General features: G+C 67.0%; 52 protein-coding genes and 1 pseudogene (1 of these 53 cut by a window edge). 23 read left to right on the top strand and 30 right to left on the bottom strand.

Features of this window, described 5'->3' with window-relative positions; translation table 11 throughout:
* Together TPR58_RS18225 and TPR58_RS18220 are read left to right on the top strand one after the other, a co-directional pair.
* Window positions 1-233, top strand: partial view of a [protein-PII] uridylyltransferase gene (locus tag TPR58_RS18225; protein ID WP_346248169.1) — the final stretch only. Its footprint begins 2,518 nt before the window's first position; only the last 233 of its 2,751 coding nucleotides appear in the window; the start codon falls outside the window, past its left edge; it ends in the stop codon at window positions 231-233.
* Between the two features lie 22 nt (window positions 234-255).
* A complete protein-coding gene (locus TPR58_RS18220; RefSeq protein ID WP_346248168.1) occupies window positions 256-639 on the top strand; it encodes a VOC family protein in 384 nt (127 codons plus the stop codon).
* A gap of 277 nt (window positions 640-916) precedes the next feature.
* Here the strand turns inward: TPR58_RS18220 and TPR58_RS18215 are convergent, their stop codons facing one another.
* From TPR58_RS18215 to TPR58_RS18200, 4 genes are all read right to left on the bottom strand, one after another.
* Window positions 917-1,801, bottom strand: coding sequence for a glycoside hydrolase family 16 protein (locus tag TPR58_RS18215; RefSeq protein ID WP_346248167.1), 885 nt, complete (start codon window positions 1,799-1,801; stop codon window positions 917-919).
* 8 nt (window positions 1,802-1,809) lie between these two features.
* Entirely contained in the window at window positions 1,810-2,343 is a 534-nt protein-coding gene (gene infC, locus TPR58_RS18210; protein ID WP_346248166.1) for a translation initiation factor IF-3, read from the bottom strand.
* Between the two features lie 232 nt (window positions 2,344-2,575).
* Window positions 2,576-4,588, bottom strand: coding sequence for a threonine--tRNA ligase (gene thrS, locus TPR58_RS18205; RefSeq protein WP_346248165.1), 2,013 nt, complete (start codon window positions 4,586-4,588; stop codon window positions 2,576-2,578).
* A 121-nt stretch (window positions 4,589-4,709) separates the two neighbouring features.
* Window positions 4,710-6,824 carry a TonB-dependent siderophore receptor gene (locus TPR58_RS18200; protein WP_346248164.1) on the bottom strand — a complete coding sequence of 705 codons (2,115 nt, stop codon included), beginning with the start codon at window positions 6,822-6,824 and terminating at the stop codon, window positions 4,710-4,712.
* A 43-nt stretch (window positions 6,825-6,867) separates the two neighbouring features.
* Between TPR58_RS18200 and TPR58_RS18195 the strand changes: the two genes are divergently transcribed.
* Window positions 6,868-8,049: an acetyltransferase domain-containing protein gene (locus TPR58_RS18195; RefSeq protein WP_346248163.1), complete on the top strand. Its 1,182-nt coding sequence runs from the start codon at window positions 6,868-6,870 to the stop codon at window positions 8,047-8,049.
* Between the two features lie 113 nt (window positions 8,050-8,162).
* Window positions 8,163-8,636, top strand: coding sequence for an OsmC family protein (locus tag TPR58_RS18190; RefSeq protein WP_346248162.1), 474 nt, complete (start codon window positions 8,163-8,165; stop codon window positions 8,634-8,636).
* Between the two features lie 7 nt (window positions 8,637-8,643).
* Here the strand turns inward: TPR58_RS18190 and TPR58_RS18185 are convergent, their stop codons facing one another.
* The 5 genes from TPR58_RS18185 to TPR58_RS18165 all read right to left on the bottom strand — a co-directional run bounded on the left by TPR58_RS18185 (window position 8,644) and on the right by TPR58_RS18165 (window position 12,497).
* Window positions 8,644-10,215 (bottom strand): hypothetical protein, encoded by a 1,572-nt coding sequence (locus TPR58_RS18185; RefSeq protein WP_346248161.1) that lies wholly within the window; start codon window positions 10,213-10,215, stop codon window positions 8,644-8,646.
* Window positions 10,205-10,915, bottom strand: a complete 711-nt coding sequence (locus tag TPR58_RS18180) for a hypothetical protein (RefSeq protein WP_346248160.1) — start codon at window positions 10,913-10,915, stop codon at window positions 10,205-10,207. Before TPR58_RS18180 ends, TPR58_RS18185 begins: the two co-directional genes overlap by 11 nt.
* 93 nt (window positions 10,916-11,008) lie before the next feature.
* Window positions 11,009-11,764, bottom strand: a complete 756-nt coding sequence (locus TPR58_RS18175; protein ID WP_346248159.1) for a hypothetical protein — start codon at window positions 11,762-11,764, stop codon at window positions 11,009-11,011.
* The gene (locus tag TPR58_RS18170) at window positions 11,761-11,976 is read right to left on the bottom strand and encodes a helix-turn-helix domain-containing protein (protein ID WP_346248158.1); all 216 of its coding nucleotides are present in this window, start codon (window positions 11,974-11,976) and stop codon (window positions 11,761-11,763) included. The genes TPR58_RS18175 and TPR58_RS18170 overlap by 4 nt, the downstream gene beginning before the upstream one ends.
* Window positions 11,976-12,497: a DUF2975 domain-containing protein gene (locus TPR58_RS18165; RefSeq protein WP_346248157.1), complete on the bottom strand. Its 522-nt coding sequence runs from the start codon at window positions 12,495-12,497 to the stop codon at window positions 11,976-11,978. The genes TPR58_RS18170 and TPR58_RS18165 overlap by 1 nt, the downstream gene beginning before the upstream one ends.
* Before the next feature lie 246 nt (window positions 12,498-12,743).
* Between TPR58_RS18165 and TPR58_RS18160 the strand changes: the two genes are divergently transcribed.
* The 4 genes from TPR58_RS18160 to TPR58_RS18145 are packed head-to-tail and all read left to right on the top strand — an operon-like array spanning window position 12,744 to window position 15,176.
* Window positions 12,744-13,256, top strand: coding sequence for a hemerythrin domain-containing protein (locus tag TPR58_RS18160; RefSeq protein ID WP_346248156.1), 513 nt, complete (start codon window positions 12,744-12,746; stop codon window positions 13,254-13,256).
* Window positions 13,257-13,259: 3 nt separating this feature from the next.
* Complete coding sequence (locus TPR58_RS18155) at window positions 13,260-13,484, top strand: hypothetical protein (protein WP_346248155.1); 225 nt, start codon at window positions 13,260-13,262, stop codon at window positions 13,482-13,484.
* 28 nt (window positions 13,485-13,512) lie between these two features.
* Complete coding sequence (locus tag TPR58_RS18150; protein ID WP_346248154.1) at window positions 13,513-14,301, top strand: histidine phosphatase family protein; 789 nt, start codon at window positions 13,513-13,515, stop codon at window positions 14,299-14,301.
* Window positions 14,298-15,176 carry an NAD(P)H-hydrate dehydratase gene (locus TPR58_RS18145; RefSeq protein ID WP_346248153.1) on the top strand — a complete coding sequence of 293 codons (879 nt, stop codon included), beginning with the start codon at window positions 14,298-14,300 and terminating at the stop codon, window positions 15,174-15,176. Before TPR58_RS18150 ends, TPR58_RS18145 begins: the two co-directional genes overlap by 4 nt.
* A gap of 5 nt (window positions 15,177-15,181) precedes the next feature.
* Here TPR58_RS18145 and TPR58_RS18140 read toward each other — a convergent pair whose 3' ends face one another.
* From TPR58_RS18140 to TPR58_RS18130, 3 genes are read right to left on the bottom strand one after another with little or no spacing between them, the layout of a single operon-like run.
* A complete protein-coding gene (locus tag TPR58_RS18140; RefSeq protein WP_346248152.1) occupies window positions 15,182-16,252 on the bottom strand; it encodes an LLM class flavin-dependent oxidoreductase in 1,071 nt (356 codons plus the stop codon).
* The gene (locus TPR58_RS18135) at window positions 16,249-17,844 is read right to left on the bottom strand and encodes a carboxylesterase/lipase family protein (protein WP_346248151.1); all 1,596 of its coding nucleotides are present in this window, start codon (window positions 17,842-17,844) and stop codon (window positions 16,249-16,251) included. Before TPR58_RS18135 ends, TPR58_RS18140 begins: the two co-directional genes overlap by 4 nt.
* Entirely contained in the window at window positions 17,841-18,749 is a 909-nt protein-coding gene (locus TPR58_RS18130) for an aldo/keto reductase (RefSeq protein ID WP_346248150.1), read from the bottom strand. Before TPR58_RS18130 ends, TPR58_RS18135 begins: the two co-directional genes overlap by 4 nt.
* 27 nt (window positions 18,750-18,776) lie before the next feature.
* On the opposite strand from TPR58_RS18130, the gene TPR58_RS18125 reads away from it, so the two are divergent.
* The 3 genes from TPR58_RS18125 (at window position 18,777) to TPR58_RS18115 (ending at window position 23,473) form a co-directional block, all read left to right on the top strand.
* Complete coding sequence (locus tag TPR58_RS18125) at window positions 18,777-19,865, top strand: Gfo/Idh/MocA family protein (protein WP_346248149.1); 1,089 nt, start codon at window positions 18,777-18,779, stop codon at window positions 19,863-19,865.
* Between the two features lie 85 nt (window positions 19,866-19,950).
* Window positions 19,951-22,254: a TonB-dependent receptor gene (locus tag TPR58_RS18120; protein WP_346248148.1), complete on the top strand. Its 2,304-nt coding sequence runs from the start codon at window positions 19,951-19,953 to the stop codon at window positions 22,252-22,254.
* A gap of 13 nt (window positions 22,255-22,267) precedes the next feature.
* Window positions 22,268-23,473 carry an MFS transporter gene (locus tag TPR58_RS18115; protein ID WP_346248147.1) on the top strand — a complete coding sequence of 402 codons (1,206 nt, stop codon included), beginning with the start codon at window positions 22,268-22,270 and terminating at the stop codon, window positions 23,471-23,473.
* Here TPR58_RS18115 and TPR58_RS18110 read toward each other — a convergent pair.
* The 5 genes from TPR58_RS18110 to TPR58_RS18090 form a co-directional block, all read right to left on the bottom strand.
* Window positions 23,433-24,431, bottom strand: a complete 999-nt coding sequence (locus tag TPR58_RS18110) for a LacI family DNA-binding transcriptional regulator (RefSeq protein WP_346248146.1) — start codon at window positions 24,429-24,431, stop codon at window positions 23,433-23,435. The two genes, TPR58_RS18115 and TPR58_RS18110, sit on opposite strands and share 41 nt — an antisense overlap.
* A gap of 112 nt (window positions 24,432-24,543) precedes the next feature.
* On the bottom strand, window positions 24,544-26,526 hold the full coding sequence (locus tag TPR58_RS18105) for a serine hydrolase domain-containing protein (protein WP_346248144.1): 1,983 nt from the start codon (window positions 26,524-26,526) through the stop codon (window positions 24,544-24,546).
* A gap of 19 nt (window positions 26,527-26,545) precedes the next feature.
* A complete protein-coding gene (locus TPR58_RS18100) occupies window positions 26,546-28,027 on the bottom strand; it encodes a serine hydrolase domain-containing protein (protein WP_346248143.1) in 1,482 nt (493 codons plus the stop codon).
* Between the two features lie 86 nt (window positions 28,028-28,113).
* Window positions 28,114-28,794 carry an isochorismatase family protein gene (locus tag TPR58_RS18095; RefSeq protein ID WP_346248142.1) on the bottom strand — a complete coding sequence of 227 codons (681 nt, stop codon included), beginning with the start codon at window positions 28,792-28,794 and terminating at the stop codon, window positions 28,114-28,116.
* A gap of 125 nt (window positions 28,795-28,919) precedes the next feature.
* On the bottom strand, window positions 28,920-29,834 hold the full coding sequence (locus TPR58_RS18090) for an alpha/beta fold hydrolase (protein ID WP_346248141.1): 915 nt from the start codon (window positions 29,832-29,834) through the stop codon (window positions 28,920-28,922).
* A 262-nt stretch (window positions 29,835-30,096) separates the two neighbouring features.
* On the opposite strand from TPR58_RS18090, the gene TPR58_RS18085 reads away from it, so the two are divergent.
* Complete coding sequence (locus TPR58_RS18085) at window positions 30,097-31,071, top strand: proline iminopeptidase-family hydrolase (protein WP_346248140.1); 975 nt, start codon at window positions 30,097-30,099, stop codon at window positions 31,069-31,071.
* 89 nt (window positions 31,072-31,160) lie between these two features.
* Window positions 31,161-31,682 (top strand): winged helix-turn-helix domain-containing protein, encoded by a 522-nt coding sequence (locus TPR58_RS18080; protein ID WP_346248139.1) that lies wholly within the window; start codon window positions 31,161-31,163, stop codon window positions 31,680-31,682.
* Here the strand turns inward: TPR58_RS18080 and TPR58_RS18075 are convergent.
* The 6 genes from TPR58_RS18075 to TPR58_RS18050 form a co-directional block, all read right to left on the bottom strand.
* Window positions 31,669-32,313 carry a response regulator gene (locus TPR58_RS18075; protein WP_346248138.1) on the bottom strand — a complete coding sequence of 215 codons (645 nt, stop codon included), beginning with the start codon at window positions 32,311-32,313 and terminating at the stop codon, window positions 31,669-31,671. The genes TPR58_RS18080 and TPR58_RS18075 overlap by 14 nt on opposite strands.
* Complete coding sequence (locus TPR58_RS18070; RefSeq protein ID WP_346248137.1) at window positions 32,310-35,336, bottom strand: sensor histidine kinase; 3,027 nt, start codon at window positions 35,334-35,336, stop codon at window positions 32,310-32,312. Before TPR58_RS18070 ends, TPR58_RS18075 begins: the two co-directional genes overlap by 4 nt.
* Before the next feature lie 172 nt (window positions 35,337-35,508).
* Window positions 35,509-36,468, bottom strand: coding sequence for a tetratricopeptide repeat protein (locus TPR58_RS18065; RefSeq protein WP_346248136.1), 960 nt, complete (start codon window positions 36,466-36,468; stop codon window positions 35,509-35,511).
* Window positions 36,465-37,529, bottom strand: coding sequence for a dipeptidase (locus TPR58_RS18060; RefSeq protein WP_346248135.1), 1,065 nt, complete (start codon window positions 37,527-37,529; stop codon window positions 36,465-36,467). The genes TPR58_RS18065 and TPR58_RS18060 overlap by 4 nt, the downstream gene beginning before the upstream one ends.
* A 70-nt stretch (window positions 37,530-37,599) precedes the next feature.
* Complete coding sequence (locus TPR58_RS18055) at window positions 37,600-38,223, bottom strand: helix-turn-helix domain-containing protein (protein ID WP_346248134.1); 624 nt, start codon at window positions 38,221-38,223, stop codon at window positions 37,600-37,602.
* A 163-nt stretch (window positions 38,224-38,386) separates the two neighbouring features.
* Window positions 38,387-40,828, bottom strand: a complete 2,442-nt coding sequence (locus tag TPR58_RS18050; RefSeq protein ID WP_346248133.1) for a TonB-dependent receptor plug domain-containing protein — start codon at window positions 40,826-40,828, stop codon at window positions 38,387-38,389.
* Window positions 40,829-40,997: 169 nt separating this feature from the next.
* Here TPR58_RS18050 and TPR58_RS18045 point away from each other — a divergent pair, with 169 nt between their 5' ends.
* The 5 genes from TPR58_RS18045 (at window position 40,998) to TPR58_RS18025 (ending at window position 46,743) form a co-directional block, all read left to right on the top strand.
* On the top strand, window positions 40,998-42,287 hold the full coding sequence (locus tag TPR58_RS18045) for a metal-dependent hydrolase family protein (RefSeq protein ID WP_346248301.1): 1,290 nt from the start codon (window positions 40,998-41,000) through the stop codon (window positions 42,285-42,287).
* Window positions 42,288-42,353: 66 nt separating this feature from the next.
* The gene (amaB, locus tag TPR58_RS18040) at window positions 42,354-43,907 is read left to right on the top strand and encodes an L-piperidine-6-carboxylate dehydrogenase (protein WP_346248132.1); all 1,554 of its coding nucleotides are present in this window, start codon (window positions 42,354-42,356) and stop codon (window positions 43,905-43,907) included.
* Between the two features lie 26 nt (window positions 43,908-43,933).
* Window positions 43,934-44,929 carry a hypothetical protein gene (locus TPR58_RS18035; protein WP_346248131.1) on the top strand — a complete coding sequence of 332 codons (996 nt, stop codon included), beginning with the start codon at window positions 43,934-43,936 and terminating at the stop codon, window positions 44,927-44,929.
* 55 nt (window positions 44,930-44,984) lie between these two features.
* A complete protein-coding gene (locus TPR58_RS18030) occupies window positions 44,985-46,394 on the top strand; it encodes an amino acid permease (protein ID WP_428835736.1) in 1,410 nt (469 codons plus the stop codon).
* Window positions 46,395-46,404: 10 nt separating this feature from the next.
* Entirely contained in the window at window positions 46,405-46,743 is a 339-nt protein-coding gene (locus TPR58_RS18025; RefSeq protein ID WP_346248130.1) for a hypothetical protein, read from the top strand.
* Between the two features lie 95 nt (window positions 46,744-46,838).
* Here the strand turns inward: TPR58_RS18025 and TPR58_RS18020 are convergent, their stop codons facing one another.
* The 4 genes from TPR58_RS18020 to TPR58_RS18005 are packed head-to-tail and all read right to left on the bottom strand — an operon-like array spanning window position 46,839 to window position 50,237.
* On the bottom strand, window positions 46,839-47,444 hold the full coding sequence (locus TPR58_RS18020; RefSeq protein WP_346248129.1) for a response regulator transcription factor: 606 nt from the start codon (window positions 47,442-47,444) through the stop codon (window positions 46,839-46,841).
* Window positions 47,441-48,544, bottom strand: a complete 1,104-nt coding sequence (locus TPR58_RS18015) for a sensor histidine kinase (protein ID WP_346248128.1) — start codon at window positions 48,542-48,544, stop codon at window positions 47,441-47,443. Before TPR58_RS18015 ends, TPR58_RS18020 begins: the two co-directional genes overlap by 4 nt.
* A gap of 32 nt (window positions 48,545-48,576) precedes the next feature.
* A complete protein-coding gene (locus tag TPR58_RS18010) occupies window positions 48,577-49,329 on the bottom strand; it encodes an ABC transporter permease (RefSeq protein ID WP_346248127.1) in 753 nt (250 codons plus the stop codon).
* The gene (locus TPR58_RS18005; RefSeq protein ID WP_346248126.1) at window positions 49,329-50,237 is read right to left on the bottom strand and encodes an ABC transporter ATP-binding protein; all 909 of its coding nucleotides are present in this window, start codon (window positions 50,235-50,237) and stop codon (window positions 49,329-49,331) included. The genes TPR58_RS18010 and TPR58_RS18005 overlap by 1 nt, the downstream gene beginning before the upstream one ends.
* 217 nt (window positions 50,238-50,454) lie before the next feature.
* On the opposite strand from TPR58_RS18005, the gene TPR58_RS18000 reads away from it, so the two are divergent.
* From TPR58_RS18000 to TPR58_RS17980, 5 genes are all read left to right on the top strand, one after another.
* A complete protein-coding gene (locus TPR58_RS18000) occupies window positions 50,455-53,604 on the top strand; it encodes an intermembrane phospholipid transport YdbH family protein (protein ID WP_346248125.1) in 3,150 nt (1,049 codons plus the stop codon).
* Between the two features lie 11 nt (window positions 53,605-53,615).
* Complete coding sequence (locus TPR58_RS17995) at window positions 53,616-53,828, top strand: YnbE family lipoprotein (protein WP_428835737.1); 213 nt, start codon at window positions 53,616-53,618, stop codon at window positions 53,826-53,828.
* The gene (locus tag TPR58_RS17990) at window positions 53,828-54,205 is read left to right on the top strand and encodes a YdbL family probable chaperone protein (RefSeq protein ID WP_346248123.1); all 378 of its coding nucleotides are present in this window, start codon (window positions 53,828-53,830) and stop codon (window positions 54,203-54,205) included. The genes TPR58_RS17995 and TPR58_RS17990 overlap by 1 nt, the downstream gene beginning before the upstream one ends.
* Window positions 54,206-54,342: 137 nt before the next feature.
* Window positions 54,343-54,501 carry a nuclear transport factor 2 family protein gene (locus tag TPR58_RS17985; protein WP_346248122.1) on the top strand — a complete coding sequence of 53 codons (159 nt, stop codon included), beginning with the start codon at window positions 54,343-54,345 and terminating at the stop codon, window positions 54,499-54,501.
* A 54-nt stretch (window positions 54,502-54,555) separates the two neighbouring features.
* Window positions 54,556-55,278, top strand: a complete 723-nt coding sequence (locus tag TPR58_RS17980) for an IclR family transcriptional regulator (protein ID WP_346248121.1) — start codon at window positions 54,556-54,558, stop codon at window positions 55,276-55,278.
* A 289-nt stretch (window positions 55,279-55,567) separates the two neighbouring features.
* On the opposite strand, the gene TPR58_RS17975 is transcribed toward TPR58_RS17980, so the two are convergent.
* From TPR58_RS17975 to TPR58_RS17965, 3 genes and pseudogenes are all read right to left on the bottom strand, one after another.
* Window positions 55,568-56,029 carry a hypothetical protein gene (locus TPR58_RS17975; protein WP_346248120.1) on the bottom strand — a complete coding sequence of 154 codons (462 nt, stop codon included), beginning with the start codon at window positions 56,027-56,029 and terminating at the stop codon, window positions 55,568-55,570.
* Window positions 56,013-56,189: pseudogene (locus TPR58_RS17970) on the bottom strand (transposase); the annotation flags it as partial. The gene TPR58_RS17975 and the pseudogene TPR58_RS17970, both read right to left, overlap by 17 nt.
* 639 nt (window positions 56,190-56,828) lie before the next feature.
* Window positions 56,829-57,215 (bottom strand): hypothetical protein, encoded by a 387-nt coding sequence (locus TPR58_RS17965; protein WP_346248119.1) that lies wholly within the window; start codon window positions 57,213-57,215, stop codon window positions 56,829-56,831.
* Between the last annotated feature and the right edge of the window lie 230 nt (window positions 57,216-57,445).

The raw sequence follows: 57,445 nt of genomic DNA, 5'->3' as shown, positions 1-57,445 counted from the left end.
TGAACGCACGCGACCGCCCAGCGCTGCTGTTCACGCTCGCCCATGCGCTGTTCCAGTCGAAGGTGACGATCCATTCGGCGCATGTCGCGACCTATGGCGAGCGCGCGGTCGATACCTTCTACCTGACCGACCTGCTGGGTGATAAGATCGATTCGGCCACGCGGCTGAAGACCATAGAGCGACGCCTGCTGGAGGCGGCGGCGGGCGACGGGAGCCTCGCCCAGGCGGCCTGACGCCCATCGAAGGGAGACGGGAATGCCGGTACTTGGGATTGGCGGGTTCTTCTGGCGCGCAAAGGATCCGGAGGCGTTGAAGAGCTGGTACCGCGACGTGCTGGGCGTCGGCGCCGGGTTCGGCACCGACGCCGAGGGCAAGAGCAGCGACTGGTTCTGGCACCCCGAGCCTGGTCCGGTGGTGTTCGAGCCGTTCAAGGACAGCACCGACTATTTCGCAGCCGACAGGCAGTTCATGCTGAACCTGCGCGTGCGCGACCTGGACAGCCTGCTCGAACAGCTCAACGCATCGGGCGTCGCGGTGATCACCAAGGCCGAATGGGATTCGCCCGAAACCGGCCGTTTCGCGCGCATCCACGATCCCGAAGGCACGCCGATCGAACTGTGGGAACCGCCCGCCGAGTGAGCGACCTGCTGGGCGAGGGACTGATCCTGGCGATCGCCGTGCTGGCGGGCGCATGGCTCCTCGCGCGTTCGCGTCGCGGCGGCGGGAGCGAGGAACAATAATCCGTCACCCCGGCTGCAGTGCCGGCGTCCACCCCTCCTCCATCTTGGACCGGCGATGCAGCGCGTCGCCCACCCGGTGCGGCCGACACCTAAAGCACCTCGCCTCCGGGATGTGCCGAACCGTGGCCCCCGGCACTTCGGCCGGGGTGACGACGGTACGAAACCGTAACGTCGCCCTATTTCTTCTGCCACACCCGCACGTAATCGACTTCCATCTTCGCCGGGAACGCCGCGTCGTCGATGCCCATCTGGCCGCCCCAGCCGCCGACGGCGACGTTGAGGATCAGATATTCGGGCGTTGCGAACGGCCAGGTGGCGGGATCGCCCTTATGTTCGTTGTCGAAGCGCATGTGCGCACGGCCGTCGATGCCGATCAGGATGCGGTCGGCATTCCAGTCGAGTTGATAGGTGTGGAAGGCGGAGCAGGCATCGGCGACCATGCGGCTCGACCCCTTCTGGGTGTTCGCGACATGATTGTATGCCTTGGTATGGACGGTGCCATGGACCCGCCCGGGGTCCCAGCCGACATGCTCCATGATGTCGATCTCACCCATCGCCGGCCATCCCGCACTGTCGTCGGACGCCAGCATCCAGATCGCCGGCCAGATGCCGCGGCCGCAGGGCAGCTTCGCGCGCACCTCGATAAAGCCATAGGTGAAGTCGCCCAGGCCGCGGGTGATGATCTTGCCCGAGGCATAGTCCTGGCCGCCGAAATCCGGCTTTTCCGACAGACGCTCCTTGCGGGCCTCGATGATCAGATGGCCGTTCTCGACCCGGACATTCTCAAGGCGTTTCGCGGCATAATATTGCCGCTCCTCATTGTGCCAGCCGATCTTGTTGCGGCTGGTGTCCCAAGTCCATTTCGCCGGGTCGGGCAGGCCGGGCCGGTCGAACTCGTCCGACCAGACCTTGCGATAGCCTTTCGGCACCGCCATCGGCTCGTCGGCCGGGGCGGTGATCGCCGGGCGATGGACGGTCTGGGCGCTTGCCGGAACCGCCGTCGCGGCGATGGAGCAGGCGGCGAGGGTCATTCCCGCCGCGAGCGGAAGCGACCCTCGCACGCGATGCGTCATTTGGGCGAGATCACCATCAGCATCTGGCGGCCTTCCATGCGCGGATAGGATTCGACCTTGGCGATTTCCGCCGTGTCTTCCTGGACGCGCTTGAGGAGGATCATGCCGAGCTGGCCGTGCGAAAGCTCGCGTCCGCGGAACCGGAGCGTCACCTTCACCTTGTCGCCCTCGCCGATGAACTTGTGGATCGACTTCATCTTCGTATCATAGTCATGATCGTCGATGTTCGGACGCATCTTGATCTCCTTGATCTCCTGCGTCTTCTGCGTCTTTCGGGCGAGGTTGGCCTTTTTCTGGGCCTCGTACTTGAACTTGCCCACGTCGAGGAACTTCGCGACGGGCGGGTCCGCGTTGGGCGACACCTCGACCAGGTCCAGCCCATGTTCGGCTGCCTGCTCGATCGCCTCGCGGGTGTACATCACGCCGAGATTCTCGCCCTCATGATCGATCACCCGCACCTTCGGCGACTGGATGAATTCATTGAAGCGCGGGCCGTTCATCGGCGGGGGCGCCAACGGGCGCCGGGTCATGGGAGGACGTATAAGACTTGCTCCTGTCGTCATTGACATGCGGTTGTGGGCAGATAACGCACAAATGCGCGATCCGGTACCCCGGCCGCGCCATCCGGCTGAAAATACCGCGGACTGTGGCGCGCGGGCGACTCTTATATCGGCTTCCGGAGCCGGAAGCGCAACCGTTGCCGCAGCTCCGGGGCGATTCGACGGTGGCGCATCCGCCGGCGAGGGCGGATGCGCCATCCGGTCATCGCTTCAGGTCGGGCGGGGTCGCGTCGGCCACGAGCATCGCCACCGCCTCGTCCAGGCTCATCACCCGCTGGCGGTCGCTGCCCAGCTGGCGCAGCGCGACGGTGCCTTCCTCGGCCTCGCGCTTGCCGACGACCAGCAGGTTGGGGACCTTCGCCACCGAATGCTCACGCACCTTGTAGTTGATCTTCTCGTTGCGCAGGTCGGTCTCGACGCGGATGCCGGCCGCGGCCAGCGTCGCCGCGACCTGCTTCGCATAGTCGTCGGCATCCGAGACGATCGTCGCCACCACTGCCTGAACCGGCGACAGCCACATCGGGAAGCGCCCGGCATGGTGCTCGATCAGGATGCCGATGAAGCGCTCGAACGTGCCCAGGATCGCGCGGTGGAGCATGATCGGCCGGTGGCGCTCGCCATCCTCGCCGATATAGCTCGCGTCCAGCCGCTCGGGCAGCACCGTGTCCGCCTGGATCGTGCCGACCTGCCAGGTCCGGCCGATCGCGTCGGTCAGGTGGAATTCCAGCTTCGGCGCATAGAAGGCACCCTCGCCGGGCAGTTCCTCCCAGCCGAAATCCTCGGTCGCGCGGCCCGCCGCGGCGACGGCGTCGCGCAGCGTCTGCTCGGCCTTGTCCCACATCGCATCGTCGCCGAAGCGCTTCTCGGGGCGCAGCGCCAGCTTGATCGCGTATTTCTCGAACCCCAGGTCCTTGTAAACGCTGTCGAGCAGGTCGCAGAAGTCGCGGATCTCGTCGACGATCTGGTCGTCGCGCACGAAGATATGCGCATCGTCCTGGGTGAACTGGCGCACCCGCATGATGCCGTGCAGCGCGCCGTGCGGCTCGTTGCGGTGGCAGCAGCCGAATTCGGCCATGCGGATCGGCAGGTCGCGGTACGACTTGATCCCCTGGCGAAACACCATGATGTGCGCCGGGCAGTTCATCGGTTTCAGCGCCATCAGGTCGGCATCGCCCGACAGCACCGGCGCCTCGTCGTCGGTGCCCGGAATCTCGTCGGGCACGACGAACATGTTCTCGCGATACTTGCCCCAATGGCCCGACTGCTCCCACTGGCGCGCGTCCATCAGCTGAGGCGTCTTGACCTCGGCATAGCCCGCGGCGTCGAGCCGGCGGCGCATATAGGCCTCGAGCTGGCGCCACAGCAGGAAGCCCTTGGGGTGCCAGAACACGCTGCCCTGCGCCTCGGACTGGAGGTGGAACAGGTCCATCTCCTGGCCGATGCGGCGATGGTCGCGCTTGGCGGCTTCCTCCAGACGGACGAGATGCTCGTCGAGCTGCTTCTTGTTCAGCCAGCCGGTGCCGTAGATGCGCGACAGCTGCGGGTTGTTCTGGTCGCCGCGCCAATAGGCGCCCGAAACGCGCGTCAGCTTGAACGCATTGGGATCGACCTTGCCGGTCGAGGCCAGGTGCGGCCCGCGGCACATGTCGAGCCACGCGTCCTCGCCCTTGCCGGCGCGGTACACGGTCAGTTCCTCGCCCTCGGGAAGCTCGGCTGCCCATTCGGCCTTGAACATCTCGCCTTCAGCGGTCCAGCGCGCGATCAGGTCGTCGCGGTTCCACACCTCGCGGATCAGCGGCTCGTTGGCGGCGATGATCCGGCGCATCTCCGCCTCGATCGCCGGCAGGTCGTCGTCGGTGAACGGGCCGCGGTCGGGCGACGGCGCGAAGTCGTAATAGAAGCCGTCGTCGGTCGAGGGGCCAAAGGTGATCTGCGTCGCCGGGAACAGCTTCTGCACCGCCTCGGCCAGGATGTGCGCATAATCGTGGCGCGCGAGCTCGAGCGCGTCCTTCTCGTCCTTCGCCGTCACCAGCGCGAGCGTCGCATCGCCTTCCAGCGGACGCATGATGTCGCGCAGCTCGCCATCGACGCGCGCCGCCAGCGCCGCCTTGGCCAGGCCCGGACCGATCGCCGCGGCGATGTCCGCCGGGGTAGTCCCCGGGGCTACCTCGCGGACGGAACCGTCGGGCAGCGTAATTCGGAACATCTCGGTCACGGGATCGGACTTTCTCTTCGGGGAATTCAGGAGCGCGGCTTATGCCCGCGAGTCGCGGATATAGGCAAGCGAAGAGGCGGGCGACAGGGCGCCGCCCGAATCCGTCCCGAAGCGCCCGTTCCTAGAGCGCCAGCCGGAGCGACGCGCGCACCGTGCGCGGCGCACCGGGGAAGATCCACACCGGGCTGTACGAACTCTGCGCATAGCGTTCGTCGAACAGATTGTCCGCCTCCAGCCGCACCGCGACATGGGGCGACAGCGTCCAGTCGATTGCAGCCTTGGCCTTCACATAGGCCGGCAGGACCAGCCCGCTGGCGTCGATCGCCCCGGCGCGGTCACCGACATAGGCAAGGCCGGCGCTGACCGACGGCCCGCGCCCCGCATCGTCGAGGAAGCGACCGACGACGAAGATCGTGCCGGCATGTTCGGGCACGTTGAGCACCTGGTCGGTGGCGAAGGCGCTGTCGTCGGCGCGGGCACGCGTCCAGGCGTAATTGGCGACGACCTGCCAGTTGCGCCCCAGCTTCACCGCCGCGTCGAACTCGATCCCGCGGCTGGTCAGGCTGCCGACCGGCGCCAGGAAATTGGGGTCGACCGGATCGTTGGTCAGGATGTCGCGCTTGGCGATGTCGAACCAGGTGACGGCGATATCGATGCCGGGCCACGACGCGGTTGCGCCCAGCTCATAGCCCTTGCCGCGCTCTGGCGCGAAACCGCTGCCATCGCGGCCGATACCCGAATTGAGCAGGAAGCTTTCGCCCCAATTGGCGTGGACCGCGAACACCTCGTCGATCGCATAGCGGGCGCCGATGCGGAAATTGACCGGCTCGTCGATCGTCCGGCCGACCGCGCCGGTGCGGTTGTTGCGGATGCGCTGGCGATAGGCGTCGAACCGCACGCCGCCGCTGAGCGTCAGCCGGTCGGTCACGTTCCACATGTCCTGGACGTACACCGTCGCCGCCCAGCGCTTCTCGCGATTGTCGGTAAAGGGCAGCAACGGCAGCGCGGTGCCGCCATAGACCGGATCGAAAACGTCGATCGCATGCGGCGCCGCCGCGCTCGGGTTCCGGCGCATCAAGAGCTCGGTATAGTCGAGCACATAGCCCTTCACCCCGATGCTGGGCCGATGCGAGCCGACCCGGCCGGTCAGTTCGACCCTGGCCGACAGGTCGTCGACCGTGTAACCGCGCTCGCGCCGCTGGCGCCACAAGGTGCGGTTGTCGACCAGCCGTGACTGATCCGACGAAAAGCCGCGCAGGGACCCCGTCCGCCAGGCGATGCCGCCGTTCAGCGACCAGTCGTCGCCCAGCTTCGTCTCGCCGGTCAGCTGGTGGCGCTGGTTGCGGAAGCGGGTGACGCCGTCACCCGGCTCGCCATAGAAATGGCTGGCCGGCAGCGCATTGGCGTCGCCGCCGATCGCCGGAATGCCGCGATCGAACGGCGCGTCGAACTCGGTCAGCTCGCCGACATAGGTGATCCGCGTGCCCGCGCCCGACTGCCAGCTGATCGACGGCGCCAGCACGCGGCGCTTCAGCGAGACCGTATCGCGCCAACCGTCGCTGTCCTCGCCCGCCGCGACCAGCCGCACCGCAAAGCCGCCGCCGATCGGCCCGGTCACGTCCAGCTCGGCCCGACGCGTGTTGAACGAGCCATAGGTCAGGATCGCGCTGGCGGCGGACGCGTAACGCGGCGTCTTGCTGACGATGTTCACCCGGCCGCCCGGATCGATATCGCCGAACAATGCGCCCGCCGGCCCCTTGAGCAACTCGATCCGCTCGGCCGTCGCGGGATCGCGCGGCGGGGCGAGCCCGCGATTGGCGAGGAAGCCGTCGACATAATATTCGGCGCCGCCATCGGGCGTGCCGAGGAAACCGCGAATCGCGAAATTGTCGAGAAAGCCGCCGCGGTTATTCTGGTTGCTGACCCCGCTCACCAGTTCCAGCGCGTCGGACAGGCGATAGGCACCCGCCGCATCCAGCAGGTCGCGCTCGATCGAGCGGCTCGATGTCGACATGCGTTCGGTGACGATATCGGCCGAAAGCGTGCGGTCGGCGCGGTCGCTGCGCGTGCCGAGCACGACGATCTCCTGTCCTTCCGCCTCCGATTCCGGTGCGGTCTCGCCGGCGGGCGCGGGCCTGACTTCTTCTTCGGCGCGGGAGTCGGCGGGGAACAGGCATGCGGCGGCGAGCGCAGCGACGGCGGGGCCGGCCGCGCGGACCGTGGAGCGAACGAACAAAACTTGACCCTCTATGTTATGTTGTACCATACCCGTTTCTGTCATGCCCGATATCTTGTCAACCGCCCCCGCCCCCGCGGCAGCCGTCGTTCGCTCTGCGCGGATCGCGTCGATCGACGCCCTGCGCGGCCTGGTGATCCTGCTGATGCTGGTCGATCATTCGCGCGAATTCTTTTTCTATCATGCCCAGGTCAGCGATCCGATGGACGTGGCCGGCATCGCGCCGGACCTGTTCTTCGCCCGACTGGGCGCCCACCTGTGCGCACCGATCTTCGTCGCGCTGACCGGCATCGCCGCCTGCCTCTATGCCGAGGGCAAGGGCGGCGCCCCCGCGGCCTCGGCCTTCCTGTTCAAGCGGGGCCTGTTCCTCGTCCTGCTCGAACTGACGGCGGTCAGCTTCGCCTGGAGCTTCGACGTCACCCCGCCGATCCTGTTTCTGCAGGTGATCTGGGTGATCGGGCTGTCGATGATCGCACTGGCCGCCTTGGTCCATCTGCCGCGCGCCGCACTGGCGACGATCGGGTTGGTGATCGTCTTCGGGCATAATCTCCTCGACCCGATCCAGTTCGCGCCGGGCGAGCCGGGCCATATCCCGTGGGCGATCCTGCACGATCGCGGCTTCATCGACCTGCCCGGCGGCATCCGCGCGCGGACTTCCTATCCGCTGCTGCCCTGGATCGGGGTGATCGCGCTCGGCTATGCCGCCGGGCCCTGGTTCGCCCGCGGGGTCGATGCGCTGCGGCGCCGGCACCGGCTGGTAATGCTCGGCGCGGCGATGCTGACGCTCTTCGTGGTGGCACGGACGATCAACCTCTATGGCGATCCGCTGCCCTGGAACGCGCAGGAAACCCCGTTGCGCACGGTGATGAGCTTCCTCAACGTCACCAAATATCCGCCATCGATGGACTTCCTGCTGCTGACGCTGGGCGTTGGCACGCTGCTGCTCGCGCTGTTCGAGGCGCTGCCGTCGCGCGCGACCGGATGGCTGACCGTGTTCGGATCGGTGCCGCTCTTCTTCTACCTGCTGCACCTCTATCTGCTGCACCTGCTGAACCTCGCGGCGCAGGCAGTCACCGGCAACTTCAGCGGCACCTATTACGGCGTCGCCCAGCTGTGGCAGGTCCTGGCGATCGCGGCGCTGGTCGCGGTCCCCTGCTGGTTCGCCTGCCGCTGGTTCGCGGCGAAGAAGCGCGCGAGCGGCGCGTGGTGGATGCGGTATCTGTAAGCTGGCGATGCGGTCGCATGCCTCTTCTATCTCGCGAAGCGGGGGAGGAGATGCAAACCACTGCCAAACCAGCGCTATACCCCCACGACCCGACTCGCCGACCGGAGCCTGCCATGCCGACCGTCACGCACGACTATACCGCCCGCATCGCCTGGACCGGCAACCGCGGCGAGGGCACGCGCAGCTATCGCGGCTATGACCGGACCTGGTCGATCGTCACGCCGGGCAAGGCGGAGATCGCCTGTTCGAACGACCCGCTGCTGGGCGGCGACCCGGCAAGGCCCAATCCAGAGGACCTGCTGCTCGCCAGCCTCTCGTCCTGCCATATGCTCTGGTATCTGCATCTGGCGGCGAAGGCCGGCATCGTTGTGCATGAGTATCGCGACGACCCGCTGGGCGTCGGCGAAACCGGCCCGCGCGGCGAGGGCCGGTTCCTGAGCGCCGTGCTGCGTCCCGAAATCCGTGTCGATCCTGGCGCCGACCTCGCCGCCGCCGATGCGCTCCACGGCGAGGTGCATCATTATTGCTTCATCGCCCGGTCGGTGAATTTCCCGGTCAGCGTCGAGGCACGCTATATCGAGGGTTGAGCCCGCCTCAGATCAGCCCGTCGCTCAGGCGGGTCCAACGCCGCGCCTGAGCGCGCGCGATCAAGTCCTCGATGATCGCAATATTGTCGAACGCGGACGGGTCGAGCCGCACGCGCGCATTCGCCTGCGCGCGCCCCGACAGACGCAACCGGTCATTGTCCCACGCCATCTCGATCTCTTCCCAGCCCAACTCGACCGTTTCGCCGAAGCTCCAGGCGATGGGCAGTGCGATCGACCCGTCGCGCAGTACCGCCTTGCCCAGCCGGATCGGCTCGCCGCGATGAAGGCGCGTGGCCACCTTCTTCATCAGCATCGGCCCCCAGGCCCGGCGCATCGTGGCGATGATTTCCTCGCAGATTGCGCGTCCGGCGAGATTCACGTTGGTCTTCCGGCCCCGAACGGTCCAGCTGACGCCCCAGGGCGTAAGGCTATCCCCATACGCATACCGTCCCCAACGGATCGCCTCGATGTCGTATACCGAGGTGAAGACGTCGCGATAATATACGCCGTCGGGCGAAATCCTGAGTTCGCGGCTCAGGATCGAGCCGAGGGCAACCGAATAGTGAAGCATCGGATCACGCTTGGCCAATTCGGCCATATCGCGATCGATCTCGCTCCGCTCATCCCGAAGCGTGCTCAGCGCTTGCGGCACGCCGGCCAATGCCGCCATGCCCTGATTGGTCAACGCAGCAGCGGCGGCATGAATAGCGTTGCGCTGAAGCGCGTCGATCGCATGTGTCAGCGCCTCCGCAAGCCGGATGCTCGCAGGATCGCCCGGCGCGCGCCGGGCGCCTGCTGCGCGCTGGACCGGCAGCGCAATCTCCGCCCATCGGCCGAGCAGTTGCTCGAAGCTGTCGGTCAGCGGCGTCAGCGCGTCGGGCCGCAGCCTCGCAACCCGGGCGATCTCATTGGCGAGGAGGACCGCGGCTTCCGCCTCTTCGGCCAGCCAGTCGCCGACGCCGGCGGCGTACCGATCGAACAGCGCCACCAGCATCGGATCGGACGGCGCCGGGACCCGCTCCGCCAGCGCGCGCATCGCCTTCAGCATGACCCGCGTCGGGCCGCCCGTCATCTCGGCGCAGGCACGTTCGATCAGCGTGGCGCGGCGTCGCGCCAGCGCCTCTTCCACCGCGCTCCGGCTGGACACCAGCATCACTCCGGCAAGCGCGCGATCGGCATTGATCTGCGCCAGCAGGTCATCGACGCTGTCGAACGCTGCGGCGGACGCGAGCAGTTCGGTCCATTCGGCCAGTCGCTCCGCATCGCTGTCGGGCAGTGCGGCGATCGCGTCGATCAGGATATTGGCGCGGGCCAGGCCTTGGACGGGAATGGCGGCGAGCGCCGATGCATTGCCGAGACCGGCGATCGCCTGAGCGCCGATTTCCGGCGGCGCCCCCGGAAGCCATGCCATTTCGGCATCGAGGCGCGAGGCCGAGGCGCCGAGCCTTGCCGCCGCCTCGCGACGCGACGCGGCCAGCGCACCCGATGCGGCGTCGACCGCGGCGCGAGCTCGTTCGCTCCGGTCCCGGGGCGAGACGCCGAGGATCGCGAACGGATTGGATGCGAGGTCAGAAGACACGCGCTTGCCCTTGGAGTCGCAGGGTGGCGGGATCGGCCAGCCCCCGTTCCGCCTCTGCCCATTCGGGTTCGCTATGGGCCCGGCCGACACAGCGCCGGTTGAAGTCGTCGACGCGCCCGTTGAAGCCGGGAACGGCGGAATCGTGCCGGTCGGGATCGTTGATGCCCAGATCGGCAAGCGCGCCCCGTTCGGCGCCCAGCCGCGTCCGCTCTTCGAGGCAATGGCGCAGGGCCTGCACCGCACGCGCGTCGATCGGCAGCGTTTCGTCGGACGAATCCTCACTGGGGGCGGACTCCGACAGGACGGCGGCCAGTGCATTGTCCATCATCGCATTGTCGATGATCGCATTCCCCGCGTCCGCGATCGCCGGATCGGCCAGGCCTCGGGGCTCGCCGCGGGCCACGGGCTCATATGTGCCCTCCTCGTCCCACCAGAAGCTGCCCCGGCTTTCCCACCAGACGATCGCGCTGACCACCGCGGCAAAGGGCAGGATGATCCACAGCCAGATCCACCCGATATCGCGGAAATAGCCCTGCGCGGGTTGGTCGGTGGCCTCGCGTGATGCACCGAGCAGGGGATCGTCATGATCCGCGATATGGAGCCGCGCCGCGGCGATCGCGGCATCGACATCGGTCCGCCACGAGTCGAGCCCCGCGAAACCGCGAGGCTCGTCGCCCAAGTCGATGATTTCCCCCGGCATCTGCCCCCCTGCTGCCGGACAGCCTAGCCGGAACAGCGGGAGAGACAAGCGGTCCCGGAGCGCGCGAGTCCGGGACCTACGCCCAAGGCAGGATCAAGCCACGGCGAGTCGTGCGCGGCGCAGCGCCCGCTCGTCGATCGCTCGCGCGATCCGGACGTAGAGCGCCGGTATTGCCGCCACGAGCAGCCCCACCATCAGCGCGTCGATGATCATCAGCGTCCAGACCGTGGCGGCGGATTTCCCCAGCGCCAGATGATGGAAATATTGATGCGCGCCGTTGAGCGGCAGGCGACCGATGAAGAAGATCGGCAGCGCCCACAGATACATCCAGCCGGTCAGCCGGGCCGAGCGCAGCGGGCCGGAGACCGGGCCATCCGTGGCCGCCGAGACGATCCACAGCATCAGCAGCGGCTCGATCGCGACCTGGGAAAGTCCCACCACGCTGCGGAATCCCATGACCTGATCCTTGGGCAGGAAGCTCCCTGCGAAGAAGATCAGGACGAACAGCGCGAGCGAATAGGCGACATAAGGCAGGTAGCGGGCGACCGTCGCCGCGGACGGGCGCATCGCCAGTCGTGCATCACCCAGCACGAGATACCGGATCGCGAAGAAACCGCCGATATAGACCAGCGCCATCTTGGGCCAGGCGAACGCCATCCGCCCCGCGTCGAGCGCGACTGCCTCGCGGGTCGCGGCATCGACGAAGAATCCGGTGCGGATCTCCACGACATGCTGGGCGAATTCGCACAGCACGACGATCCCGAACAGCCATGGCAGCGCAAGCATCACCCGCGCCCCGTCGACATGCGCGCCGATCAGGTCACCGAAAAAGCGTTTCACCCACATCATTGGTCTTCCCCCTCATGAAAAGTCAGCAGGTCGCCCGGCTGGCATTGCAGCGCCTCGCAAAGCGCCTCGAGCGTCGAGAATCGGATCGCCTTGGCCTTGCCGGTCTTCAGGATCGACAGGTTGGCGAGCGTGATCCCAACCGCATCGCTGAGCTCGGTCAGCGTCATGCGGCGCTGGTGGAGCAGTTCGTCGAGATGTACGCGGACCGCCATCAGATCGTGTCCGCCAGATCGTCGCGCATCGCCGTGCCCTGATGAAACACCTCCGCCAGCACGAAGGCGACCAGCACCGCCAGCCAGCCGATCAGCGAGGGCGTCCAGTCGACATAGTCGATGCCGCGCGATTTGAACCAGAAGCTGGCGGCGCCGACGATCAGGTCGAGCAGCTGAAGCGCGAGAATCGACCAGCCGATGCTGCGCAGCCGCACGACATTGGCGGCGACGAAGGGATCGCCCGCGCGCACCGACGCGACCATCGCCGCCAGCGCCGAGAACAGCCGCGCGACCGCCCACACCGCGAGCAGCCCCACCAGCATCACCCCGCGCATTGCCAGCAGCGCGTCGCCCGACCCCAGCGCCGGCCCGTATTTCGCGATCAGCCGCGCCTCGAGAACGCCGACGAACGGCAGGGTCGCGATCAGCGCCACGACGAACAGTGCGCCGCAGATATAGTTTATGCCCTGCATCACCGTCAGCACCCGTGCGAGCGCCCCGACAATCCGACTCTGCCCCATCCCGCGACTCCCGTTTCGATATATTGATTATCGATAATACGTGCATCGATTGTCAATATGCCTTGCGTCAGTAGCCATGGGCATGACGCGACCTGCCGGTAGCGATCGGCAAGCTGGCGGATCCGGCCGGTTCCGGAATGGCGCTCCGCCGGTCGCCCGCACCGGTTTCGCGGACTGACATAGATCAGGAAGCGGAACTCGCCGCGTCACGGCGGTTTGAGACTCGTCACTCATGGGAGAGCCGCGATGCCCGAACCCCGCTATACCGATGCGATCGCCCTGTTGAAGGCGGACCATCGCTCGGTCGAGGACCTGTTCGAAAAGTTCGAGGCGACCAGCGGCAAGTCGAGCAAGCAGAAGCTTGCGCGGCAGATCTGCACCGAGCTCAAGGTGCATACCCTGATCGAGGAAGAGATTTTCTACCCGGCGTTCCGCGGCAAGATCGAGGAGGACACGCTGGACGAGGCCTATGTCGAGCATGACGGCGCGAAGGTGCTGATCAACGATATCGAGGCAGGATCGCCGGAAGACGATTTCTACGACGCCAAGGTGAAGGTGCTGTCGGAGGAGATCGAGCATCACGTCCATGAGGAGGAGATGCGCGGCGAGGGCATGTTCGCCCAGTGCCGCAAAACCGATGTCGACCTGGTCGCCCTCGGCGAGGCGATGCTCGCGCGCAAGCAAGAGCTGATGGCGCTGGCCGGCAGCTCTGGCCTTCCCCCTGCCGAGACCCGTGCGGTCGCGGCGCCGGCGGTCTAAGCGATGGAAGAGGACAGCACCGTCCAGCGCGCATTCGACCTCGTTCGCGACGGCCGGGCTCGCACCCTGGCGCAACTCCGCCAGATCCTGGTCAGCGAACGGCACCTCGCGGTCGATGCCCAGCTTGCGGCGCACGGCGTGCGCGCCCGATTGCTCGCGCTGATGGCACAGCCTGGCGCGGCGCTTCGCCCGATGCGCGTCTGCCATGGCGGCGGGCGCGCCCGCTGAGCCGGCTGTCGAATGAACGGGATGCGCGATGGCCGCGAATGATCGCCTGACACATGCGCCGCGCTGGCCGGAGCGGCTGTGGGTGGTTCGGCACGGCCAGTCGGCGGGCAATGTCGCGCGCGACGCCGCGCACGATGCCCGGCTCGACCGGATCGCGCTGAGCCAGCGCGACGTCGACGTGCCGCTCAGCGGCCTGGGCGAGGATCAGTCGCGCGCGCTGGGCCAGTGGTTCGCGGCGATGCCCGCCGACGAGCGACCGACCGCGGTGCTCGTCTCGCCCTATGTTCGCGCGATGCAGACCGCTGCGCTGATCCGCGAGTGCGGCGGCGTCGATGCCGACGAGCCCTTGTGCCGCGACGAACGGCTGCGCGAGAAGGAGTTCGGCATCCTCGACGGGCTGACCACCCAGGGTGTCCGCAACCTCCAGCCCGAACAGGCCGAGTTCCGCCGGCTGCTCGGCAAATTCTATCATCGTCCGCCCGGCGGCGAGAGCTGGTGCGACGTGATCCTGCGGCTGCGCTCGGTGCTCGACACGATCTCGCTCCACCATGCCGGCGGCCGCGTGCTGATCGTCGCGCATCAGGTGGTGGTGCTGTGCATGCGCTACATCATCGAATCGCTCGACGAGCAACGCATCCTGGCGATCGACGCCGAGGGTGACGTCGCCAATTGCGGGGTCACCGACTATCGCTTCGATCCCGATTTCGGCCATCAGGGCGGGCTGGTGCTCGATCGCTACAACCTCACCGCCCCGGTCGAACATGAGCGCGTGCCCGTCACCACCGCCAAGGATCCGCCGATGGCGGCACGCGGATGAGCCTGACCGCGATCGACTCGCCATGGCTGGCGGCGCATCCGCTGCCCAGCGTCGCGGGCGGCAAGGACAAGGATGCGCGCGGCCGGGTGCTGGCGATCGGCGGATCGGCCGAGGTACCGGGCGCACTGCTGTTGACCGGCGACGCCGCACTTCGATCGGGTGCGGGAAAGGTTGCACTTGCAACTATTTCGAGCATCGCAACCGCAATCGGCATCGCCTTTCCGGAAGCCGCGGTGATCGCACTAGCCGAACATGACGGCGAGATCGTCTCGCCCCTGCCGGACAGCATGCAGCGCCGTTTCGGCCAGATCGACGCGCTGGTGGTCGGGCCCGGCATGCGCCAGACCGACCGGACCGAGGCGATCGTCGCCGCGCTGATCGACCAGTGCGAGGTGCCGATCCTGCTCGACGCCGGGGCGATGACCGCCGCTGCGGCGTTGCTGCCCGGCCGCCGCGAGGTCGTGCTGACGCCGCATCCCGGCGAACTGGCGCGGCTGCTGGACTGCGACAAGGACGCGATCGAGGTCGACCTGGCGGCTGCGGCGCACCGGGCGGCGGACCGGTTCGGTGCGATCGTCGCGCTGAAATCCGCCGACACGGTCATCGCCGCACCCGGCGATAGCGACTGCCTCCATTATCGCAGCGGCGTCGCCGGGCTGGGCACCGCGGGATCGGGCGATGTGCTGGCCGGGCTGATCGGCGGGCTGCTGGCGCGCGGTGCGCCGCCGCGCGAGGCCGCCGCCTGGGGCGTGTGGCTGCACGGCGAGGCGGGGCGACGCGCGGGCAATCTGTGCGCGCCGATCGGCTTTCGCGCGGGCGAGATCGCGGTGCACATCCCGCCCGCGCTCCACGCGATGGAAACCCGCGGCGGCTGAGTGACCTAAGCGACCGACGCCAGCGGCGCGTGATCGATGCGCGGCAGGACATGGCGCGCGAACAGGTCGGCCTCGGCGGCATGCGGATAGCCCGACAGGATGAAGGCATCGATGCCCATCTCGCGGTAGCGGTTCAGCTTTGCCAGCACCTGGTCGGGATCGCCGACGATCGCCGCGCCGCAGCCCGATCGCGCCCGGCCGATCCCGGTCCACAGATTGTCCTCGGCATAGCCGTCCGACGCCGCGCCCTCGCGCAGCGCCGCCTGCGCGGCCACCCCCGCCGATTGCGAGTCGAGCGACTTCGCCCGGATCTCGGCACCGCGTGCGGCATCGAGCTTCGACAGCAGGCGATCGGCGTAGAGCCGCGCTTCCTCCTCGGTGTCGCGGACGATGACGTGCGCGCGGTAGCCGAACTTCAGCGTGCGGCCGTGACGCGCGGCACGGTCCTTCATGTCGGCGATGATCGCCGCGACATTCGCCTCGACATCGGGCCACATCAGATAGACGTCGCAGCCCTGCGCCGCGGCCTCGCGCGCATCGGGGGACAGGCCGCCGAAATAGAGCAGGGGCGCCTTGCCCGACAGGGTCGAGATGCGCGGCGGATCGACCTTCAGCGTCCAATGCTCGCCCTGATGGTCGAGCGGCTGGCCGTTCAGCAGCGTCTTCAGGATATGCATCAGTTCGACGGTGCGGGCGTAGCGCGGCGCCGACCCTAGCGTTTCGCCCGGCATTTCGGACGAGATGATGTTGATGTTCAGCCGCCCGCCCAGCATCCGGTCGATCGTCGCGATCTGACGCGCCAGCTGGGGCGGCCAGCTTTCGCCGACGCGCACCGCCATCAGCAGCGCCAGCCGCTTCAGCATCGGCGCGATCGCCGCGGCGAAGGCGGTGGTGTCGATGCCCAGCGCATAGCCCGACGGCAGCAGGATATTGTCGAACCCGCCGCTCTCGGCCTGCATCACGATGTCGCGACAATGCTCCCAGCTCGACTGGAGCATCGGATCGGGCACGCCGAGAAATTCATAATCGTCATCGCACAGCGCGGAAAACCAGCTGACTTCGCACGGAGTCGTCACTTCATATCCTTCCTGGCGGACCGCGGCTCGGGAATGCCGAGCGCGGCGAGCCTGTCCATCCTGTCCCGGTCCGGCCAGGCAAGCAGCCGGACGGTGTCGCCGAAGCCGACCATCTGTTCGGCCGCCGGGGTGTATCGCGGCCAGCGCAGGCCGAGCGCAGCGTTGTTGGGGTCGCCCGTCGCGGCAAAGGCGATGACCGCCGCCCGCATCCGCGCGCCCAGCGCACGGTCCTCGTCTCCCCAGTCGCGGGTGCGTCGCGGTCCGTTCAGGCTGTCGAACGTGCCGAGCCAGAACGGGACGTCATCGGTATGGTTGATCCCGGTGGTCGCCGGGTCGAGATCCGAATAGGCGACGCCCGGCGCATAGGGATGGCGGCGGTCGAACCAATAGGCGAAGACCGGCGCCCTGCCCGATGCCGCCTGCATCCGCGCCCAGCTCCGCATCATCGTCGAGAAGCCGATGTCATGCGCCAGCGCGCGGGCGGCAATGCGCGCCGCCGGGTCGTCGCTCGCGGGATACAGCGCCAGCACGGCTTCGGCGCGGTCGCCGAAGCTGCGCGCCACGGCAGCGCGATAGTCGGCCAGCGTCGCTGCCGCGCCCAGCGGTCCGAGCGCCTCGTCGCGCACCGTGCCCATCAGCAGCGGGACATCGGCCTGGCGATGCGCGGCATAGGCCGCCGCCGGCGCCATCGGCACCGCGAGCCCGTCGATGATCGGCATCGCCAGCGGCCCCTGCGCCGCGACGATGCGGTCGGCCGGCATCCTGCGCAGTGCCGCCAGATCGGACGCGCCCAGCTTTTGCTGGAAGGCGGCGCCCGCCGCCTCGCCTTCGGCCAGCGTCGCGCTGCGATCGGTGGAGGCGGACAGATAGGGCGAGCCGCTGAGCGCGACGATGCGGTGGAACAGCCCGCGCGCGCCGGGGCTGACCTGGAGCAGCGCCAGGCTGATCGCCCCGGCCGACTGGCCCATGATCGTGACCCTGCCCGGGTCGCCGCCGAACGCGGCGATGTTCGCCTGGACCCAGCGCAGGGCGGCGATCTGGTCGAGCAGGCCGTAATTGCCCGAGGCATGGTCGGGCGATTCGGCGGTCAGCGCGGGGTGCGCCATGAAGCCGAGCGCGCCCAGCCGATAGTTGATCCCGACGACGATCGCGCCGTCGGCGGCAAGCGTCTCGCCGGTATATAGCGGCTTGCGCGCCGATCCCGCGACGAACGAGCCGCCATGGATGAAGACGATGACCGGCAGCTTCGCGCCGGGGCGCGCGGTCTTCGGCGCCCAGACATTGAGGTACAAACAATCCTCGGCGATCGGATCGTCGCCGACATAATAGGCGATGCCATGGTCGCGCAGCGGCTGCATGCAGGAGGGGGCGAAGCGGGTGGCAGGGTAAACGCCGCTCCAGCGCGCCGCCGGCCGGGGCGGCTTCCAGCGCAGGTCGCCGACCGGCGGGGCGGCAAACGGAATGCCGAGCCAGGCCCGGACGCCGGTATCGAGCGTCACCCCCTCGACCGAGCCGCGATCGGTCGCGACCGGATCGGCCAGCGCCGGCGACGCGATCGTCGCCAGCAACAGGGCGACGATCGCGCGGATCACGGCAGCCGCTCGCCGCGCGCCGCGACCAGCACGTCATACCAGTCCTGGCGGCTCCACGCGATCGCATGCGCCTGGCCAAGCTCGGCAATGCGCTCGACCTTCTGTGTGCCGACGATCGGGATCGGCCGGGCGGGGTGCGCCATGATCCAGCTGTAGATTACCGCCGCACGGCTGGCGCCGGACTCCGCCGCCTTGCGATCGAGGACGGTCGCAACCGCCTGGCCGCGGGCATCCTGCGGATCGCCGAGTCGCCCGCCGCCCAGCGGCGACCAGGCGAGGATCGCCAGATCGAGTTCCATCGCCTGGTCGAACACGCCGTTCACCAGCGGATCGAGGTGCAGCGGCGAGAATTCGGGCTGATGGCTGGCCAGCGGGATCGTCAGGACCGCCGCCAGTGCCCGCACCTGATCGGGCGTGTAGTTCGACACACCGACAGCGCGCACCTTGCCCGCGGTCACCGCATCCTCGAGCGCGCGCGCAGCTTCCTGCGGGTGGGTCAGGAGGTCGGGGCGATGGATCTGGTAGAGATCGACCTGATCGACGCCCAGTCGCGCCAGCGAGGCGTCGAGCGCGTGGGCGAGATAGGCGGGGCTGGAATCATAAGGCACCGGCGGCGTGATCCCGCCCTTGGTGGCCAGCACCATGCGATCGCGCAGCCCGGGCGACTCGGCAAAGACCTGTCCCAGCAGCGCCTCGGCATCGCCGAAGCCGCCGCTGCCATCGAAGCCATAGATGTCGGCGGTGTCGAACAGGGTCACGCCAGCGTCCAGCGCGGCCTCGATCAGCCGCCGCCCCTCATCGATTCCGGCGCCGGCGAAGCGCCACATGCCCCAGGCTATCGGGGGCACAAGGATTCCGCTCTTGCCGAGGGGAATGGCTTTGGGTGTAGGATCAAGCTGCGACATCGCTGTCACGCAATAAGGGATACTGGCTTGGTCGAGCAAGTACGTTACGGGCTGGTCGGCACCGGCATGATGGGCATCGAGCATCTGCAGAACCTGGCGATCACGCCGGGCGCGGTGGTCACGGCAATCGCCGATCCGGTCGAGACCTCGCTGGCCTGGGCGCGGTCCGCGCTGGGCGATCGGGCCGAGGGGGTTGCTGCCTTTGCCGACAGTGCGGCGCTGGCCGCCAGCGGCCTCGTCGATGCGGTGATCGTCGCCAGCCCCAACTACACCCACCGCGCCGTGCTCGAACCGCTGTTCGACGCCGATGTCGCGATCCTGTGCGAAAAGCCGCTGGCCACCACGCTGGACGATGCGCGCTGGATCATCGAGCGCGCCGAGGCGATGACCCGCCCCTTCTGGACCGCGATGGAATATCGCTACATGCCGCCCGCGGCGGAGTTCGTCGCACAGGTTCATGACGGGCGGATCGGCGCGCTACGGATGCTGTCGATCCGCGAGCATCGCTTCCCGTTCCTGCCCAAGGTCGGCGACTGGAACCGGTTCAGCCGCAACACCGGCGGGACGATGGTCGAGAAATGCTGCCATTTCTTCGACCTGATGCGCCTGATCGTCCGGGCGGAGGCGGTGCGCGTCTATTGCTCGGGCGCGATGGACGTGAACCATCTGGACGAGCGTTATGGCGGCGAGGCCCCCGACATCATCGACAACAGCTATACCGTGGTCGACTTCGCCAATGGGGTCCGCGCGATGCTCGACCTGTCGATGTTCGCCGACGGAGCCGAGAACCAGGAAGAGATCACCGCGGTCGGCGACCGCGCGCGGCTGGACGTACTGATCCCCGAAGGCGCGCTGGTATTCAGCCCGCGCACCGGCTTCGGCAATGCCAAGCAGGTCGAGCGGCATGTCGTCGAGGTCGACCAGGCGGCGCTGGATGCCGGCAGCCACCATGGGTCGACCTTCTACCAGCATCAGCGGTTCAACGCGGCGGTTCGCGGTGCCGGCCCGGTCGAGGTGAGCGCGCGCGACGGGCTGATGGCGGTCGCGATCGGCACCGCCGCCGAGATCAGCGCGCGCGAGAACCGCGTCGTGGAAATGGCCGAACTCGGGTTCTGAATGAAGCCGGGCTTGACTCGAGCAAAGACAAACTGATGAGTGACAGCGCGGGACATTATATAACCCTACCGATTGAGTAGGGATTATGAGGGGAATGCTCGTGAAGAACCAGTGGTTGATGGTCGGCGCGGCGATGGCCGCCCTGATGAGCGTGCCTGCCAGGGCACAGGACGCCCCCGCGACCGGGCGCCAGGCCGAGCAGGAGCGCGACGCGCCTGCCGAGATCATCGTGACCGCGCAGAAGCGCGAGCAGCGGCTTCAGGATGTGCCGATCGCGGTCTCGGTCGTCACCGGCGACACGCTGGCCGCGCAGGCGGGCGTCAATCTCGAGAACGCCCAGTATCTCGTCCCCACGATGAACTTCCGCAAGTCGGGGACGACGCTAAACCAGTCGCTGTTCCTGCGCGGCGTCGGCACCTCGACCTTCTCGATCGCGGGCGAACCGTCCATCTCCACCGTGGTCGACGGCGTGGTCTATAGCCGCGCGGGCGAGGCGTTCAGCGACCTGATCGATATCGAGCGGATCGAGGTGCTGCCGGGACCGCAGGGCACGCTGTTCGGCAAGAACGCGTCGGCGGGCGTGATCAACATCGTCACCAAGCGCCCGGGCAATGATTTCGGCGGCTTTGCCGAGGCGAGCTATTTCACCGGCGGCAACGAATATCGCGTCCGCGGCGCGATCGACGTGCCGCTGGGCGATGTGGTGAAGAGCCGGGTCACCGGCTTCTACGGCAATTGGGAAGGCAATATCCGCAACATCGCCCATGGCGGACGGCGGGTGAACGGGTACGACCATTGGGGCCTGCGCGGGATCGTCGTCGCCGATCCGACGCCCGACCTCAGCTTCACCCTGATCGCCGATTATCGCGAGAGCCGCGACGATTGCTGCGCCGAGGTGATCGGCACGCCGCCGACCACCGGCGCGTCGGCCCCGCTGCTGCCCGACATCAACGGCAACAAGTCGCGAACGATCAACCAGGACCTGATCACCGCCACCCGCGAGACCGGCTGGGGCGTGTCGCTTCAGGCCGACTGGACGCTGGGGCGCCACCTGCTGACCTCGATCACCGCCTATCGCGACTGGAACAATGAGGAGATCCGCGACGGCGACTGGCTGCCCGCCGCCTATGTCGGGCTGAACCAGCTGCACGATACCGGCCCGCAGACCGGCAACACGTTCAGCCAGGAATTGCGGCTGACCTCGCCCAGCGGCCAGTTCCTCGAATATGTCGTCGGTGCCTTCTATTCGCGCGCCGACTCGCGCCGCATCTTCACCCGCAACGACATCGTCTGCACCGCCAACCCCGCCCCCGCGGCAGGCGTGCTGGTGCCGTGCACCACGCCGGGCCTGACCGTCACCCGGCCCAGCGGCACCGCCGATTTCGGATCAACCTTCACCAACTATGCGCTGTTCGGCCAGGCGACGCTGAACTTCGGCGCGGGCTTTCGCGGCATCGCCGGGCTGCGCTACACGATCGACGATCTCGACGTGTTCCACCAGCGCGTGACGACGCTCGCCGGCCCCGGCATCAACCCCAGCTTCGGCCCGTTCGCCGACAGCACCAGCAACCAGAATGTCTCGGGCAAGGCCGGGCTCCAGCTCGACCTGAGCCGGACCTCCATGGCCTATGCCACCTATGCCCGCGGCTACAAGGGCCCGGCGTACAACGTCTTCTTCAACCTGACCGCGACCGGCACCAACATCGTCGAGCCGGAAACCGCCGACAGCTTCGAGCTGGGACTGAAGAACAGCTTCTTCGACGGACGGCTCGTGCTGAACCTTGCCGCCTGGTACGCGAAATATCACAATTACCAGGCGAACAATCCCGATCTGGTCGCCGGCGTGCTGGTCACCCGCTTCACCAATGCGGGCGAGGTCTCGACCCGCGGCGCGCAGCTCGACTTCCTGGCGCGACCGATCCCCGACCTGTCGCTGTCGGGCGGGCTGGCCTATACCGACGCGCATGTCGACCAGTTCAAGCTGCCGACCAACGGCGTGGTGACGGGCGTGATCCCCAGCGGCACCCAGCTGGGCGCCGGCATCCGCTGGAAGGGGTCGTTCAACGCCGATTACCGGATCCGCACCGGCGGCGCGTTCGATATCGGGCTGGGCACGCAGATCTCGACCCAGTCGAGCCAGGCGGGGCAGTTCGATGCCAATCCGACGGTTCGCGCGCTGACCGAGATCCCGGCCTATACGCTGATCAACCTGTCGGCATCGCTGATCGACGCCGACGACCGGTTCCGGATCACCGCACAGGTCAAGAACCTGCTCGACACCAGCTTCCCGGCATCGATCGTCAGCAGCGGGCCCGGCGGCGCCTATCGCTACATCATCCCGCGCGAGGCGGATCGCTATGCCGGCATCACCGCCCGGCTGAACTTCTGATGGCGTGCGGCGCATGACGCGGAGTGCAGGTGCGGGCCGGTGGGCGATCGTCGCGCTCGTCTTCTTCGCGATCATGCTCAACTATGTCGATCGCCAGATCCTGGCGCTGCTCAAGCCGACGCTCGAGCTGGAATTCGGCTGGTCCGACCAGGATTACGGCAACATGGCTTCGGCGTTCCAGTTCGCCGCGGCGGTCGCCTTCCTGGGCACCGGCTGGTTCATCGACCGGGTCGGGTTGCGGATCGGCTTTGCGGTGGGCGTCGCGGTGTGGAGCGTCGCCGGCATGGCCCATGCCTTTGCCGCCAGCGTCTCGGGCTTCATCGGCGCGCGGATCGTGCTGGGGGCGGCCGAGTCGATCGGCACCCCGGCGGCGGTGAAGACCGCCGCGACCTATTTCGGACCGAAGGACCGATCGATCGCGCTGGGCATCGGCAACACCGCGCCCAATATCGGCGCGATCATCACGCCGCTCGCCATTCCCGCGGTGGCGATCGCCTTCGGGTGGAAGGCGGCGTTCCTGATCGCCGGCGGCGTTGGCCTGGTGTGGGTGGTGGCGTGGTTCGCGCTGCGCATGCCCGCCCCGATCGCGCAGGACGACAGCGTGCCGTCGATCCGCTGGATCGACCTGTTCCGCGATCGCCGCACGCTGGCGATCGCCATCGCCAAGGTGCTGTCCGACCAGGTGTGGTTCTTCATGCTGTCCTGGCTGCCCGACCTGTTCCACCGGCTGTTCGGCCTGCCCCAGGGGACGGTGGGGCTGCCGGTCGCACTGGTCTATGCGCTGGCGGCGTGCGGCGCGCTGACCGGCGGCTGGCTGCCCAGCTGGCTGATGGCGCGCGGCTGGAGCGTGAACCGGGCGCGCAAGACCACGCTGCTGCTCTATGCGCTGCTGATCCTGCCGGTGCCGGTCGTTCTGTCGCTGCAGAGCCCGTGGACCGCGGCGCTGGTGCTGGGCCTGGGGCTGTTCGCGCATCAGGGCTTTTCGACCAATGTCTTCGCGCTGACCACCGACGTGATGCCGGCGCGATCGGTCGGATCGACGATCGGCATCGCCGCCTTTTGCGGCAATATGGGATCGATCGGGATGATCCAGCTGTCGGCATGGTCGCTGGGCAACGGGCTGGGATACGCGCCGATGCTGGTGATCTGCGCCTTCAGCTATCTGGCGGCGTTGGGGTTCATCCAGCTGCTGATCCCGCGGATCGCAGCGGCCCGGTAGATTCGCGGCGGACCAGCTCGAACGGTACCTCGCGCCGCTCGATCTTGAACTCGCCGGCCAGCAGCAGGTCGGCCGCCTGATAGCCCAATGTCCGGGTCGGCTGGCGGATCGTGGTCAGCGGCGGCCAGACGAAGCGCGACACCGCATCGTCGCCGAAACCGGCGATCGACAGCTGCGCCGGCACCGACAGGCCGCGGCGATGCGCGACGCTGAGCGCGCCGGCGGCCATGTCGTCATTGGCTGCGAAGATCGCGCTGGGCGGATCACGCAAGGCCAGCAGCGCCTCGGTCGCGTCGGCACCCGAGGCGAAGTCGTAATCGCCCGGCCGCACCAGCAGCGGATCGAAGGCGATGTCGGCATCGTCCAGCGCGCTACGATAGCCCTCCAGCCGCTGGGTGCTGGTGGCATAGCTGGCATGGCCGGAGATGAAGCCGATCCGGCGATGGCCGAGCGCCAGCAGGTGGCGCGTCATCGCCGTCGCCGCACCGACATTGTCGATGAACACCGAGGCGGTCAGGTCGAGATCGGTGCCGGGCGACACGCGGACGAAGCGGACGTTGCGCCGCGCCATCAGCGCCAGCACTTCCGGATAATCGGTCGCGGGCGGGGTCAGGATCAACCCGTCGACCCCCGAGGCATCGACCAGGCTCTCGATATCGTCGAGCAGCCGTTCGGAATCATGATCATAGGGCTGGGCGATCATCCGCACCCCGTCCATCTGGCAGCGGTCGCGGATTCCCGACTGCATTTCATAGACATAATAGGGGCTGGGATTGTCGCAGGCGAGCGCGATCTGGAAGCTGCGATGCCCGGCAAGCGTGCGCGCCGCGACATTGGGGCGATAGTTGAGCGAGGCGACCGCAGCATTCACCTTCGCGCGCGTCGCCTCCGCCACGCGCTTCTCGCGGTTGAGCACGCGCGACACCGTCTTGATCGACACGCCGGCAAGGCGGGACACGTCACTGATCGTCGGTCGCACAGTTCCTCCCGCCGCACGAATGGCGGATGCGCGCGCGCGGGTCAAAGCCGGCGAGGAGGCGCAGGAAATTTCCTACGCGCTCCGGGAACGGTCAGCGGCCATCCTCGACATAGACATATTCATTCTGCTGGCCGTCATTGATGGTGAGCGTCCGCTTGTCGCCCTGCTTGCCGACCAGCGCCTCGATGGTGATGATCCCGGGACCGGCCGAGACGATCGAGATCGTCCCGTCGGCATTGGCGCGGGTCGCGATCGGTCCTTCGACGAAGCCGGCCTTCATCCATTTCGCGCCGTTCCGCTCGCTGATCGTGATCTGGCCGAAGCCGGGCGCCAGATAATGCGGCGCGAGGCCGGCCAGCACCGCGGGATCGCCGGGGAAGGTTACCGAATCGCGCTTCGCCTTTGCCTCGGCGCGAACGCGCTGCGCGGCCGCGGCGACTTCCTGCTCCGCCTGGGGCTGGCCGTCATACAGCAGTTCGACCAGGCGGCGGAGGAACGGGGCCAGCATCTGGGCGCCAGGATCGGCATTGGTCAGGATCACCGCCCCCACCCCGGCCTCGGGCAGCGCGAACCAGGTGGTATGATAGCCGACCAGCGTGCCGCCATGGGTCACCACCGGGATGCCCCATGCCTCACGCTGGAACAGGCCCATGCCGTACCAGCTGTCCGGCCCGACCTGGACGCCCTTGCGGCGGCGTTCGAACAGATTGGCCTGGCTCACCATCCGCTTGCCGTTCGGCAGCACGCCGCCCGACAGTTCGAGCTGGACATAGCGCACCATGTCGGCGGTGCTGGCGAAGGCGGCACCCGCCGGCCGGTGCGGACGGGCGGCGAAGTTGAAGTCGTTCGACATGCGGACCACCCGCCCGTCGATGTCGAACCCGTGCGGCGCGGCCCAGTTGCCCGCCATCCCCTTGGCATAGTCGAAGCTGCTGTCGCGCATGCCGAGCGGGCTGAAGACCTTCTCCTGCATCGTCCGGTCATAGGCAGCGCCGATCTCCATCTCGGGATGGACGATCGCTCCGCCGATATAGCCCGCGGCGGAGGCCATCAGGTTGTTGTACTGGAACAGCTCGCCGAACTTGCTGGTCGGGTGGGTGGCCGCAAGCCCGCGGAACGTCTCCGCCGCCGGCCGGTCGGCATCGGCCAGGATGAAGCCGTAATCCTGGCGCGGCAGGCCGGTGCAGGCGCACACCAGATGCCTGACCTGGACCGAGCGCGTCACCTCGTCGCTGCCCAGCCGGAAGGACGGGTAGAGATCGATCACCGGCTGGTCCCAGCGCAGCTTGCCCTCGTCCGCCAGGACCGAGAGAAGCAGGGTCGTCAGGCCCTTGGTGTTCGAGGCGATCATGAACTTGGTATGCGCATCGACCTTTTCGGGCGAGCCGAGCGCGCGCACGCCGACGCCGCCTTCCCAGACGACCTTGCCGTCCTGGATCAGCGCCAGCCCGACGCCCGGCACTTCGAGCGCGGCAGCGCTCTGCTCGACGAAGCGGCGCAGCTGCTCGATGCGTTCGGGGGTCAGGCGGTGCGCGGTCTTGCCGGCGAAGCTCTCGACCTGGAAGCCGGTCGGGCGCAGCCCCTGCTGCACCACCGAGATCGCCGCCGAGCGCTTGTTCGCGGTGCCGGCTGCGCCGTCGATCAGCATCACCGTCCAGCCCGATCCCTTGCGCAGCGCCAGCGCGGCGCGGATCGCGCGTTCCGAAGGCAAGGTGCGGTAGGCGATGCTCACCCGCTCGTCCCACCCATCGCCTGCCGGGGCAGCGGTGCTGAGCTCGACCGCAGGCGCCGCGCCCTGGCGATAGGCGGCCCAGGCGGCAGTTGCCGCCGCGGCCGCGTCCGCCGCCTGGCCGACATCGACCAGTACGATGCGCAGGTCCTTCTCGGGCGCGGCGAGGACGATCGCCCTGCCCTGCCGGTCGGCCGCCCAGTCCTTGGGCTGGACATAATGGACACCGGCATCGGTGGTGCCGGGGGTGTCCGCCGCGGCGGCGGTGGCGCCTGTGGTGGGGGCAGTCTGGGCCATGGCGATGACGGGGGAACAGGCGAGCGCGAGGGCGAGTAGCGGCTTCATGACAGTCCTCTCGGGTCGTTCAGGGCTGGACGAGATGGTAGGCAACATGCGGCTGGGACGAGAAGCCGAGGCGCCAGCGCCCCTCCTGCCCGTGGAAGCGCAGCCGCTCATAGGGACCGCCGGCGCGGGCGCCGGTCACCTGTTCGAACAGGCCCGGCCCGATCCGCTCCCAGCTGCTGGTCCGCCCCCGGGCAGTGACGGTGATGGCATCGGGACCGGCTGGCGCGACCTTGAGATCGCCGTCGGCGTCGACCGGCAGGCTGTGGTCGCGGCGGTTCACGCGGTAGGCGCCGAATGCGAGCTTCTCGTCCGCAGGGGCGGCGATGCGCGGCGCCGGCGACTGGGGGAAGAGCCTGCCGATCAGCGCTTCGGTCAGTTCGGTGCGACCGCCATAGCTGCCCTGCCCGCCGGTCTCCGACACGAAGAAGCCGACTCCCGCCTCGGGCGCGAGGATCATGTTCGAATGGAAATCGACCGTGTTGCCGCCATGCCCGACCAGCCGCGGGCCGGACTGGCGCACGACGAAGAAGCCGTGCGCCATGCCCGGCAGGCCCGGCGTGTTGGCGATCGAATCCGACATCAGCAGCCGCACCGATTCGGGCTTCAGGATGCGCACCTTGCCGAGGCTGCCGCCGCCCAGCAGCATCATCATGAAGCGCTGCATGTCGGGCGCGCTGCTGGTGCCCGATCCGGCCGGCATGATGTTGCTGAACAGTTCGAACGGCTTTGCCCGGAAGCGACCGTCGGCGACCTCATAGCCATTGGCCATGCGCGGCATCAGCGCGGCGGGCAGCGGCTCGCGAAAGCTGGTCGAGGTCATGCCGAGCGGCTGGAAGATGTGGCGCTCGACATAGTCGGCGAACGGCTCGCCCGACACCTGCTCGACGATATAGCCCGCCAGCGCCGCGCCATAGTTGGAATAGGACACCTCGGTCCCCGCAGGCCACAGCCGCCGGGGAATGTGCGTCTTCATCCAGTCGCGATAGGGCACCAGCCTGTCGACCGACGGGGCCATGATGTCGGCGACGTCGCTCATCCCCACCGCATGCGCCAGCAGGTCGCGCACCCGGATCGGCTTGCCCTCGAACGGCGGGATGGTGAAGTCGAGATAGGTGTTCACATCGGCGTCGAGATCGACCTTCCCGAGTTCCACCTGCTGGAGCAGCGCGGTCCAGGTGAACATCTTCGATACCGATCCGGGGCGGAACAGGGTCTGCTGCGGATCGACGGGGATGCCCCTGGCGACATCGGCGAAGCCATAGCCGCGGGTGAACAGCACGCGGCCATTATGGACGACGGTGACCACCGCCCCGGCTACTTCGCGCGTGGCGATCTGCTGCGCCATGATGCCATCGACGAAGTCGGCGAGGCCGTCGGTGCGCGGCTGGGGGGATGCGGCGGCGGCGGCGGCTGGCTGCGCTTGAGTGGTCGCGGAGCATGCCACCGATGCGAGCAATGCTGCAGCCAGCGTGACAAGGCGCAGGTTGACGTTTCCAGCCACGACGACTCCCCTATGATCATTTCTGATCAGGATGCTATCGTCCCAAATGGAAACGTCAACGGATGATCTGTCTTACATGCTCCCGCTCACGAGGATTGCCTTGCCGCCTCCTGCGCGCGGACATAGCTTTCGATCACCGCACCATAATTGGGTGCGGCCAGCGCGTAGAGCTGCGCGAGGTCGGCGGCCTCCGGACGTGCCCAGGTGCGGTGCAGTTCGGAAAGCAGCGAATTGGTCGTGATCGGCCTGACCCCGCCCTGGACGAACCGGGCGAGCGAGGTCCGCGACGCCATCTCGCTGGGATCGCCCGAGGCGTCGAGGATCGCATAGACGTCATAGCCCGCAGCGCGCGCGTCGAGTGCGGGAAACATCACGCACACGCTGGTCCAGACGCCTGCCATGATGAGCGTCCTGCGGCCGGTGGAGCGGACCTGTGCGACGAAATCGTCATTGTCCCAGGCATTCACCTCACCCTTTCGCGGAACATAGACCGCATGGGGCGCGTCGCGGTGGATCTCGGGCATCAGCGGGCCATTGGTCCCGTTGGGCTCCGAGGCGGTGGTGATGACCGGAATGTCCAGCAGCGTCGCGAGCCTGGCGACCATCTCGACGTTGCGGCGCAGGTCGGCCACCGGGATGTCCTTCACTGTCTGGAACAGGCCGGACTGGTGATCGAGCAGCAGGATCAACGCGTCGGACGGGTCGATCAGTGCCTGGCCGCCGCCGGTCGGCAGCACGCTGGACTTGGGATGCGATGTGTCAGCCATGTCGGTGGCTCCTTTCAGGATGGAATTTGTGGGGTCGCGTGCGCCGCGCCCGACTTCGGAAAGGGCCACCGGGGCGGGCACCCTTTCCGAACCGGTTCGATTGCGCGGAAAGCGCCGGCGGCCTGTTATTGCCAGAGCGTCCGATCGAGAAAGTCGTGGATCAGCGGCGCCATCTCGTCGAGCTTGTCCTCCAGCGCGAAGTGACCGGTATCGAGGATGTGCAGTTCGGCATCCGGCAGGTCGCGCAGATAGGGATGGGCGCCGACCTCGGGGAAGATTACGTCGTTCTTTCCCCACACGATCAGCGTCGGCGGCTTGCGGTCGCGGAAGAAGGCCTGGAATTGCGGGTAGAGCGGGACGTTGGTGCCATAATCGTGGAGCATGTCGAGCTGGATATCCCGGTTGCCGGGGCGATCGAGCAGCGCCTGGTCGATGATCCAGTTGTCCGGGCTGATCCGCGAGGTGTCGGCGACCCCGTCGGTATATTGGAACCTGGTCAGCTCCAGCGTGACGAGATGCTCCAGCGCCGCGCGATTCTGCGGCGAGCCGTCGGCCCAATAGGCCTTGATCGGGTCCCAGAATTGCTGGAGCCCCTCTTCATAGGCATTGCCGTTCTGGACGATCAGGCCCGTGACCCGTTCCGGATGCTTCAGCGCGAGGCGGTAACCGATGGGGGCGCCGTAATCCATGACGTACATGGTGTATTCGGTCGCCCCGATGCGGGCGAGCAGCGCATCGACCAGGTCGGTCACATGGGCGAAGCCATAGGCGAAGGTTGCGTGGTCCGGCGCATCGCTGCCGCCATAACCGGGATAGTCCGGCGCGATCACGCGGTAGCGATCGGCGAGCAGGGGCATCAGGTTGCGGAACATGTGCGACGAGGTCGGAAAGCCGTGCAGCAGGAGCACCACCGGCGCGTCGCTGGGCCCCGCCTCGCGATAGAAGATCTTCACGCCGTCGATGATTTCGGAACGATAGAAGATGGTCGGCGGCGCAGCGATCGCGCCGACAGTCGAACCCTTTTCGAGAAGTGCTGTCATGATGTCCTCCGTTGCCTTGGGTTGAAGAGAAGCGACGGGAGGACGTTAGGCCGGTTCCTGGCGGGATGGGGTTAGGCGCGGTAAAGCCCCGTCAAACCTCGCGCGATGTCATCAGGCGGCTGGGGCCTTGCGACATTCGATCCGGATTCCCGCGGCCCCGGTTAATCCCTGTAAAATCAGGGGCATGGCGCTCGCGGCCACGCCCGACGCGCCGTAGATCGCCCCCGGTGTCGCGACCCCGCGACCGATGACGGAGGTTGCGATGACGGGAATGACGACGGGATGGACACGCCGCGGCGTGATGGCCGGCGGCGGCCTGATGGTCGCTGTGCTTGCAGGCGGGACGTCGCCGGCGTGGACCGCCGACCTTGCCGTTGCCGAAGGCTTTGCCCGCGTGCCTGGCGGCAACATCTACTGGCGGCGCTTCGGATCGGGCGGCGGGACGCCCCTGCTCCTGCTGCACGGCGGGCCGGGCGCGGCGCATAATTATCTGTTGTCGATGAAGGCGCTGGCCGACGAACGGCCGGTCATCTTCTACGACCAGCTCGGCTGCGGCCGGGCCGACGCGCCGGCGGACGAAGCCCTGTATACGATCCAGCGCTCGGTCGACGAGATCGACGCGGTCCGGGCGGCGCTGAAGCTGGACCGGGTGATCCTGTTCGGCCATTCCTGGGGCACGTTGCAGGCGATCGAGTATCTCTGCCAGGGCCGCGGCGCGGGGGTCGAGAAGCTGATCCTCGCCGGCGCGCTGGCCAGCGTCCCGCAGGTGGCGGCGGGACTGACTCGGCTGATCGACTCGATGCCCGGCGGGTTCGCCGAAACGCTGCGAGGGCTGGAGGCGGCGGGGAAGACGGCGACGCCCGAATATGCCGCGCTGACCCAGCTTTTCTATGACCGGTTCGTGCTGCGCACGCCGCCATCGCCGGACGCGCTGGCCAGTTTCGAGGCGCTGTCGAAGTCGATCGCCTACCGGGTGCTGAACGGCCCCAACGAGTTCACCATCACCGGAAGGATCCGGCACTGGGACCGCCGCGGGTCGCTGGGCGCGATCACCCAGAAGACCCTGATCACCACCGGCGAGTTCGACGAGATCACGCTCGATTGTCACGAGACGATCCGCGACGGGATTGCCGGTCCGGCCCGGCTGGTCGTGATGCGGGGCTGTTCGCACATGACGATGGTCGAGCAGCCGGCCGCCTATAACGCACTGGTCTCGGATTTCCTGGCCGACGGGTGACGCTCCCCCGATCGGGTAGCGACCGCGACACCGGCGCGTGGGGCGGGGCTGCACCCGCCGCGCTAAGGGTCGGTTTCTGGAGGTTCGAGATGCCGATCGCCCTGCCCATGTCCGTTCCGACGGGATCCATCACCGCAGCGCCGCACGCCTTCGCGTTCGGCGAGTTCGTGCTGACCCCGGAACGGCAGTCGCTGATGCGGCTGGACCGGCCGGTCCGCATCGGTGGCCGTGCCCTCGACCTGCTGACCGCATTGGTCGAGCGGCCCGGCGAACTGCTCGACAAGCAGACCCTGATGGCGCGGGCGTGGCCGACCACCTTCGTCGAATCGACCAACTTGAAGGTGAACATGGCGAGCCTGCGCAAGGCGCTGGGCGAACGCCACGTCGCGCCGCAGTTCATCGCGACGGTGGTCGGCCGGGGCTATCGCTTCATCGCGCCGGTCCGGCCGCTGTCGAGAACCGCCGCCCCCCACGCCGGCACCGGACCCGGCGCCGGGACGAGGATCGCGGGATTGCTCGATACGCTGGACGGCATCCTGCGCGAGTTGCAGCATCTGGGCCTGGAGTCGCTGGACACGGCGCGCCCCTTCACCGGGATCAACGGGCAATAAAGCCGCGCCGGACAGCGACCGTGACCGCATGGGTTCGGTCATCGACCCCCAGCTTGACGAACAACGCCTTCAGATTCGCCTTGATGGTGTCGGTCGATACCCCGAGATGCGCCGCGATCTGCCGGTTGGCCTGACCCTCGGCCACCAGCTGCAGAATGGCCAGTTCACGCGGGGTCAGCGGGTCTTCGAACGCATGAACGGCGATCGCATGCGCGATATCGGCGCTGAGCGCGCGGCGTCCGGCATGAACCGCACGGATCGCATCGGTCAACTCCTTGCGAACCGCATTCTTCAGCAGATAGCCGGAAGCACCCGCCCGCATCGCGCGGACCGCCTGGACGTCGCCCGGATAGGTGGTCAGCACCAGGATGACGGCGTCGGGGAATGCGCCCCTGATCGTCTCGATCGCATCGAGGCCGCCCCGGCCCGGCATCTGCACGTCCATCAGCGTGACGTCGGGCCGCAACAGGCTGAACCGATCGACCGCTTCCTCGCCGCTGGCCGCTTCACCGACAACGACCATGTCGGCCTGGCGCTCGATCAGCGCCGCAATGCCGTCGCGGACCAGCGGATGATCATCGGCGATCAGGATCCGGATGGGTTCGGCGGCAATGGATCGCGTGACGCTCATTTCCCGAACCCGATCCCGGCAAGCCGTGACGTCCGACCGGACGCATAGGCGATCCGGCCGGGCACGGTCAGTTCGACGATGGTGCCGCCTTGCGGACCGGGCGCGATCGTCAGCCTGCCCTTCAGCCTGGACGCGCGCTCATGCATCCCGCCGAGCCCGAAATGGCCTTCCCTGCCCTTGTCGGCGATCTGCGGATCGATGCCCACGCCGTCATCGACGACGGAAATGCCGAAGCTCGACTGGTACCGGATCGTGATCGCCATCCGCTTTGCCCGCGCATGTCGACGGACGTTGAAGATCGCTTCGCCGGCAATTCGTGCAATCTCGTCCTGGATCGTCGGATCGAGGCGACGCGGCGTCCCCACCGTTGCGATCACGACCGCCGAAGCTCCGAAGTCCTGCTGGTGCGCGATGTCGGCAAGCATCTGCGCCAGGTCGCCGCCCTCTTGCTGCGTCCTCAGTTCGAGAACGCGGTCGCGCCCCTCCGCAATGACCTGATCGGCACGGTCGAGCGCAGCCTCCAGCGCGACCCGCGGCGGCCCCTTGATCCCCAGATCCTGCACGATGAGCTGGAAGCGCAGCGTGAGGGACTGCACCGCCTGGAGCAGCGTGTCGTGAAGCTCGCGGGCGATCCGTTCACGTTCCGCGACCCGTTCGGCCATCCGCCCCTTGATCCGGTTGGTGACGGTCCGCAGCCTGATCCGGTAGGCGATCCACAGCAGGAGGACCACCGCCAGCGCGCAGAGCAGCTTGAACGGCCAGCTCTGGAGGAATGTCGGCGGGATCTCGAACTCCAGTACGGCACCCTTGTCATTCCACATGCCGTCGCCGTTCGCGGCAAGCACCCGGAAGCGATAGCTACCGGGACCCAGATTGGCATAGGAGGCCAGTCGTCGCCCACCGGGGCTGACCCAGTCATCGTCCACGCCCTCGAGCTGATATCGGAACTGGATCCGGTGCGGCGCGGCATAGCTGAGCGCGGCATAGCCGATGTCGAGCGCGCGGGTACCCGCAGGCAGGACCAGCCGCGCCGGATCACGATGGACCGTACCGCCGCTGACGAGCGAGCGGATCACCACGGGCGGCGGCGCCAGGTCGGCTTTCAGCTTCGCGGGATCGATATGGGCCAGCCCCTGACGATCGGGCAGCCAGATCCGCCCGTCCTCTCCCACGCCGATCTGCGGCCCGGGAAAGGTAAGGTTGAGCGCGGGGAACACACCGTCCTGCAGATCGAAATAGGTCCGGTTCAAGGGAGCGGTCGGATCCTCGAACGCGCGATCCAACTCGGCCGTCGATACCCGGGAGACCCACAAGGCGCGTCTCAGCCAAGTCTCGCCAGCCGGGGTCTGGACCATGCCGCGGAGGCGCGCGACCCAGGGAAAGCGACGCGCATCGATGCGGGAGATGCGGTTGCCGCGGATTCGCAACAGGGCGTTGTTGCCGCTGATGAAGATGTCGCGCGGTCCGCTCGCGATCTGGAATATTTCGCCTAGATCATATTTTTCGAGCGGAGTCAGCAACGCCCCTGCGGCCTCGAGCCTGACGAGAGAGTCTTCAGCGACATAGGCGACGCCGCCGGTCGGGGTCTGAACGAAATCAGGCCTGATTGCCTGTGGTAGTGGCGTGTCGGGCCGGTGCCAGCCGGTTGAGTCATACCATATAGCGCCACCCTCATATAAGGTGAACCACAGGCGGCCGAAACGATCCTGGGCACAGCTTCCACTCAATTCCGCGTTTTCGGGCAATGGATGCGAACGACGCTTGCCGTCCCGTACGTGAAGGAGTTCGTGGTCCCTCACGCCCCAAAACCCGTGCTGATTATCGAGGCAGAGCCCGGCCAGCATGTGTTCGAAAAGCTTTTCCCAACCCGCGCTTCCCAGCCGGAAGACGCCGGCGGTGGTCACCACATAGGTCTGATCGCCACCGCCTTGCAGCGTATAGCCTTCGCCCAGATTGCCCGGCACACGTGTTTCGCGAACCGCAATCGAGCGACGGAATCGGTTCAGTCCGGCATCGCTGCTGAACCAGACATGGTTCTCGCGATCGATGAAGAGTCCGTTGACGCCGTCTGCCGTAAGCCCGTCCCGGACGTCGAAAAGCTGCAATCGATCCTTTGCCCCACGCCCTTGCGCGTCCGCATCCGGAATGTAGAAAATTCCGACGCCATTGGTTCCGCCCCAGATGCCTCCGGCGGCATCGAACGCGATAGACGAGGAATCTGCATTCGGGATCGCGGGGAAGGAAGTCCCGCCGGGAATGACCTTGCCGTCCGAACCGGCGACCAGCCGAACGCCGCCCTTGTCGGCGATCCACATGCGACCCGTTGGATCGATCGCGCAGGATAGCTGGGCAAATCTCCGTATCGGGGTGCTTTGGAAGCGCGTCGCGGTCGGTGCCCGCGACAGGATGGTTGCGTCGAGGACAGTATCGCCGTGCGTGCTGGCCCATAATGTGCCGTCCGAAGTCCTACACAGCGAATCCACATAGCCCCGCGAAAGGCCGCTTCCCTCCGGCGTCCACCTGCCACCAGACCATTGGTACAGACGCGATCCCGAAAACAGCCCGTTGATTGCCCAGACCGTGTTGGTGCCGCGGAGGTCGGGCATTCCGATTGCAGGGGAGTCTTTGGGCATGGGAAGCGGGTGTAAGCCGCCATCGCGATAGACTGCCAAGCCTCCATTTTGTCGGTAGGAAATCCAGAGTTCACCCGAAGGAGCCACTACGAGGTCAAAGGGGGAATTCCGCTCCATCGGCGAGCCTGGCGGGGGATCAATCCGTTCAAAAGTGACGCCATCGAAGCGATACAATCCCTCTGCAGAAGTGAACCACAGCCAGCCGTCGGGTGTTTGGGCCATGGCGCCCAGCCCGGTCGGGGGCACACCGTCGTCCGTGGTCCAGCGGCTGTGCTGAAACCCCGGAAGCCCCAGGCGGGCATATTGCGCGCCAGCAGGACGGGCAGCGAAAAAGACCAGGCAGAACAGCAACAGGGCTGTGACGGGGACGCGCAACATCGACGACCACATGCCCCTGCCAGCAGAAGGCGCCCACATGCTCCAGCCCCTCCGCTTTGCGACCGACCCCGCCCGATGCAGGCTCCCCCGCGCACCCGGCAGGACCGACTCGCCCCCATTCACCATCGGATAGTGATCAGCCAGGCGCGCTTGGGCAACCCCGCCGAAGGAAAGCCGGCGCGCGCTATCCTTTCGAACGGCTTTGGCCCCGGTCCGATTTGCGGCCGGGATCGGCCAGTTCGGCCTCGGATGGCCAATGGCCCTGGGGGTTCTCGCGGACGATTTCGGTCAGCAGCGCCTTTGCGCCCGCCTCGTCGCCGGCAAAGCGGCGCTCCATCGCGATGGCGAACTTGATCGTACTGTCGCGCGTATCCTTGAAGCGCGCCGGGTCGAGCTTGCCCTGCATGATCTGCACGGCCTGATAGTAGAAGTCGTTCTCGATCAGCTTCAGGCCCGGCTCGATCGCGTCGATCACGCGGCGCGCCTCGTCGTGGCGGCCCGTCTTGCGCAGCGCGAGATAGGTCCAGTAGGCGGTGGGCACGCGCATGTCGTCGCGGGCGAAATCGGCGGCCAGATCGAGCGACTTCGCCATGCCCGAAATGACGGTGTCATAGTCGCCCGTCGCGAAGCTGGTCTGGGCGTGGTAATAGACGATGTTGCCGCGATAGGTGCTGATCGTCAGGCCCAGGGGGTTCGGCGCGCCGTCGGGCTCGAAGGTGTCGGGCGTGTCGCCCATCAGCGCGAGCGCCTTTTCGTAATCGGCCAGCGCCGCATCGAACCGCCGCGCGCGAGTCAGATCGCGGGCGCGGAAGCGGTAGAGCTTGTAGCTGTTCGGGAAACGGCGAATGCCGGCGGTGAAGGCGTCGACCGCCTCACAGACGCGGCCGGCATAATCGAGGCGGCGGCCATACCAGATATGGCTGTCCTCGCGGTCGGGGGCGATGCGCAGCGCCGTCGCGGCGATCGCGATATCCTCATCGAGGATCTTCTGCGTCGCGGCGGAGAATTCGGGGATCGACAGCGGCGTGCCGATCAGGCTGGTCGCGCACTGACCGGCGGCGTCGGCCGATCCCTGGGCAAATGCGGGTACGCTGGACAGCGCAAGGGCGGTCGCCGCACCGGCGAGAAGCGGAAAGCGGCTCATCCGATCACCTCCTGGTAGATGCGTCGTACATTCAGGCCCATGATCTTCTCGACCGTGCTGGACGGGTAGCCGAGCTTGCGCACGCCGTCCCAGACGACTTCCATGCGGCGCGGGCCGTTCAGTTCGTTGATGAACAGCGGCCAGTCGGCCTCGTTGAAGTTCGCCCCCTCCTCGCGCTTCAGTTCGGCGACATAGGCGTCGGTCATCTCGACGACGCGGTGGTCGCGGTCGCTGCCGATGCCGACATGGTCGGCACCCATCAGCTTCACCGCATGATCGATATGACGGAAATATTCGGGCAGGGCGTCATCGCGCTTCGTCGTCAGGAACGGGCGCATCTGGCAGATGCCGGCCACCCCGCCCTTGTCGGCGAGGAGGCGGAGATTGGCGTCGGTCGTGTTGCGGGTGTTGCGATGCACCGCCATGCAGGCGGTGTGCGAGACGATCACCGGCCGCTTCGACGCGGTGATCGTATCCGCCATCGTCGCCATATTGGCGTGCGACAGGTCGATCAGCATGCCGCGATCGTTCATCCGCGCGACGAGTTCGCGCCCGAAATGGGTCAGGCCGTTGCTGCCCAGTTCCTTGCAGCCCGAACCGGCCCAGTTCTGGTCGTTATAGGTGATCTGCGCCGAGCGGACGCCGAGTTTGTGAAACAGGTCGACAGTGTCGAGGTCGCGGCCGAACTGGGTGCTGTTCTGGAACAGGTAGAACAGCGCGATCTGGCCGCCCCGGCGCGCGGCGTCGATATCGCTGGCCCGGGTGGCCTTGATGAACAGCTTTGGATGCTTCGCGATATGGGCGTCGTGATCGAGTACCGCCTGCAGCGCGTCCTCGCGCGCCTGGCCCTCATAGGCCTTGGGATCGCACAGGGTCACGGTGATCGCGTCGAGGCCGCTGTCGCGCATCTGGCCGATCAGCGCAGCGTCATATTCGAAGCGCACCTCGCCCATCGCGTCGAAAGTGAGCGGGCGCCCAGACGCACGGGCGGCCAGCGCGGGCCGTGCCAGCGTCAGCGCCGAGAATGACGTTGCCGACGCGATAAACTGCCGTCTGTCCACGATAGCCCCTCCCGATATCTTATCGGAAATTTCATAGCTAATCGGAAAAATTAAAGCAAGTGGCCGAGACTCAGCCGGTATTGACCCACAGCACGACCGCATCCTTCTCGCTGGTCGAGTAGCAGGCATGCTGCATGCTGCTGTCGATATAGATGCAGTCGCCGACACCCAGCGTCACCGATTCATAATGTTCGGTGTGGAAGCAGATCTCGCCTTCGAGGACATAGACGAATTCCTCGCCGCCATGTTCGGACCAGCTGGTGAACTCGTCGAGCGAGCGCGCCTTGATCGTCGTGACGAACGGCAGGACCTTCTTGTTCTTGAGCTCGGCCGCGAGCAGCCGGTGGCGATAGACCTCGGTCTCCATCAGCCGGCCGGCACCCGCCATGGTGACGCTGCGCCGCCCGGTGCCGTCCTGCGCCGAATTGGTCGCGAACAGGTCGGTGATGTCGATGTCGAAGCCCGAGGCGAGCTTCTGGACGACGTCGAAGGTCGGCGACATCTGATCGTTCTCGATCTTCGACAGGGTCGATGCCGCCAGGCCGGTCTGGCGGCCCGCATCCTCCAGCGTCAGCCCACGCTCGCGGCGCAGCTCGCGCAGGCGGCGGCCGAGGTGGAACGAGTCCACCCGGCGCCGCCGGGCCGAACGAATAGCGCCCAGAACCTCCGGTTCGTCTCCGTCCGTCGCCCGCATGTGGTAATCCTTGTGCAAATTCCGGAGGGCGGGATGCCGGGCTTCGGAACCCCGCCGTCCAGTGGTCTCCCGACATAGAGGAGAAATTTCCGATAGGCTATGCGAGGGGACGTTTCCCAGCGCCCCGCCTATCGGAAATTCAGACCATATCGGTGCGACCCGATCAGAATTTGAACTTGGCAGTCAGGTAGTAGAAGCCGCCGGCAACGCCGAACACGCTGTGGTTGTCGTAGATCAGGCCGGTGCGGGCCCGCGCCGCGCCGCGATCGGGCGGGAAGATGTTGAACAGGTTGCGCGCGCCGATGCTGAGATCGACGTTGCGGATTCCGGAATAGGTCAGCTCGGCGTCGAACAGCGTCACCTGCTTGCGCGGCAGGAAGCTGTTGCCGTCCAGGCGGCGCCAGGCGCCGTAATGGATCGCACGGCCCATGATCGCGAAATCGCCGACCCGTGTGGTCGTCGAGAAATTGCCGCGCCAGCGCGGCGTGCCGCGTTCGAACTCGGTGACGATGGCGGGGCTGAATCCCGGCGGCGGCGAGCCGCGCAGATGCTGCTCGTTATAATTCACCGCCAGGCTGAACTCGGTCGATGCCGCGGTCGACCAGCGATGGCGATAGGTGCTGACCAGGTCGAAGCCGCGGACGCGGGTGTCCATCTCGTTCTGGAAATAGCGCACCTGCTCGATATCGGCACCATTGGGGAAGCCGAGCGCGGCAAGCGCGGCGCGTTCCGCCGGCGTGGTATCGCGTGACGGGGTGAGCAGCAGCCGGTCGTCGACATCGATCTGGTAGAAGTCGAGCGTGGTCAGGAAGCCCTCCAGCCCGGTGAAGACGACGCCCGCCGACATGTTGAACGAGGTTTCGGGGATCAGCGATTCCGAGCCGAAGACCTGAGCCGCGGGCGAACCCGGGACCAGCACCGCGTCGAGGATGAAGCCGCCCAGCCCGTCGAGCTGCGACGTCAGGCTGGTGCCGAACACCTGGCCCGCCGCCGGTGCGCGGAAGCCGGTGCTCACCGATCCGCGCAGCGCGAAGGCATCGTTCAGCTTGAACCGCGTCGCCGCCTTGTAGCTGAAATTGTCGCCGAACTGGTCGTAATCCTCGTAGCGCGCGGCGACCGAGAGATTCCACCAGGGGGTGATGTCGGCATCGACCTCGCCGAACACCGCATAGCTCGACGAGTCGAAGCTGCCGGCGAAGTCGGGCGAGAAGCCCTGGAAGCCGTTGGCGCCGGCCGGCAGATCGCGCAGCGGGCCGGTGATGTAGCTTCCCTCGTCGCCCTGCCCGATCACATAGGTCTCGTTGCGATAGCTGGCACCGGCGAAGACCAGGATCTCGTCAGTCAGGTCATAGGAGACCTCGCCGTCGAACTGCAGCTCGCGCTGGGTCAGCGATCCGGGCTTGAACGAGGTGGGCGAGTTGACGCCCATCGACGCGTTGATCGTGTTGGTGATGGTATAGTCGACGGTGTTGCTGCCATAGCGGCCCGACACGTCCCATTTCAGCCGGCCGCCGCGATCGCGCAGGCCGAACACGACGCTGATATCCTCGAGGTCCCCGGCGAATTCGGGGGTGAAGCCGCCCGGATAGATCGCAGCCAGGTTGAATGCCTGGGGGTGCGCCGGGGTCAGGTCATAGGCGGAATTGGCATAGGTGTTGTGGCCGTTCAGCCCGCCCGCCGCATAGGGCTGGCGCAGGCCGAAGGTGACCGAGCTTTCGCCCATCATATAGTTGCCGAAGGTGTAGAGCTCGGCATCGCCGCTGACCGTCACGCCGGCATTCCACACCAGCTTGAATGCGCGGTAGAGCGGATCGAGATTGCCCTCGGGATGCTCGGGCACGCCCTGGACGCCGGCAGCGCGCAGCGCCGCTGCGCCCTGGTGCACCGCCTTGCCGGCATGTGCCTTCGCCTGGTCGGTATATTGGGCCGCCAGGTTCAGATAGGCATTGTCGCCGACCGGGACCGCGACATGGCCCTGGATGTCGTAGGTGCGCCCGCCGGTCTCGTAATATTCGCCGACCTGGGCGATGATCGCACCGCCGCTCTTGGCGCGCTTCAGCTCGAGGTTGATCACGCCGGCGATCGCGTCCGAGCCATATTGCGCCGATGCACCGTCGCGCAGCACCTCGACGCTGGACAGCGCGATCGGCGGAATGACGTTGAAATCCTGGCCCTGCGAGCCGGAAGTCGAGGCGTGGCCGGTGCCGATCTGGACGATCGAGGCACGGTGACGACGCTTGCCGTTCATCAGAAGCAGGACGTGGTCGGCGGGCGATCCGCGCAGCGTGATCGGACGTACGAAGGACGAGCCGTCATTGCCCTGGAGGCGCTGGGCGTTGAACGCGGGCACCAGCGTGCGCAGCGCGTCGTTGACGTCGGCATAGCCGGTCGTGCTGATCTGTTCGGGCGAGATGACGTCGATCGCGACGGCGCTGTCGGTGACCGAACGGTCCATCCGGCGTGTTCCGATGACGACGATCGAATCGGTCGCCTCCTCACTCTCCGCACGCTCCTCCTGCGGCGCAACTTCCTGCGCCTGGGCGAGCGGCGTGACCGCGAACGCCATGGCGGACGACACCAGCAGGCGTGACACGAGCTTCGACATAATACCCTCCTTTTCCCCGGTTTTCGATCGGCGACCCCGCCGGTTTCCGATCAGTGTCAGAATTCTTGCAATTTTCCTATCATAGAAATTATTGCCTAACCAGTAAATCCTACCTATGCCTTTCCTGTCGGCGCGGAATGGCGCCTGGGAGGGTTCAAGCGTGGCCAGGATGATGAAGTCGCTCGCACTGGCAGCCAGCCTCGCCTGTTCAACCGCGGCGATGGCGCAGCAGGATGCGCCCGACTCGCTGGCCATCCACGCTGGCCGGGTGATCGCCGTCCCCGGCGAGAAACCGCTGGGGCCGTCGACGATCGTGGTTCGCGGCGGGCGTATCGCCGAGATCGTGCCGGGGCATGTCGAGCGGCCCGGCCTGCGCACGATCGATCTTGGCAGCCGGACCGTGCTGCCCGGGCTGATCGATACCCATGTTCATCTCAGCTTCTCGCCCGACACCGCGCTGACCTCGGCAGCGGTCGATACGGCGGAGGATGTCGCGCTGATCGCCTATGCGAATGGGCTGAAGACGCTGCAGGCCGGGTTCACCACGGTGCGCGACGTCGGATCGGACGGCTATTCGATCCATGCGCTGCGCGATGCGACCGAGGACGGGCGCGTCGTCGGTCCGCGCATCGTCCTGTCGGGCACCTCGCTGTCGATCGTCGGGGGACATGGCGACATGTCGGGGCTGAACCGCAAGGCGACCGAGGCGCTGTACCCCTATGACTATACCGGCGCATGCACCGGCGCGGTCGAATGCGCGCTTCGCGTGCGCGAGGCAGCCAAATATGGCGCGGACCTGATCAAGATCACCTCGACCGGCGGCATCCGGTCACAGCAGGCGCGCGGCCTCGGCCAGCATCTGACCGACGAGGAACTGACCTCGATCGTCACGACCGCGCACGGCCTGGGCCTGAAGGTGGCGGCGCATGCGCATGGCGGCCAGGGTGTCGCGGCGTCGGTGCGCGCAGGCGTCGATTCGATCGAGCACGGCACCTATCTGGACGAGGCAACCGCCAGGCTGATGGCCGAACGCGGCACCTGGCTGGTGCCGACGCTCGGGCTGCTCGACGGGCATGACGCGGGCGAGGTCAGCGCGTCGGTCCGCGCCAAGATGGAAGAAGCGCGGCGGGTCCGCGGCCGCAACATCCGACTGGCGATGCAGTACCGCGTGCGGGTCGCGTTCGGCACCGATGCCGGCGTTTCGCCGCATGGCGAGAATGCGCGCCAGTTCCGCCTGATGGTCGAACAGGGGCCGATGACGCCGATGGCGGCGCTGGGATCGGCGACCGTCGATGCCGCCGCGCTGATCGACCGCTCCGACACGGTCGGGACGATCGAGCCGGGCAAGTTCGCCGACCTGATCGCCGTCGCCGGCGACCCCTATTCCGACATCACCGTGCTGGAACGCGTCTCGACCGTCATCAAGGGCGGGCGCGTGATCCGGCACGACGTGCCATGATGCGCGACTCTGCCGCCCCCGGCACCCGTCTTTCCACCGATCACCGCAATGGACGCTCTTCACACTATGCACCCAAATGATGCCAGCCCATCCGCTCCCCGAGCGTTCACCCGGTCGGTCGGCGACCTGTTCGGCGAACTGGGCCTGTCGCTCGACGCCCATCAGGGATCGGCGCTGACGGTCACCTCGCCGATCGACGGATCGACTCTCGCGTCGCTGCGCACCGACAGCGCCGACGAGATGGATGCGATGGTCGCCCGCGCGCGGACCGCCTTTCTCGACTGGCGCGCGGTGCCCGCGCCGCATCGCGGCGAACTGGTGCGCCGCTTCGGCCTGCTGGTGCGCGAGCACAAGGAAGCGCTGTCCCAGCTACTGACGATCGAGAACGGCAAGATCCTGACCGAGGCGCGCGGCGAGGTGCAGGAAGTCATCGATATCTGCGACTATGCCGTCGGCCTCTCGCGCCAGCTGTTCGGCATGACGATCGCATCGGAACGCGCCGAGCATCGCCTGACCGAATACTGGCACCCGCTGGGCGTGCTCGGCCTGATCTCGGCATTCAACTTCCCGGCGGCGGTCTGGGCCTGGGGCACCACCGTCGCGCTGGTGTGCGGCGACGGCGCGATCTGGAAGCCGTCGGAAAAGACGCCGCTGACCGCGCTCGCCTTTGCCGGGCTGCTGCAGAAGGTGGCGGCCGATTATGAGCAGGCGCCCGAGAATCTGGTGCAGGTCGCGCTGGGCGATGCCGCCTGCGGGATCGCGCTGGCGGATCATCCCGATGTCGCGGTCGTCAGCGCGACCGGCAGCGTCCGCATGGGCCAGGATGTCGGCGTGCGCGTCCAGCGCCGCTTCGGCCGGCCGATCCTGGAGCTGGGCGGCAACAATGCCGCGATCGTCACCCCCAGCGCCGATGTCGCGCTGGCGCTGCGCGGCACCATCTTCGCTGCGACCGGCACGTGCGGCCAGCGCTGCACGACGCTGCGCCGGCTGATCGTGCATGAGGATATCCGCGAGTCGTTCGTCCGGCGGCTGATCGCCGCGGTCGGCACGCTGAACATCGGCAGCCCGCTGGACGAGGCGACCCATGTCGGCCCGCTGATCGACAAGGCGGCGTTCGACGGGATGCAGCGCGCGCTGGACGCGGCGCGCAGCCAGGGTGGCATCGTCCATGGCGGCGAGCGGATCGAGCAGGCGGGATCGCCCGAGGCCTATTATGTCCGGCCCGCGATCGTCGAGATGCCGGGACAGACCGAGATCGTCCGCGAGGAGACGTTCGCGCCGATCCTCTACATCCTGTCCTATACCGAGCTCGACCAGGCGATCGCGCTGCAGAACGGGGTGTCGCAGGGCCTGTCCTCGTGCATCTTCACCCGCGACGTGCTGGAGGCCGAGCGTTTCCAGTCGGCGCTGGGCAGCGATTGCGGCATCGTCAACGTCAATATCGGCACCAGCGGCGCCGAGATCGGCGGGGCCTTCGGCGGCGAGAAGGTGACCGGCGGCGGCCGCGTCTCCGGCTCCGACAGCTGGAAGAACTATATGCGCCGGGCGACTGCCACGGTGAACTATTCGACTTCGCTTCCGCTCGCCCAGGGTGTGAAGTTCGACCTCGACATCCAATGACACCAGAAATCCGCAGGGGAGATTCAATGAGAACCATCCGGAAATTCGCGCTGGCCGCGTCGTTCGGCCTGGCACTGGCGGTCGCGCCGATGACCGCATCGGCCCAGAATGGCAGCTTCCAGGGCACCTCGCTGCTCGGCCAGCCGATGTACACCGCGCCCGCGCGCAACGCGAACGTGGCCGCGGTCGAGACGCTGGAACGCGCCGCACGCGACGCGAAGGCGGCGTTCGAGGCAAACATGACGGTGGACAATGCCACCTGGTATGGCCGCGTCCTCTTCTACCAGGGCTATACCCGCGAATCCGCCGAGGTGTACGACAAGGCGCTTCGCCGATTCCCCAATTCGGGCAAGCTGCTGCGCCACCGCGCGCATCGCCATTTCTCGCTGCGCGAGTTCGACAAGTCGATCGAGCTGGGGCTGAAGGCGGCGAAACTCTACGAGAACCAACCGCTCGAGCGCGAGAAGCCGGGCCCCGACTATTTCCCGGGCGACCCCGATGTCGTGCAATATTATCTCTATTACCATCTCGGCCAGGCCTATTTCGCCAAGCATGATTTCGACAATGCGGCCAAGTGGTTCGCGCGATCGGCGGAGGCGGCGTCGTTCACCCATGATTTCGATGCGCGCACCGCCAACGGCTATTGGGAATATCTGTCGCTGGCCCGCAGCGGGCGGCTGCGCGAGGCGCAGAAGCGGCTCGACAGCTATGACCTGACGCTGTTCGAGGTGCACCCGACGGGCGGGTCCGACACCTATTTCGACGGGCTGCAGCTGTTCAAGGGCCACCGCGCCGCCGACAGCTTCTTCAGCGACAAGGATGGCGGCCGTGCCTTCGCGACCGCCGACGGCGTCGCGGCATCGACCGCCTACAGCCTGGCCAACTATTACATGCTGCGCGGCGAGCCCGAAAAGGCGAAGCCGTGGCTGCAGCGGTCGATCAACGTCGACAGCTGGAGCTATTTCGCCCGGATCCAGGCCGAGGCCGATTGGCTGTTGCTCTTTCCGAACGAAAAGCCATGACGTGACGCGCCGAGCCGGCGGCGTATGACCAAGGGCCGATGAGGGAGAGACTGACGTGAACGACTGGACCCGCTGCAAGCCCCTGCTCCCCCCGGGCGAGCGCAGCGCCGATGCGCTGACGCCCAGCCTGTCCTGGCCGCAATTGCTGGCCATGGGGGTCGGGGCGATCATCGGGACCGGTATTCTCACCCTGATCGGCGTCGGCGTCGACCGGGCCGGGCCGGCGGTGCTGGTCTCGTTCGCGATCGCTGGCCTAGTCTGCGCTTGCGCGGCGCTGGCCTATGCCGAACTGTCCGCGATGATGCCGGCGGCGGGCAGCGCCTATAGCTACTCCTATGCCGGTCTCGGCGAAGGCTTCGCCTGGGTCGTGGGGTGGAGCCTCATCCTCGAATATTCGCTGGTGGTCTCGACCGTGGCGGTCGGCTGGTCGGGCTATGCCTCGCCGCTGCTGATGGGGATCGGCTTTCCCCAGGCGCTGACGCAGGGCCCCGAACTGGGCGGGCTGATCAACCTGCCGGCGGTGGCGATCATCGCGGTGGTCACCGGCCTGCTGATGCTGGGCACGCGCGAGAGCGCCCGGATCAACTCGGTGCTGGTCGTCGTCAAGATCGTCACGCTGCTGCTGTTCGTCGGCTGCACCCTGCCCTATTTCGACGCGGCCAATTTCAGCCCGTTCATGCCCTATGGCTATGTCTCCCATGTCGACGGCCAGGGGGTCCAGCGCGGCGTGATGGCGGCGGCCGCGATCATCTTCTTCGCCTTTTACGGCTTCGACGCGATCTCGACCGCGGCCGAGGAAACCAAGCGCCCCTCGCGCGACCTGCCGATCGCGATCATCGGATCGATGGTCGTGTGCACGCTCATCTACATGCTGGTCGCCGCGGCAGCCGTCGGCGCGGTTCCGTTTGCGCGCTTCGCCAACAGCCCGGAGCCGCTGGCGCTGATCCTGCGATCGATGAACCAGGACACCATCGCCCGGATCGTGGCGACGACCGCGGTCGTCGCGCTGCCGACGGTGCTGCTCGCCTTCCTGTTCGGGCAGAGCCGGATCTTCCTGGCGATGGCGCGCGACGGCTTCCTGCCGCAGCGTCTGGCGCGGATCTCCAAGCGCGGCACGCCGACGCGGATCACGGTGGTGACGGCGGTGATCGTCGCGGTGCTGGCCGGCCTGCTGCCGATCGGCAAGGTCGCCGCGCTGGCCAATGCCGGGACGCTGATCGCGTTCATCGCCGTCGGTGCGTGCCTGCTGGTGCTGCGGCGTCGTGCGCCCGACGCCCCCCGCCCCTTCCGCCTGCGCGCGGCGTGGCTGGTCGGCCTCGGCACGATCGGCGGCTGCCTCTATCTGTTCCTCAGCCTGCCGATCGAGACCTTGCTGTGGTGCCTGGGGTGGAATGTGATCGGACTGCTGATCTATCTCGGCTATGGTCGCCACCGCAGCCTGCTGACGCGGGCCAGCGCGAAATAGGAGCTGCGACATGCCCAGCCTGGCGAATGCGGTGCTGCTCCTGACGCTGGCTGTGTCGATCCCGCCGCAATCGTCCGCCGTCCCGACGCGCGTCACGATCCAGGCGAACGGGCAATGGACGACCGAGGTGAGCGGGGAGGAAACGGTTCGCGACTGCGCAACCTTCCGCCCGACGGAGCGACAGGTCCGCGACTATTTCGCCGCTGCCATTCCGGTCGATACGCGCGCCTATAATCACGACCTGTCCATGTCGCGCTGTCATGCCCGGGGTTCGGCGCGTTTCGGCAATCGACCCGCCGGGGCATGGCGGTATTCGCCAATGGGGAGCGTCGCTATTTCTACTGCGTGACGTGTCCGGCACCGCCGTTCGAGCCGGTCAGCGACGAGGACCGCGCAATCGCCGCGCAACTGATCAACGCGCAGCCCACGCCGCCGCGCTGACCGTCACAGCCAGCCATTGTCGCGGGCGATCCGGCTGGCTTCGATGCGATTGGAGGCGCCCAGTTTCGCGGCGGCTTCGGAGAGGTAGTTGCGCACGGTTCCGGGGGAGAGGTCGAGCGCGCGGCCGATCTCCTTGTTCGAGCGGCCGTCCTGCGCCAGCCGCAGCACCGCGCGCTCGCGGTCGGTCAGCGGATCCGGCGGGGCGAAGGCAGCGGTGGCGGCAAGGTCGGGGTCGATCAGCCGCCCGCCGGCCGCAACCTGGCGGATCGCGTCGGCCAGCCGTTCCGCCGGGCTGTCCTTGAGCAGATAGCCGCGCACGCCGGCATCGATCGCGCGGCGCAGATAGCCGGCGCGGCCGAAGGTGGTCACGATCAGCACACGCGTTGCCGAGCGCGCCTCGCCGAGCCGGGCGGCAACCTCGATCCCGGTCATGCCGGGCATCTCGATATCGGACAGCAGCACATCGGGCCGAAGCGAGGCGACGAGGTCGAGTGCGGCGGGCCCGTCGGGTGCCCGGCCGACAACCTCGATATCGGGTTCGAGCCCCAGCAGCGACGCCAGAGCGCCCAGCACCATGCCCTGATCCTCGGCGATGACGACGCGGATCATGCCGCCGCCGCGACCGGGACCGCCGCCGTGACTTCGGTGCCGCCGCCGTCCGCCCGCACCTGGAGACGGCCGCCTGCCGCAGAGAGTCTGGCGCGCATTCCGCGCAGGCCCGACCCCTCTTCGAAGCGGCCGCCCTGGCCATTGTCCGAGACGGTCAGGCGCACGGCATCCTCGTCATTGCACAGGGCGATGTCGCATCGCGTGGCGGCGGCATGGCGGATCACGTTGGTGACTGCCTCGCGCAGCGCCATCGCCAGGACCGCGCCGTTGGCCGCGTCGATTACGAGATCCTCGCCGCTGACGTCACAGGCCAGGCCCGCGGTCGCCAGCGCCGCGCGCGATGCTTCGATCTCGCGACCCAGACCGGCGGTGCTGATGCCGGCGACGGTGGCGCGAACCTCCGCCAGCCCGCCGCGCGCCGCTTCCCCGACGTCGCGCATCTCGCGCGCGGCGGCATGCGGATCCGACGCGATCAGCCGGGCGGCGAGGTCGCTCTTGAGCGCGATCAGCGTCAGCGTGCGGCCGAGCAGGTCGTGGAGATCGCGCGCGATCCGCTCGCGCTCCGCCTCCTGCGACAACAGGCGGACCTCCTCCTGCGCCCTGAGCAGCGCCCGGTGCTTGTCGCCGAGCGCGGTGCCCGCCATCTTGCTGTACACGACCATCGTCTGGAACAGCGCCGCCATCGCGACGGCATACCAGGGCGCGCCCTGAAGGATCAGCGCCGCAACCGAGATCGTGATGAAACTCCCGACGATCCGGATCGCGTCGCGCGCTGGCCGAAGCTCGGCGGCGACGGCGCAGGCATAGACCGACAGGACCGACCAGTTGCCGCCGAACGGGATGAGCGCCAGCGCGAGCAGGAAAATGAGGATCGCCGGCAGGATCACCGCGCGGCCGGAGCAGCGCGCCGCATGGATATACAGGGCCAGAAAGACGCACAGGCCCGCCACCGACACGGCCAGGTCGAGCAGGGCCGGCGGGTGGTAGAACCAGGTCATGCCGAACAGCGGCAGATAGGCGAGCCATATCCAGGGGAGACGCACGTCGATCAGCTGGTGATACCAGCGCGGGCTCGCCGGGAATGCCGCTTCGGAGTGCATGACGGTGATGCTTGCGCGGGGCGACGCGGCGGTCAAGCCGGGCTTCGCCGCCAACCGCCCAATGCCAGCCAGGCCAGCACGATCGTGATGCCGACGATCGCCGCCATATGCGCGACGATCGATCCCTGTGGCGGAACCCCGATCGCCGCGAGCGCGAGCTGGCCGAGATGGAAGGAAGGCGTCGCCCAGGCTGCGTGCTGCATCCAGGACGGCAGGATCGAGATCGGCATCCACAGCCCGCCCAGGATCGAAAAGCCGAGATAGAAGGCGTTGGCCGCGGCGATCGCCCCCTTGGCCCCCATGCGCATTCCGACCGCGAACCCGATCAGCGCGAACGGCACGACCGACAACAGATGGACCGCGACCAGCATTGCCCAGACCCCTGCGGCGAACCGGACCCCGCCGATCACCGCCAGACCATAGATCAACGTGAGCGCCAGCGCCGCCATTGCCCCGGCCGAGACCAGCTTGGCGACGATATAGGCGCCCGCTGGAAGCGGCGAGACGCGCTTGAGCTCGATAAGCCCGCTCTCCCGCTCGACCGCGACCCCGGCGCCGAAGCCGAACAGGGCGGGGCCGGTGGCGGCGAACACGCCGAAGGTGGCCAGCGAATAGGCGGTCGCCTCCGGCCCACCCTGGTTCAGCGCGATGGCGAACAGGCCGTAAAAGACCGCCGGGGTGATGATCGTCGGCAGCGCGAATTGCGGCAGGCGCAGATTCTTGAGAAGTTCGGCGACGCTTTCGCGGGCGAACACACCGAGCGGGCGGGCGAGTGCGGTGGCCATCAGGCAGCCTTTCGGGTCGAGGGAGAGAGGTTGGCCAGCGCCTCCTCGAGCGAGGCGGCGCTGATCGTCAGCTCGGCAAGCGACGGATCGGCGGCGAGCAGCGCCCGCGCAGTGGCGGCGGCATCGGCGACGAGCAACGTCGCCGCGGCACCGCTTCGACCGACCGAGCGGACGCCGGGCAGCGCCGAGAGGATCGGATCGCTCAGCGCGGTGCGGCACCGGATGGTCGAGCCGCCGACGCTTGCCTTGATCCCGGCAGGCGCCGCGTCGGCAACGATCCGCCCCTCGGCGATCACGACGATGCGATCGGCCAACGCATCGGCTTCCTCCAGATAATGGGTGGTCAGCAGGACCGCCGCCCCGCCATCGGCCTCTTCCCGAACGGTTGACCACAGGTGGCGCCGCGCCTCGTGATCGAGCCCGGTCGTCGGCTCGTCGAGTACGAGCAGGTCGGGCCGGCCGCAGATGGCGAGCGCGTAGAGCAACCTCCGCTGCTGACCACCAGAGAGCTTGCCGGCGGGACGCCTCTCGAGGCCCTCCAGCCCGGCCAGAGCGATCGTCTCGCTCACCTCGCGCGGGTGGCGATAATAGCCCGATTGCAGGGTCACCAACTCGCGCACGGTGAGCACGTCCGGCAGACCCGCGCTCTGCAGCATCACCCCCATCCGCGCCCGCGCAACCGGCCGCGAGGGATCGAGGCCGAACAGGTCGACCCTGCCCCCATCCGGCGAGAGCCGCCCGGTGAGAAGGCCCACGGTCGTCGTCTTGCCCGCGCCATTGGGGCCGAGCAGCGCGGTGACTTCGCCCGCGCGGATGTCGAGGCTGAGCCCGTCGAGCACCCTGTGACTGCCGAACTGCTTCGATACACCGTCGAGCCTCCCGACGACCTGCATGTCATCCCTGTCCATCACCTGCTCCCTTCACGATCCGGTTCATCGCGAAGGTCGCGGCTGCGCGCCAGTGCGGGGTGTCAGGGCGCAGGGGTGACAGATGTCACCTGCCGGGCGCAGACGAGCGGGCGGACAGGTTCCGGAACCGCGACGACGCGCCCGAGTTTTTGCACGGCGGGACAGCTAAGGTTAAGTGCCGTTCGGCGACGAGTGGGGCGTGTTGGCTGGAGCGGGCGTGGACCGAAGCGAGGAAGAGTCGGGCGCCGACGCGACGCGACCGGTCGGCCGACGACCCGCGCGGCGATGGCGCCGTGTCGCGCTGATCCTGATACTGCTCGTCGCCGTCGCGCTTGCCGCCGCCTGGCTCCAGCGGCGCACCATCGCGCGCAGCTTCGTCGATCGCGAACTTGCCAGGCGCGGCGTGCCGGCGCGTTACGAGATCGAGCAATTGTCGCCCTGGCGGCAGCGACTGACCAACGTGTCGATCGGCGACCCGCGCAACCCGGACCTGACCGCCGACTGGATCGAGCTTCGCACCTCGCTCACCCCGTGGCGCGCCGAAGTGCTGGTGGCGAAAGCGGGGACGGTCCGGCTGCGGGGCCGAATCGTGGGTGGCGCGCTGTCGCTCGGCTATCTGGATCGGCTGATGCCGGCGCCGTCGGGGAAACCCTTTTCGCTGCCGCACCTGAGTGTCGAGGTGGCGGATGCACAGCTTCGGCTCGACAGCGGCAGCGGGCTTGTCGACATCGGGCTCAGCGGGAAGGGCTTGCTGACCGACGGGTTCGCCGGTGCGATGTGGGCGCGTGCGGATCGGCTGGGCGTTTCCGACTGCACCCTGGACGGGGTCGCGGCGCGAATGCGGCTGCGCATCCGGCGCGGCGCCCCATCGGTCGAGGGGCCGGTCGATGCGGCCGCCATCGCGTGCGGCACCACGCGCCTGGCCCAGCCGCATGTCGATCTGGCCGCCGAGCTGGAGGCGTCGCTGGCGCGGTGGTCCGGGCGGGCGACGCTCGGCGCCGCGCGCCTGAGCGCATCGCTTGGCCGGCTCGACCAGCCGATGGCCACCCTCGACTTTGCCGGCGACCGCGCAAGGACGCAGGGCAATGTCACGCTTCGCTCCGGGGCGCTTGCCGCGCAAGGACTCACCGCGGCGTCGGCAACGCTCGCGGGGCGCTATTCGGTCGGCACCGCGACCCGCTTCGACGGCAGGGTCGAGATGGCGGGTGTCGCCCTGCCCTCGCCGCTGCTCGGACGGGTCGCCGCTTATGAAAGCTCCGGTCAGGGCACGCCGGTCGCGCCGCTGGCAAGGCAGTTGGTCCGCGCGCTGCGCCAGGCGGGACGCGGGTTCGGGGGGTCGGCGGACATCGACCTGCGGTCCGGCGACGACGGGACATCGCTCCATCTGAAGACGCTGGACCTGGCGGCGCGATCGGGCGCACGGCTTCGCTTCGGTGGAGGTACGGGCATCAATTTCGATCTGGCCGAGGGGGCGGTCGACCTGTCGGGCAGATTGTCGCTCAACGGTGGCGGATTGCCCGACGTCGCAGTGCAGCTGACGCGCCAGCCGGGAAGCGCCGAGCTTCGCGGCACGGGCGTGGTGCGGCCCTATGCGGCGGGCGGTGCCAGCCTGGCCTTGTCGGCTCTGGACTTTCGCGTGCGCGGCGATGCCGGCGAGGTGCGGACCGTGGCGACGCTGTCGGGTCCGCTGAATGGCGGGCGGGTCGACGGGCTGTCGATGCCGCTCGTGGCGCGCTGGGACGGGCCGATGCTGGCCGTGAATCCGGACTGCCAGACGGTCAGCTTCTCGCGCATCGCGACCGCCGGCATGGCGCTGAACGCCGACCGCGTCGCGCTGTGCCCGATCGGGCCGGCGATGGTGCAGTGGGGCGCGCGGGGTCTGACGGGTGGCGTTCGAACCTCCGCGATCACGCTGGCGGGGAGCATGGGTGACAGTCCGCTGAACCTGTCGGCGGAGACGGCCCGGCTCGACCTGACCGCGGGCAGATTCGGGATCACCGGGGCGGCGGTGCGACTGGGTGCCGATCAGCCGACGCGGCTCGATATCGGCCAGCTCACCGGCGGATTCGGATCGACGCCGGGCGGCGAGTTCGAGGACCTGGGCGGCCAGATCGGCCCGGTGCCGCTGATCCTGTCGCACGGCAAAGGCACGTGGCGGGTCGAGCAGGGCGCGCTCTCGCTGCTGGGCGGCTTCCGGTTGACCGACGCGGAGACGACGGCACGGTTCGAGCCGCTTGCCGCGACGAATGCGCATCTCATCCTGCGCGACGGTAATGTCACGGCGCAGGCCGAGCTGGTCGGCACCAGGCGCCCCGTGCCGGTGGGCATGGTGACGGTCAGGCACGATCTGGCGACGGCCGAGGGCGATGCCCGGATCGAGGTGCCCGGCATTCGCTTCGCGATCGACGGCCTCCAGCCGACCGACCTGACCGCGCTCACCTTCGGCGTGATCGCCGATGTCGAGGGCCTGGTCGCAGGTACCGGCCGCGTCGCCTGGTCGGGCGATCGCGTGACGAGCACCGGCAGCTTCACCGCGACCGATGTCAACCTGGCGGCGGCGTTCGGCCCGGTCCAGGGGCTCAGCACGAGGATCGATTTCACCGATCTGCTCGCCATGCGCACCGCCGAGGGACAGGTCGCCACGGTGGACGAGATCAACCCCGGCGTGCCGGTGCGCGACGGCACCTTCCGCTATCAGATCCTCGACACCCGCCGCGTGCAGGTGGAAGGCGCGCGCTGGCCCTTTGCCGGCGGCGAACTGATCCTCGACCCGACGACGCTCGACTTCAACGAGGCGGGCGAACGGCGGATGACCTTCCATGTGAAGGGCGTCGATGCTGCGCTGTTCCTCAAGGAGATGGCGTTCGACAATCTCGACGCCACCGGCACGTTCGACGGCACGCTGCCGATGATCTTCGACGCCAATGGCGGCCGCATTGAAGGCGGCGAGCTGCGCGCGCGGGCGGGCGGCACGATCGCCTATGTCGGGGAAATCTCCCAGCGCAACCTGGGGATCTGGGGCAATATGGCGTTCCAGGCGCTCAAGTCGCTCGACTATGCCAATCTGACGATACGGATGAACGGTCCGCTGGCGGGCGAGATGATCACCGACATCAGCTTTTCGGGCATCAGCCAGGGCAAGGGGGCGAAGTCCAACTTCCTGATCCGCCGGCTGGCCAAGCTGCCCTTCGTCTTCAACGTGCGGATCAACGCGCCCTTCCGCCAGCTCCTCGATTCAGTCCAGTCTTGGTATGACCCCAAGCGTTTGATCGAGCGCAACCTGCCTGCGTTGCTCGAAGAACAGAATCGTGCGCAGGGAGCGCAGAAGCCAGTCGTTCAGCCCCTCGAAAGCGTCCCCGTTCCATGAAAGGCACCATGATGAGTTCACAGGATTCGACGCGCCGGCCCGGCTATCTGGGACTGGGGTATCTGGGGCTCGCGCCGCTGATGATGGCGGGCGGCTGCATCAACGTGAACGCGCCGGACAAGCCGATCGTCATCAACCTTAATATTTCGATCACTCAGGAAGTGGTCTATCGCCTGGACAACAAGGCGAAGGCCATCATCCAGGACAATCCGGGGATCTTCTGATGCGCAACCTGCTTCTCACCTTCGGCCTGGCGACGACGCTCGCCGCCGGCTTGACCCTTCCCGCCTTCGCCCAGCGCGACCCGGCCTATCAATCGGCGCGCCAGCAGGGCCTGGTCGGCGAACAGCCCGACGGCTATCTCGGCATCGTCGGCACCGCCACGCCCGAACTGACCGCGATGGTCAACAACATCAACATCCAGCGGAAGCGCCAGTACACCCAGCAGGCATCGGCCAGCTCGACCGTCGAGCAGATGGCGTTCGTGACCGGCTGCAACCTGATCTCGCGCACCGCTGCCGGAGAAAAGTACCGGGCGCCGGACGGACGCTGGCTGACGCGCGGCAACGATGCGCCGGTGCGGGATCCGCGCTGCTTGTAAAACTGGCAGGCGCCAGCGGGCAAGCGGGCGCCGCGCAGCATCCTGCGCCGGACTTCTGGTTCGTCGGATGGGCGGCCATCGTATCTGCACGCCGGGCCCGTTGCGCCCGCATCGCGCGCCACGGCCGCTCGAGGATCGTGACCCGGGTCACCGGCTCCGACGAAGCCGGGCGCGAAAGCGCGATGCAGTTGTTTACCGACGCCGGCGCCCCTAAAGTCGCGAGCTTCCACGATCGCTTCGTCCGGACGGACGAGGGCTGGCGCTTTTCGGAGAGACGCGGCAGCCCGATCTTCTGACAGGGGGCATTATTGCGCATGGCTGGCTCTCCGCCGTCGACGGTCAAATCCGCGATGCGTACGATCGACATCCTGGAATATATCGCGGCGCGGCCGACGGGGGTGGTGGCGCAGGAGATCGCGGCCGGGCTCGCGATTCCGGTAAGCAGCCTGTCCTATCTGCTCGCCACGCTGGTCGAGCGCGACTATCTGACACGCGACGGTCGTCGCTATCTGCCGGGCAACGCGCTGGGCCGGCTGGCGGCGCCCCGCACCTCGCTTTCGCTCGCCGATCGCGCGCGGCCGTTCGTCAAGACGCTGCGCCGGCATGTCAACGAGACCGCGTCCTTCTTCATCCAGGATCTGTGGCAGCTGGAAGCGGTCGTCACCGAGACGGCGGAACAGTCGCTGCAATATTCGATCGCAGTCGGCGCGCGCAGCCCGCTTCATTGCCTGGCAGCCGGCAAGGCGATCCTCGCGACATTGCCGCCCGCCGATCTCGACGCCTTTTTCGCGGCGGCACCCCTCGCCGCCTTCACCCCGAGCACCATCACCGACGAAGCCGCGCTGCGCGCCGAACTCGACGACGTGCGCGACAGCGGAGTCGGGCGCACCAACGGGGAATATACGGCCGGCATCCGCGGATTGGGGATGGCCGCGACGGTCGGCGGCACGGTGCTGGGCGCATTCGCGGTCGCCATCCCGCTCCCGCGCTTCACCCCCGCAACCGAAACGCGCGCCATCGACGCCCTGGCGCAGGCAGTCGCGCGCTTCACCGCGGAAGTCGCGAACGACTGAAGTGAACGCGAGCGGTGCGGTGCCCGCTTGGCGAGAGTCCGCCATAACTGTGCGGCTGAGACACCCGACGTTCTACTTTGCGGACGGTTTGGTATCTGGATGACGGCGATCCTCGCTTCATTGCCGGCGAGCGTGATTGCCCGCCCGAAGACTGCGGCGGCATCCCGGCTTCTATGAGATGCTCGGAGCGAGGACCGACCCTGCCATCCCGATCACGCCGACATCACCGAGTGGCTCGACGGCTACGATCCTGATGAACTGGACCTTTTCCCGCCCAGCGCTAAACGCACTATTTAAACCCAAAGAACTGCAATTGCGTAACGTCGTCTTCTTCACGGTACGTAAACTCAATCTCGTACCCATCAGTAAAACTGATGATGAACACAAGTTTCTCGTTCTTCATAAATCGTATTTTCCGACCTCGAACCATAAAACGGTTGGTTAGGTCCTCATACTCACCACCCACGCCCATTTCATCTTTAGCATCCAACCGCCCTACTTCATCCCAGTAGAGTAGGCCAAGGTCAACATATACCCTGTGATAATGTCCTGACAGCCTAAGAAATATGATATCAAAATCATCAGGAGTGCTTTTGTAAGCGAAAAGCTCCTCGCAAATCAGACCCGAAACAAACGGCACCTCGCCAAGGTAGCCCCTTAAAACCATTCGCCCGTTGTCCACAATTACAGTCCTTTCGGGAAGGGCATTATCCATGTGCTCAAGGTCGGCCGCCGGTGATGCGCGGGCCATAGCGTTCCGGCAGGTCGCGCCATGGCGCACCGGAGCGTAGCATCCAAAAGATGCCGTTCAGTACGCGTCGGTCATCGACGCGTGGGACGCCTCGCGGCTTGTTGGGCAGCAGCGGCTCGATCACTCGCCATTCGAAGTCGGTCAGATCATATCGGCTCATGCCAAGCTTGACCACATTTGCCCTATCGAGGAAAGTTCATCCTGCTGAGCATCGGGGGAGCGGCTGCGACAGCCATCGGATGACCTTTGGGCGATTGAGAAGACCCGGGGGCGGGCTTGCCAGTCGATATTACCTCGTCATCGGTGCCCACGGAGTGATCGAGTTCGCCAGTCACAACGGCCATCCGGCGATTGTCCTTCTTGGTAACACCGCCTGCCTCATCCCACTCGAGGTAAACGGCGCTGCGATGGGCACTGTAGTCTTCGCAACTCGCGTAAATGCCTAGATTCTCAAACTCATAAACGATCAATCCTTGCATGGCGATACTCTGACTACGCCAACGATCGTGGCTCTCCGAAATGTCGGCAATCCCTACTTGCGACTGACTACAGCCAACGACGCAAAAGCCGAGCACTGGCAAAGCGGCAAGCCACACCCAGATTCTCCCTAACGATGCAGCGCGGGTCTTAAGGTCGTACATTGTGCAAAATCTCGTCCAGATTTTATGATTTCACAACATAGTCGGTGCCGTGATCACAAGCCTACTTCAGCTCGAAATGTTAAATAAGATCGCACCCGCTTTGAGAATCCTCAACGTGAGCCGATTCCCTCAGGAATACTAGAAAGACAATGAAATATCTACAAAGCGAAGAACTGCAACTGCATTGCATCATGCTCCACACTATATTTAAACAAAAACTCATATCCATCCGTAAACGTAATCCGGAATACGAGGTTATTATTTTCTATATAATGAATTTGCCTCCCCCTGACCTTTATAATGTCCGTTAAGTCCTCATACTCCTCCCCCTCGCCCAATTCGGAGTCAGCATCCGGCCACCCGCCTTCATCCCAAAATAGTTCGCCGTCATCGAAATAGAACCTATGAAAGGACCCAGAAAGCCTGATGTACATGATATGGAAGTCTATATTTCTCCTAAAAGCAAAAAAACCTTCGCATGTCAGACTGGAAACAGACGGAACCACTCCCAGATAGCTTCTTAAAACCAACTCATCCTTACTCATTGAAATCCTCCTGGAAAGTTCGGAGCTGCCCGCCCCTCGCATCAAATATAGTCGAAAATCTTCCATCCGGGTGACGTAGGCAAGGTGTACTGCACTGCGTCCGGGCGCTAGCACTACTTTGGCACTTTAGGTTCGGCCGGCGTGCCGAGTGAGCGCTGACAGTGCGGGCATCGGGAGGGTGGTGGTCGTGCGAAGAGGTCGAGGATGGCCTGCCTAACGGCCGGCATGCT

This window comes from Sphingomonas rustica, assembly GCF_039652585.1.
GTDB classification, from domain to species: Bacteria; Pseudomonadota; Alphaproteobacteria; order Sphingomonadales; family Sphingomonadaceae; genus Sphingomonas; species Sphingomonas rustica.
The sequence above is the reverse complement of the archived record's forward strand: the minus strand, read 5'-3'. Positions and strand labels throughout refer to the sequence as shown.

Coding starts and splice junctions, on each gene's coding strand:
- TPR58_RS18220 (WP_346248168.1), top strand. CDS start 256: ATGCCGGTACTTGGGATTGGCGGGTTCTTCTGGCGCGCAAAGGATCCG.
- infC (WP_346248166.1), bottom strand. CDS start 2,343: ATGACCCGGCGCCCGTTGGCGCCCCCGCCGATGAACGGCCCGCGCTTC.
- TPR58_RS18195 (WP_346248163.1), top strand. CDS start 6,868: ATGCCCGATATCTTGTCAACCGCCCCCGCCCCCGCGGCAGCCGTCGTT.
- TPR58_RS18190 (WP_346248162.1), top strand. CDS start 8,163: ATGCCGACCGTCACGCACGACTATACCGCCCGCATCGCCTGGACCGGC.
- TPR58_RS18180 (WP_346248160.1), bottom strand. CDS start 10,915: ATGCCGGGGGAAATCATCGACTTGGGCGACGAGCCTCGCGGTTTCGCG.
- TPR58_RS18175 (WP_346248159.1), bottom strand. CDS start 11,764: ATGATGTGGGTGAAACGCTTTTTCGGTGACCTGATCGGCGCGCATGTC.
- TPR58_RS18170 (WP_346248158.1), bottom strand. CDS start 11,976: ATGGCGGTCCGCGTACATCTCGACGAACTGCTCCACCAGCGCCGCATG.
- TPR58_RS18165 (WP_346248157.1), bottom strand. CDS start 12,497: ATGGGGCAGAGTCGGATTGTCGGGGCGCTCGCACGGGTGCTGACGGTG.
- TPR58_RS18160 (WP_346248156.1), top strand. CDS start 12,744: ATGCCCGAACCCCGCTATACCGATGCGATCGCCCTGTTGAAGGCGGAC.
- TPR58_RS18155 (WP_346248155.1), top strand. CDS start 13,260: ATGGAAGAGGACAGCACCGTCCAGCGCGCATTCGACCTCGTTCGCGAC.
- TPR58_RS18150 (WP_346248154.1), top strand. CDS start 13,513: ATGGCCGCGAATGATCGCCTGACACATGCGCCGCGCTGGCCGGAGCGG.
- TPR58_RS18145 (WP_346248153.1), top strand. CDS start 14,298: ATGAGCCTGACCGCGATCGACTCGCCATGGCTGGCGGCGCATCCGCTG.
- TPR58_RS18130 (WP_346248150.1), bottom strand. CDS start 18,749: ATGTCGCAGCTTGATCCTACACCCAAAGCCATTCCCCTCGGCAAGAGC.
- TPR58_RS18120 (WP_346248148.1), top strand. CDS start 19,951: ATGAGGGGAATGCTCGTGAAGAACCAGTGGTTGATGGTCGGCGCGGCG.
- TPR58_RS18115 (WP_346248147.1), top strand. CDS start 22,268: ATGACGCGGAGTGCAGGTGCGGGCCGGTGGGCGATCGTCGCGCTCGTC.
- TPR58_RS18105 (WP_346248144.1), bottom strand. CDS start 26,526: ATGAAGCCGCTACTCGCCCTCGCGCTCGCCTGTTCCCCCGTCATCGCC.
- TPR58_RS18095 (WP_346248142.1), bottom strand. CDS start 28,794: ATGGCTGACACATCGCATCCCAAGTCCAGCGTGCTGCCGACCGGCGGC.
- TPR58_RS18090 (WP_346248141.1), bottom strand. CDS start 29,834: ATGACAGCACTTCTCGAAAAGGGTTCGACTGTCGGCGCGATCGCTGCG.
- TPR58_RS18085 (WP_346248140.1), top strand. CDS start 30,097: ATGACGGGAATGACGACGGGATGGACACGCCGCGGCGTGATGGCCGGC.
- TPR58_RS18080 (WP_346248139.1), top strand. CDS start 31,161: ATGCCGATCGCCCTGCCCATGTCCGTTCCGACGGGATCCATCACCGCA.
- TPR58_RS18075 (WP_346248138.1), bottom strand. CDS start 32,313: ATGAGCGTCACGCGATCCATTGCCGCCGAACCCATCCGGATCCTGATC.
- TPR58_RS18070 (WP_346248137.1), bottom strand. CDS start 35,336: ATGTGGTCGTCGATGTTGCGCGTCCCCGTCACAGCCCTGTTGCTGTTC.
- TPR58_RS18065 (WP_346248136.1), bottom strand. CDS start 36,468: ATGAGCCGCTTTCCGCTTCTCGCCGGTGCGGCGACCGCCCTTGCGCTG.
- TPR58_RS18055 (WP_346248134.1), bottom strand. CDS start 38,223: ATGCGGGCGACGGACGGAGACGAACCGGAGGTTCTGGGCGCTATTCGT.
- TPR58_RS18050 (WP_346248133.1), bottom strand. CDS start 40,828: ATGTCGAAGCTCGTGTCACGCCTGCTGGTGTCGTCCGCCATGGCGTTC.
- TPR58_RS18045 (WP_346248301.1), top strand. CDS start 40,998: ATGATGAAGTCGCTCGCACTGGCAGCCAGCCTCGCCTGTTCAACCGCG.
- amaB (WP_346248132.1), top strand. CDS start 42,354: ATGCACCCAAATGATGCCAGCCCATCCGCTCCCCGAGCGTTCACCCGG.
- TPR58_RS18035 (WP_346248131.1), top strand. CDS start 43,934: ATGAGAACCATCCGGAAATTCGCGCTGGCCGCGTCGTTCGGCCTGGCA.
- TPR58_RS18025 (WP_346248130.1), top strand. CDS start 46,405: ATGCCCAGCCTGGCGAATGCGGTGCTGCTCCTGACGCTGGCTGTGTCG.
- TPR58_RS18020 (WP_346248129.1), bottom strand. CDS start 47,444: ATGATCCGCGTCGTCATCGCCGAGGATCAGGGCATGGTGCTGGGCGCT.
- TPR58_RS18015 (WP_346248128.1), bottom strand. CDS start 48,544: ATGCACTCCGAAGCGGCATTCCCGGCGAGCCCGCGCTGGTATCACCAG.
- TPR58_RS18010 (WP_346248127.1), bottom strand. CDS start 49,329: ATGGCCACCGCACTCGCCCGCCCGCTCGGTGTGTTCGCCCGCGAAAGC.
- TPR58_RS18005 (WP_346248126.1), bottom strand. CDS start 50,237: ATGGACAGGGATGACATGCAGGTCGTCGGGAGGCTCGACGGTGTATCG.
- TPR58_RS17995 (WP_428835737.1), top strand. CDS start 53,616: ATGAGTTCACAGGATTCGACGCGCCGGCCCGGCTATCTGGGACTGGGG.
- TPR58_RS17990 (WP_346248123.1), top strand. CDS start 53,828: ATGCGCAACCTGCTTCTCACCTTCGGCCTGGCGACGACGCTCGCCGCC.
- TPR58_RS17980 (WP_346248121.1), top strand. CDS start 54,556: ATGCGTACGATCGACATCCTGGAATATATCGCGGCGCGGCCGACGGGG.
- TPR58_RS17975 (WP_346248120.1), bottom strand. CDS start 56,029: ATGGCCCGCGCATCACCGGCGGCCGACCTTGAGCACATGGATAATGCC.
- TPR58_RS17965 (WP_346248119.1), bottom strand. CDS start 57,215: ATGAGTAAGGATGAGTTGGTTTTAAGAAGCTATCTGGGAGTGGTTCCG.